Raw genomic sequence first — 55,945 nt, 5'->3', positions numbered from 1 at the left:
CTCCAGGGACGGGTCGGAGTCGAGGATCGCCTTGACCCCGGCCCGGATCATGGCCTCGTCGTCGGCGAGAAGTACGCGAATCACGCCCTCTATATTGCCGACATGGCACAAGTGAAGATTTACGGGCGGCGCGACGTGTGGGGCGGACGGCAGCGGGAGATCTCCGATCTGCTGCAGTCGTGCCTGGTGAGCGCGTGGGGCGTGCCCGAGGAGAAGCGGTTCCACCGGTTCCTGCTGCTGGACGCCGACGACTTCGTCTGCCCCGGGCGGAGCGAGAACTACCTGATCGTCGAAGTCGTGTGTTTCACGGGACGCAGTGACGACGCCAAGCGCGCGCTGATCCGGGCGATCTACGAGAAGTCGGATCTCGACCCCGAGGACGTGGAGATCACGATCATCGAGATGCCCAAGGTGAACTGGGGGATCCGCGGGGTTCCGGCCGACGAGCTGACGCTGTCGTACAAGGTGGAGGTCTAGCGTCAAGGGTGGCTTGGGGTGGGCGGTATGGTCCGAGTCATGAGCACTCACTATGACGTCGTCGTTCTCGGCGCGGGTCCCGGAGGATATACGGCCGCCGTCCGCGCCGCCCAGCTCGGGCTGCGTACCGCGGTCGTCGAGGAGAAGTACTGGGGTGGCGTCTGCCTGAACGTGGGCTGCATCCCGTCCAAGGCGCTGCTGCGCAACGCCGAGCTGGCCCACATCTTCCACAACGAGGCGAAGACGTTCGGGATCAGCGGTGAGGTCACCTTCGATTACGGCGCGGCCTTCCAGCGCAGCCGCAAGGTGGCCGACGGCCGGGTCAAGGGCGTTCACTACCTGATGAAGAAGAACGCCATCACCGAGTACGACGGGCGCGGCACGTTCCTCGACGCCAACACCCTCCAGGTGAACGGCGAGACGATCACTTTCTCCCACTGCATCATCGCGGCCGGGGCCACCACCAGGCTCATCCCGGGCACGCAGCTTTCGGAGCGAGTGGTGACGTACGAGGAGCAGATCCTCACGGAGGACCTGCCGCGCAGCATCATCATCGCGGGCGCGGGCGCCATCGGCGTGGAGTTCGCCTACGTGCTGCACAACTACGGCGTCAAGGTGACGATCGTGGAGTTCCTCGACCGGGTCGTGCCGCTGGAGGACGAAGAGGTCTCGGCCGAGCTGGCCAAGCGTTACAAGCGGCTCGGCATCGAGGTCCTGACCTCGACCCGCGTGAACGGCATCGAGGACACCGGCGCCTCGGTCAAGGTCACCGTCACCCGCGACGGCCAGACCCAGGTGCTCGAGGCCGACAAGGTCATGCAGGCCATCGGGTTCCAGCCGCGCGTCGACGGCTACGGCCTGGAGAAGACCGGCGTGCAGCTCACCGAGCGCGGCGCGATCGCCCTCGACGGCCGCTGCCGGACGAACGTGCCGAACATCTTCGCGATCGGTGACGTCACTGCCAAGCTCATGCTGGCCCACGCCGCCGAGTCGATGGGCATCATCGCCGCCGAGACCATCGGCAACGCCGAGACGATGGAGCTCGACTACGTGATGATCCCGCGGGCCACGTACTGCCAGCCGCAGGTGGCCAGCTTCGGCTACACCGAGGCGCAGGCCCGCGACCTGGGCTACGACGTCAAGGTGGCCAAGTTCCCGTTCACGGCCAACGGCAAGGCGCACGGCCTGGGCGACACGGCCGGGTTCGTCAAGATCGTCAGTGACAACACGCACGGCGAGCTGCTCGGCGCCCACCTGATCGGCCCCGAGGTCACCGAGCTGCTGCCCGAGCTCACGCTGGCCCAGCAGTGGGACCTCACCGTGCACGAGGTCGCGCGCAACGTGCACGCGCACCCGACGCTCGGCGAAGCGGTCAAGGAGGCGATCCACGGCCTCGCGGGCCACATGATCAACATGTGACCCGCCGCGGGATGCGCATCCCGGTGCCCGTCCATCGGGATGCATCCGGCCGGTCCGGCCTCGTCAGCTCCAGACGTACAGGGCCACGCCCAGCAGCGCCACGGCCAGCGCCGAGGCCCATCCGCGCAGGGTGTTCCAGCGGGTCCAGCGTGGCGCGTACGCGCTCCAGGCCAGCTCGCCCGCGTCGAGGGCGTTGTTCATCGGCACGTTGATCGCGGCCGTGACGGCGAACGAGCCGAGGATGTAGGCCACGGCCGCCGCGAACGCGAGGACCGCGGGCCCGGTGGCCCCGGTGACCAGCAGGAACACACCGGCGAGCAGCGAGGCCACGGGCGCCAGCGTGAACGTCGACAAGAACGCCGGGTTCAGGATCTTCCTGTTGGCGCTGCGCATGGCCGCCGCCGCGGCCTCCTCCCCCACCGCGTCGAGGCCGGGCATCACCGAGGTGGAGAAGGCGAAGAACACGCCCGCCATCAGCCCGTTCAGGACCAGGGCGAGCACCGAGAAGACGACTGCGACTACGCTCACGCCCCCTATGATCCCGTAAGTCCGGATCGCAATGAGCGTCAAGCCTTCTGCCGCGCCCGCCCGGGATTCTCATTGAAGTTTCATATATTCCTGAGGTGTCTCTGAGACCGCGGGCACAGCGTGGTGCCCGTGCCTTCAACGAACGCGCAAAACCGCACCGCACGGTTCAGCGCCGTCACGGTACGCCTGGGGCTCTTCGCGCTGGTCGCGCTGGGCATCCTGGGCGCCGCCCTGGAGCTGGCCTTCGAACGCCACTGGCAGACCTGGCAGCAGTTCATCCCCTGGGTGGCGCTGCTGGCACTGGCGGCCGCGCTCGTGCTGCTCGCCCTGGACGCCTCCCGGCTCACGCTCAAGACGGTCCGCGGGATCGCGCTGGTCGTGCTGCTCGCCTCCGCCTACGGCGTGTACGCGCACATCGCGGCCAACCACGACATGGGCGCCTTCGACCCGCGCTACGCCGACACCTGGGAAACCCTCTCGCCCCTCACCCAATGGTGGTACGCGCTGACCAAGTCGGTCGGCCCGGCCCCGCCGCTCGCGCCCGGCATGCTCGCCCAGAGCGCGCTGCTCCTCCTGCTGACCTCCCTGGCCCCCGCCAGGGCCAAGGAGAACGCCTGACCAGCCGCCTGATCAACCGCCTGATCAACCACCGCAGGCCGCCCGTACGTCGGCCAGGAGCCGTTCGGCGGCGGCCACCGTACGGGTGATCTCGTCCCGGGTGCCGCCGACGGACGCGAGCAGCGCCTGGGCCCGTTCGGCGAACCCGTCCGGCGCCGAGGGCAGCCGGCCGGTGGCGGCGACCATGCCCTTCTCGTTGATCAGCCAGGCTCCGTCGGCCGCGTGCAGGGCGTGGCAGGCGACGCCGATCGCGCGGAACAGCGCGCCGGCCGCGTAGACGGGGTCCTCGCCGGAGGCGCCGTACCCGGCGGTCATCAGCGAGAAGCCGGCCTCCCACAGGCCCTGGACCAGGGCCTCGCGCAGCGCGGGCGGGTATTCGGCGGTCTCGGCGCGCAGGGCCGCCAGCTCGCCGGAGCCGTCGGCCAGCACCTTGCACAGCGCCACCTCGCCGGCGTAGGCGTGGGAGTAGAAGCCCAGCGGGTGGCCCGGCTGGGTGCCGATCTCGTAGCGTCCGGCGCGGCAGTCGTGCCAGACGCGGTGGACGCGGTCGAGGTCGCGGTAGATCCAGTCGACCCGCCGGCCGTCCACGGTGAGCCAGCCGCCGCCGTCGACCCACGGGCCCCAGCCGCCGGGCTCGGTCACCTCGGTCGGCTCGCCCGTCATCTCCTGGGCCAGCGCGCGCAGGTCGCCGACGGCGAGCGGGCCCCGGGGGTACAGGCCGAGGTCGTAGTCGGAGTCGGGCCGATGGGTGCCGCGCGCCCGGCTTCCGCCGAGGACGACGGCCACCACCCCGGGCACCTCGGCCAGCCGTCCGGCGATCTCCCGCAGCCGCTCGTCACGCATCTGCGGCCCTCTTCACGTACGGCCCCAAGGCCGCCTCGCCGAGCTCAAGTCGTATCCGGGCAACCATCCGGCCACCCTACCGATGAACGGCCGCCAACCTCATCTTGCATATTTCTGAACTACTCCGACATTTTTCGCGTCACACTCATGCACCGCCCAGGTGTGTGACCCGCGAGACTGGAGAGACCGAAGTGGCTTTAGGCCGGAAACTCGTGACCATGGTCGTGCTGGCGGCCGCCGTGCTCACCACAGAAGGGGCCGTGGCCCGGGGCGAGACCCGCCAGGCCGCCGCCGCCGTCACGGAGCCGGTGCCGGCTCCGCCCGCCGCCGTCACGCCCGTGACCGTCGCCGCCACCGCCGAGCCCACCTGCATGCGCGTCAAGGGCGCCGAGGCGTGCGTGGGCCCCGACGGCAGCGACCGGCCGGGGATCTGGATCGAGGACACCCGCAACGACAAGCTGCACGCCGTTGTCGAATACCACCTGAACGAATACCTCGGCACCAAGTACGTCATCCACAACCTCGGCGGCAAGGGCGAGATCCGCGGCAACCGCGAGATCGGCCGGACCGTGACCTTCCGGGCCGCCGTGTACGAAGGCAACCACCGCGTCCGGGTGGGCCGCTGGAAGACCGTCCGCAACCTCACCAAATACCCCGTCAAGCGCGACACCCGCGTCACCCCGGCCGGCGCGCGGGCCCGTTCGAAGTTGTGCACGTACACCGGGGGCGGGGCCAGCCTGTGCTTCCATGAGCGCGGCACGTACGTCTTCGCCTGCGACACCAGGGCCGACGAGTACCAGGCGCGGGCCGAGTACTTCGTGGCCGGCGACCCGACCGCCCGGTACGAGATCCACCAGCTCGCCGGCCTCAACACCTGCGGCAAGGCCGAGCACGGCGACCAGACGATCAGCATGTTCCGCGCCTCGGTCTACAACGGCACCCATCGGGTCGCTACTCGGCAGTACAAGTACAACTAGTTTGCAAGCGGGCTCGCAAGGCGGTTGAAATCGGTCCAATGCACAGTTCTGGTCATCGCCAGAGAGGAAGGAACCCCTCGATGACCACCTCCCGTACCGCGGCCGTACTGACCGGTACCGCCGCCGCCGCCCTCGTCGCGCTCGTCTCCTCCCCCGCCCAGGCGGCCTCGGCCGCTTCCTGGGGCCCCTACTACGCCCCCGGGCAGGCCGCCAAGGCGGTGGGCTCGCTGACCGCGACCGGCGAGGACCACGCCGACCTGCCCACCGCCGGCTCGGTACGGATCACCGGCAAGCTGACCGACCGCACCCGCAAGGACTCGGCCTGCGGCTGGGCGGTGTTCCGGATCACCTATCGCGACGGGAGCAACCTGCCCTTCAAGGAGCGCAGCGTCCGGAACTGCTCCTTCGGCTCGACCAAGAAGTTCTCCTTCGAGTCCCACGACGTCTACCAGGTCGAGCTCAAGGTCTGCGCCGAGGGCCGGGGCTCCAAGCCGTCCCTGAACTGCCTGTACGCGGGCACCTGGAAGGTCCTCTACCTGTCGAAGTGACGCTTCGGGCGGCGCCCGTCCCCGGGGGGGATCCATCCACCGATCGGTGGATATCGCGGGCGCCGCTCTGCCGTGATCCTCAGATCATGACAGTCATCGAGATCGACGACCTGCGCAAGACCTACAAGAACACCCGGGCGCTCGACGGCGTCTCCCTGACCGTGGCGCGCGGCGAGATCTTCGGGCTCGCCGGGCCCAACGGCGCGGGGAAGACGACGGTCGTGGAGTGCGTGTCCGGGCTGCGGCGTCCCGACGGCGGCAGCGTGCGCGTACTGGGCCTCGACCCGCAGGGCGACCGGCGCGCGCTGCTGCAGCGCGTCGGCGCCCAGTTACAGGAGGCCGCACTCCCCGACGGCATCAAGGTCGGCGAGGCCCTACGGCTCTACGCCTCCCTGTACGACCATCCGGCCGACTGGCGGACCATCATGGACGAATGGGGTCTGACCGAGCGGAAGGACAGCCGCTTCGGCGGCCTGTCCGGCGGCTGGAAGCAGCGGTTGTTCATCGCGCTGGCGCTGGTCGGCAACCCGGAGGTGGTCCTGCTCGACGAGCTGACCACCGGCCTCGACCCCGACGCCCGCCGCACCACCTGGGGCCTGATCCGGGCCATGCGCGACCGCGGGGTGACCGTCGTCCTGGTCACCCACTTCATGGACGAGGCCGAGGCCTTGTGCGACCGCATCGCGATCATCGACCGCGGCCGGGTCGTGGCCGAGGGCAGCCCCCGCGAGCTCATCGGCGCGGCGCGGGCCACCTCCCTGGACGAGGCTTACTTCACGCTGACCGGGAGGGCGCGGGCATGAACGGTTTCACGCGAAACATGAGGGGTTTCTCCCGCGTCATCGCCGTCGAGCTCAGGCTGGGGTTGCGCGACCCGATGTCGGCCTACTTCGCACTGGCCTTCCCACTCGTCATGCTCTGGGTCAAACTGCGCGGCGGCGACCGCCCGCTGCCGGGCGGCGTACGGCTCGTCGACGCCACCGTGCCGATGCTGACCGTCTTCGTCGTCGGGCTGGCCGGGCTGGTCGTCCTGCCCGCCACGCTGGCCCAGTACCGGGAACGCCGGGTGCTCAAGCGGCTGCGGGCCACCCCGGCCACGCCGTTCATGTTGTGCGGCGCCCAGTGGGCCGCGCACATGTTGCTGGCCGTGCTCGGGAGCGTGCTGCTGATCGTCCTCGGTGTGGCCGGCTACGGGCTGAGCGCGCCCGCGAGCCTCCCCGGCGTGCTCCTGGCCTGGTTGCTCGGCGCGCTCAGCCTCGGCGCCGTCGGACTGCTCCTGGGCGCGCTGGCCCCCAGCGGCCGGGCGGCGACGGTGATCGGGCTCGCGCTGTTCTTCCCGATGGTGTTCCTGTCCGGGGCGGTGATCCCGCGCGAGAGCATGTCGGGCTCGATGCGGGCGATCGGCGACCTGACGCCCATGGCGCCCGCGGTCCAGGCCATCCGCGACGGGTGGTCGACCGGCACGCTGCCGCCGCTCGCCCTCGGGATCATGCTGGCGGTCGGCGCCGTCGCGGGCGGCGTCGCGGTGAAGGCCCTGCGGTGGTGAGCCGGTGGGACCGGGTCACGGCGGCGCTGCCGTACCTGCTGGTGTTGTTGCCCGCGCTGTTCTCGCTGCTGCGGACGTGGCGGGTGGAGGTGCTGGCCCTGGCGCTGTTCGCGGCGGGCTGGCACTGGTTCGTGGTGGACCGCCGGCCCGGCTGGACCGCGCGGGCGTGGGTGGTGGCCGGCTACTTCGTGGTGCTGCTGGCGGTGGTCGCGGCGCTGGTGCGGATCGACACGGTGTTCACCGTGACCGGGGTCGGGGTGTTCGTCCAGTGCTTCGCGCTGCTGCCGGGGTTGTGGGCGTACGCGGGGGTGGCGGTGACGGTCGGGACGCTGGTCGCCGCCCGTCCTCCGGCCGGTCGCACCCCGGTCGAGCTGCTGGCCTCGGTCGTGGTCGGGGTGCTGGTCGCGTCCATGACCGGGTTCGTCTTCCAGACCGTCTCCGAGCAGAACACCCAGCTCAAGGAGAAGAGCGCCAGGCTGGCCGCGCTCGCGCAGGAGAACGCCGACCTTCAGGCCCGGCTCCTGGTCCAGGCCCGCGAGGCGGGCGTGCTCGGCGAGCGGCAGCGGATGGCCAGAGAGATCCACGACACCGTGGCCCAAGGGCTGACCGGCATCCTCACCCAGGTGGAGGCCGCCGACGAGGCCGCCGACGACGTGCCGGCGGTGCGCGCGCGGCTGGCGACCGTACGTGAGCTGGCCAAGGAGAGCCTGACCGAGGCCCGGCGTTCCGTGCAGGCGCTGCGCCCGGCGCCGCTGGCAGCGGCGCAGCTCGGGAGCGCGCTGTCGGAGGTGGCGGCGGCCTGGTCGCGGGCCTCGCGGGTGCCGGCCTCGGTGTCGGTCACGGGCGACGCCCGGCCGCTGCACGCCGAGGTGGAGAACACGCTGCTGCGGGTGGCCCAGGAGGCGCTGGCCAACGTCGCCAAGCACGCGCGGGCCGCGCGGGTGGGGCTCACGCTGTCGTACATGGAGGACGTGGTGGCGCTCGACGTACGTGACGACGGGTCCGGTTTCACCACCGGCTCGGAAGGCGGTGCCGGCCCCGAAGGCGGGTTCGGCCTGATGGCGATGCGGCAGCGGGTCACCCGCCTGGCCGGCGACCTCGCCGTCGAGAGCGCCCCTGGCCAGGGTACGGGGATCTCCGCTACCGTTCCGGCCATCCCCGCCGACCCGGGAACGTGAGCCATGCCGGTACGCCTGATCATCGTCGACGACCACCCCGTCGTCCGCGACGGGCTGCGCGGGATCTTCGAGACCGACGGCTTCGAGGTGGTCGGCGAGGCGGCCGACGGCGCCGAGGCGCTCGCGGTGGCTCTGCGCACCGGCCCCGACGTCGTGCTCCTCGACCTGCGCATGCCGGGGCCGAGCGGCGCCGAGCTCATTCGCCGGCTGCGCGAGCAGTGCCCCGGCTCGTACGTGCTCGTCCTGACCACCTTCGGCGACGACGCCGACGTGGTGCCCGCGATCGAGCAGGGCGCCACCGGCTACCTGCTCAAGGACACGCCGCGCGCCGAGCTGCGGCAGGCCGTGCTGGCGGCGGCCCGCGGCGAGACCGTCCTGTCTCCGGCCGTGGCCGGGGCGCTGACACGCCGTGCGCAACCGCCGGAGCAGCGCGCGCTGAGCCCGCTGAGCCCGCGCGAGCTCGAAGTGCTCGGGCTCATCGCGCGCGGCGCGACCAACCGCGAGGTGGCCAGGAGGTTGTTCATCACGGAGGCCACCGTGAAGACGCACCTGCTGCACGTCTTCGCCAAGCTGGAGGTCAAGGACCGGGCGGCGGCCGTCGCGGCGGCGTACGACAAGGGCCTGCTCAAGCCCGCCTAGCGGGCCCGGCCGGATGAAAGTTTCAGCGCCGGTTGACGGGCCGGACGGCACGCCGCATGATCATGCTTGCCTCCTGGTCAGGAGGGGGCGTCGAGTCATACCGCTACCCACGGCGAGGTACCTCCGATGCCTGGCAAGATCCTGCCCCGGGCCGCGTCCGCGGCCCTGCTGACCCTGACCGCGCTGATCGCTCCCCCGGCGCACGCCGCCGACGTCACCCCCGTCGCGGTGACCGTCAACGCCCGCGCCGCCCTGGCCACCGCCCCCGAGACCGGCATCGGTTCCAACCATGCCATCTGGGACTCGAACCTGGGCACCGACCAGACCGCCGACCTGCTCAAGGACGCGGGCGTCAAGCTGCTGCGCTACCCCGGCGGCTCCTACTCCGACATCTACCACTGGGCCACCCACACCGCCCCCGGCGGGTACGTCGCGCCCGACACCGACTTCGACACCTTCATGCGCGGCGTACGGCGTACCGGCGCGCAGGCCATGGTGACCGCCAACTACGGCACCGGCACCGCCGAGGAGGCCGCGGCCTGGGTCCGGCACGCCAACGTCACCAAGGGCTACGGCGTCAAGTACTGGGAGATCGGCAACGAGAACTACGGCAACGGCCACTACGGCAGCGCGTGGGAGGCCGACGACCACGCCGACAAGAGCCCGGCCGAGTACGCGCGCAACGTCGTCGCGTACGCCGACGCCATGAAGGCGGCCGACCCGACCATCAAGATCGGCGCGGTGCTGACCACCCCCGCCAACTGGCCCGACGCCATCACCGCCGAAGGCGACGACGGGAGCTGGAACAAGGTCGTCCTGTCCCTGGCCGGACCGAAGATCGACTTCGTCATCCTCCACTGGTACCCCGGCGCCCTGGACAAGGCCGGGCAGATCCCCGACATGCTCCAGCTCACCCGGCAGCAGATCGCCGCGTACGCCGGGCCCGGCTCCGACCGGATCGGCCTCGCGATGACCGAGTTCAACACCGGCTCCAGCAGCAACGGCACGAACACCCAGAACGGCGCCCTGGCCGCCGCCGACGCCTACGCGAGCCTGCTGGCCGGCGGCGTGTTCACCGTCGACTGGTGGAACGTGCACAACGGCATCGGCAACGTCACCCAGGTCGAGGGACACACCGACTACGGCGACTTCGGGCTGCTGTCCAGCGGGGTCTGCGACTCCGGCGGCAACGTCTGCGAGCCGCCGCTGAACACGCCGTTCGCGCCGTACCACGCGTTGCAGATGGTCAGCAGGTTCGCCCGTCCCGGGGACCAGTTCGTCAGGGCCGCGACCGACCAGCCCAAGGTGAGCGCCCACGCCGTCCGGCGGCCGGACGGCGACCTGGCCGTCATGCTGATCAACACCTCGTCGGACACGTCGTACCCGGTCGCCGTCGACTACGCGGGCTTCACGCCGGCCGCGGGCGCGCCGACCGTACTGACCCACACCAACGGCGCGACCGCCATCACCACCGCGACCACCGGCACCGCCACCAGCCAGACGCTCCCGCCGCTGTCGCTGACCACCGTCGTCCTGCACCCCGCCGCGGCCCCGACGGGCCTGCCGGGCGCGCCCGGCAGGCCCGCGGCCTCCAACGTGACCGATAGGTCCGCCACCGTCTCCTGGCCCGCCGCCGCCCCCGGCGCGCGTCCCATCGTCAAGTACGAGCTCCACCGCCAGAACGGCGCCGTCAGCGAGCAACTGGGCGAGAGCTCCGGCACGTCGTACACGGTGGGCAACCTCAGGCCCGGCACCGCCTACACCGTGAACGTGATCGCCCGCGACAGCGGCGGCGGCGTCTCCTGGGCCTCGCCGCCCCTGACCTTCACCACCGGCACCCCCGCCACCAGCTCGTGCGCCGTCCGCTTCACCGACCAGACCGACTGGGCCAGCGGGTACGTCGGCGCCGTCGAGATCACCAACAACGGCGCCCCGCTCAACGGCTGGACCCTGAACTTCGCCTGGCCGCGTCCGTGGCAGAGCCTGGGCAGCGGCTGGAGCGCCGTCTGGACCCAGACCGGCTCGAACGTCAAGGCCGTGAACGAACCCGGCAACGGCACGCTGGCGACGGGCGCGTCGGCCACGATCGGCTTCGTCGCCAACTACACCGGCCCCAACCTGCTCCCCACCACCTTCACCCTGAACGGCACAACCTGCACAACCAGGACCTAACGCAAGGGGGCCGTCCTCCCCCGACGGCCCCTCCGCCCCAGGCCACCAGGGGCCGGGGTGGGGCGGGCGGTCAGGGGCGGGCGGTCAGGGCGGGGGCTACCAGATGATCCAGGGGCTTTCCGCGCCGCCGCCGAACGCCGGTGCGCCCGCCCGTCGCCACCGCTGGCGTACGTCGTGCTTGGTCTGCGTGTGCGGCGCCGTGGTGGTGAACGGGCCGCACGTGGCGACCTCCCCGTCCTTCCGCGGCGACACCCCCGAGCAGACGAAGGGCTGGGAGACGTTCCGGTCGGCGTCGGTGTCGAAAAGCTGTACGTGCACGTCCGACCGCACCGAACTCGCCCCTCTGATCCGGCCCATCAGGTAGAAGACGTCCCCCACCATGGCCATGCAGGGCGACATCTCGGTCCCGGTGCCGTTGCCCGTGGAGATCCACGAACGGCACTTCCAGACCGGCTCCGAACTCCGCGGCGGAGCGGTCTGCTTGTCCGTCCCAGGGTCCACGGTGTGCGGCGTCTCCGTCTTGCGGCCGGTGGGCGATCGACTCGGGTCGGCGGTACGTCCCGTCGAGGGTTTCACCGTCGCGCTCGGCGGCGTCGACCGTTTCGAGACGGCCGGTTCCGGGGTCCGGGTCGGCTCCTTCGACGGCTTCGACGTCTTCTTCGGCGAGGACTTGAGCGCCTCCCCCTCACTGGCGGACGGAACGGGCGTCACGGGTGTCGCGGTCCCGGCCACCTCGACCGGCTTGGCCACGGGCAACCCGGCCGCGTCGTTCACTGCGTCGGCATCCGGTGTGCGCCACGGCGCCACGACGGCCACCGCGACCGCGGTGAGCACGACGGCCGCGGCGGTACTCGCGACGACAACCGTCCTCCGACGCCCCCGCCCATCCCGTCCACCTCGCCCCGACGCCACCGCCCCCGCACGGCCGGGCCCTCCACCGGTACCAGGCCCCGCACCACGCTCCCCCAAGGCCCCACCCGTACCAGGCCCCGCGCCACGCTCGCCCAAGGCCCCACCCGCGCCGGGAACCGTCCCCGCCTCCGCACGGGGCCCGCCGTCACCGGGAGCCGGTCCCGCGCCGGACGGGAGCCTCGCATCGGGAGAAGCCGGCCCCTGCGCCCCACCCGCTGGTACGGGCCGCGCGGGCAGCGGCTCCGAGGTGGCCGCCGGCGCCTCCCCCTTGGCGACCGGTGGCAAGGCGGCCAGCCCCCTGAGTGACGGCACCGCCTCCCGTAAAGCCGCCGCCACCTGCCCCGCCGCGGGACGCCCGGCCGGATCCTTCGCGGTACAGGCCACGACCAGGGCCCACAACGCGTCAGGCATCCCGGGCAACCGCCGGGGCGTGGCCATCGCGTGCTGCCGCAGCAGGGCCATCGGATGGTCGCCGACGAACGGCGGACGCCCGGCCAGCAGCTCGTAGAGGATCAACCCGGCGGCGTACACGTCCACGGCCGGGGTCGGGGCGCCGCCGTCGGCCACCTCCGGCGACAGGTACGTGGGCGTGCCGATGATCGAGGTGGTCTGCGTCAGCCCAGGCCCGAGCACGATCCGGGCCACCCCGAAGTCCGTCAGCCGCACCTGCCCCGTGGGCCCGTCGATCAGGACGTTCCCCGGCTTGACGTCGCGGTGCACGACCCCCACCGCGTGCGCCGCCGCCAGCGCGTCGGCGACCTGGGCCATCAGCTCGGCGGCCGTCGCCGGCGGGAGCGTGCCGTGCCGCCGGAGCAGGCCGCGCAGGTCCCCGCCCTCGACGAGGTCCATCACCAGGGCGAGCCGCTCGCCCTCGATGACGAAGTCGCGCATCGTGACGATGTTGGGATGGGTGAGGGTACGCAGCACGTTGCGTTCCTGTACGAACCGCAGCACCAGATCCTGGTCACCGGTGAGATTGCTGCGCAACATCTTCACCGCCACGGTCTCCCCGGTCTCCCGGTGCCGCGCGCGCCAGACGGTCCCCATCGCCCCGGCGCCGATCTCGTCGAGCAGCACGTACCGGCTGCCCAGGAACGCCTCGGACCCGCCCGCGTCCATCGCCCGCCCTCCCCCGTCGAACAATGGGCATCACAATAGTCAGGAAAGATCCGGACGAGAAAGGTCAGCGCCCCGGCCCGGAACCCGGTGCACCGTCAACCTCGTCCCACCGCCACCGCACCGGCCGCTCAGACCTGAGCCTGCGCCGTGAGCAGCGCGTCGGCAAGGCCGGTACGGGCGTAGAACACCGTACGGCCCGCGCGGTGCGTACTGGTCAGCCCCGCCGCCCTCAACGCGGTGAGATGTTGCGAGACGCCCGCCGCGGAGAGCCCCGACCGCTGGGCCAGCTCGGTGGTCGAGGCGGGCGTGTCCAGCTCGGCCAGGAGCAGCGCCCGGGACCGGCCGATCACGGCGGCGAGCGCGTCCATGGGCGCGTGCCCGCGGGACTCCCACAACGTGCCGATGCCTCGGGCCGGATAGGCGAGCTGCGGCGGTTCGGACGGTACGGACCGGGTCAGCACCCGAGGCCACGCGAAGACCGACGGCACCAGGAGCAACCCCGCGCCGGTCTCGATCCTGGTGATGGGACAGTGTCGCTCGACCAGGTGAAGAGCACCGCCGTCCCAGCGCACGGTGTCGTGGAGCCGGCCGAGCGTCCGGGCCGTGCCGTGCTCGGCCACCTGACGGCCCCGGTGGAAGACGTCCGCCTCCAGCACCGAACGGATCCGCGCCCAGTACGGCGCGATCGCGAGCTGCCAGTAGGCCTCGATCTCCGCGACGATCCGCGGCAGGTGCGCCTGAGGGTTGCGACGCAGACTCCGCAACCGGGGCGACAGCCGGCCGTCCGAATCGGCGGCCAGGAGGTCGAGGTCCCGCCGCACCTGCTCGGGGTCGATGGCCTCGACGGCGGCCAGCTCGTCGGGCAGCTCGTGGGACGCGGTCGTCGGGTTGAGGAAATCGGGAAGATGCCCGGCGGACGGGATCATCTCGGCCAGCCAGCCGCGATCGAGCCCCGCCGCCGCGAGCCGGGGACGCACCTGCGCGGCCCACCCGCGATGGGGATCCGGCACCGTGGCGCCCGCCAGCACCCTCCGGCTGGTGACGACCTCCCACATGGGTGAGACGGCGAACCGGGTCTCGGCCAGATCGTTCACCGAAAAGGCCAGCCGCGTCTTCATGCCACCTCCAGACGATTCGGTATGAGCTTAATCAGTGGACGCCTGCGTTTCCGCCCGGCAACATCCCCGGAGCAGGCGTCCGCGAGCCAGGATGCCCGAACCAGAACAACCCGAAGGCGGTCACGCACATGTCTGTGGACAACTTCCCCGCCGCCGAGGCCGCGGTGACGGAAAAGGCCCGTCTGTTCCGCTCGCTCAGCGCCGATTCCGTACTGGTCCTGCCCAATGCCTGGGACGCCGCCAGCGCGGCGGTGATCGCCGCCGCCGGCGCCACGGCGATCGCCACGACCAGCGGCGGCGTGTCCTGGTCGCTGGGCCGCGGCGACGGGCAGCACCTCGACCGGGACGAGATGACGCGGGCCGCCCGGCGCATCGTGAACGCGGTCGACCTGCCGGTGACGGTCGACGTTGAGGGCGGCTACGGGCCCACTCCCGAGGACGTCGCCGCGACCGTCCGCGCGGTGGCCGAGGCCGGCGCCGTGGGCGTCAACCTGGAGGACTCCCGGGCCGTCGGCGGCCCGCTGTTCGACCTCGCCGAGCAGAGCGCCAGACTGCGCGCCGCCAGGGACGCCGCAGCCGCGGCCGGCCTGCCGGAACTGTTCGTGAACGCCCGCACCGACGTCTACCTGTTCGCCATCGGCCCGTCCGAGGCCCGGCTGGACGAGGTCCTCGCACGTACGGCCGCCTATGCCGAGGCGGGAGCCGACGGCATCTTCGTCCCCGGCCTCCTCGACCTGGACACACTCAGCGCCCTCTGCGCCGGGTCCCCGCTCCCGGTCAACGCGATGGCCGTCGCCGGCGGCCCGACCGTCCCCGAGCTGGCCCGAGCCGGAGTACGCCGCATCAGCCTCGGCACCGCCCTGGCCCAGACCGCCTACACCGCCGCCCGCAGAGCCGCCGCCGAACTGCTCGGCGCCGGAACACTTGAGACTCTGGGCGACTCCATGGACTTCGGCGAACTCAACGCCCTCTTCCACCACTGAACGTAAATACGAAAGCACTCACGAGCACTTATCCGTCGCCCGCGATTACCGGCGTGCATCGGATCGTTACGAGATTTCCCTTATCCCGCCGGCATCAGGCTCCTACTCTTTTCCCGGCTGTATCTTCCCGAGTTAGGAAACTGATGAAGCTCTTCTTCGCAGGTCTCGCGGCGACGGCCTCGGTCGTGTGCGCGGTGGCCGTACCGGCTCAGGCGGCGTCCGCGACTTCCACGCAGGCCGCTCCGGCGGATCCGGTGAAAGCCCTGAAGGCCCAGCTGCTCCCCGGCAAAGGCGTGAAGGTCAACGAATTAAGCAGCATCACCCTGGATTTCACCGTCAACGACCAGGCGATGCAGGTGAAGGTGAACACCTCCACGACCGGCACCCTGGCTTTCGGCAAGGGCAGCGTGGCGGCGGCCGACTTCCGTGTCCGCATGTCTTCCCGCCCGAAGGGGGACAACCCTCCCTACCGGGTCGTCGCCGAGGGCAAGAACGCCTACGTGACCAACGCCGGCATCGCCAAGGCCCTGCCGTCCGGTCGTTCCTGGATCGGGTCGCGGACCAGTGAGCGCATAAACCCGCTCTTCGGGTCGGCCATCACGCCGGCGGATCTGAAGTTCATGCTGGGCAAGTCGTCCGAAGTGACCACCGGCGAATATCAGGGCACCGCCACACTGGCCGAATTCCGGCACGACAAGTCCGTCGGCTCGGGCGACGTCGAGTTCCACCTGTACTTCGACAAGAACAACCTGCTCACCCGTACGGTCGTCGACAGCACGACCAGCCCGGACGACGACAGCACGGCCTACGACACAATGGCCTTCCACACCGACACCAGGTATTCGGGCTGGGGAACCAGCGCGAAAATCGCCGTACCGGCGGCCGGCAAGGTCATCAACGAGAAGAAACTCGACACGAAGACCCGCAAGGCCGTCATCAAGGCCGGCTACCCGGAAGCCGGCCCCTTCTGAGGCCGATCCTTTCTGAGGCCGGTCCCTTCTGAGGCCGATCCTTTCTGAGGCCGGTCCCTTCTGAGGCCGATCCTTTCTGAGGCCGGTCCCTTCTGAGGCCGATCCTTTCTGAGGCCGGTCCCTTCTGAAACCGGCCGCTTTTCTGAGGTCAGCCCGTTCTGAGGCCGGGACCACGGCGGCGGATCCAAAAAGCCCGCCCCGAGCGGGGCGGGCTCTCGGCCGCGAGCCGTCCGCGGGCCCGGCTCCGCACTTCACGGGAGCTCGCGCCACGCGGACGACCGGCCGACGGGACGGTGACCGCTAGACCTCTTCGGCCACGCCCAGGTACATCACGTTCGGGTGGGCGGGGTTGAAGGCGATGGACGGCACCCGGTCGTAGGGGTTGTGGTTGATGATGACGCGGTTCTTACGGAAGTCGTACTTGTAGATGTCCGTACCGATCCCCGACCATCCGGTCCCGAAGTCGAAGTAGAGGACGTCCGAGTTCTTCGGGTGCGGGGCGAGCAGCGGCCCGTTGGGAATGGTGATCGCCTGGTCCTGGTCCACGACCGGGGTGAACTTCCTGCCGCCGTCGTCCGAACGGTAGATGTGCCGGCCGCCGGACGGCACGCCGGCGTCCAGCTCCGTCAGGTTGAGCCCCATCGCCCAGACGACGTTCCCGGCCGCCGGGGAGACCGCGGCGGTGAACACGCTGACCTTGTCGCCGTTGTCGGTCAGCCCCGCGGCCGAGGTCCAGGTGCGGCCGCCGTCGAAGGTGACGCGGGCGCCGATGTCCGAGGCGCCCAGGACCACGTGGTCCAGGTCGCGCGGGTCGAACACCGCGGTGTAGGACATACGGGTCTTGCTCGGCGTCCAGGCCGGCACCCCAACGGGCTGCCACGTGCGCCCGCCGTCCTGCGACTCGTGCAGCTGGCCTTCGAGGTCGGACGTACGCAGGCGGTCGCCGTTGCCCCGGTCCACGCCGAGCCCGATCAGGTCGCCGCCCGGCCCGGTGAGCGGCGTGGCGCCCTCGGGCGTGGCCAGCGAGAGGTTGCCGTCACGGTCCCAGGCATAGGCCTTGCCGCCCCGAGCCGCGACCAGCTCGATGTAAGAGCCCTTCACCTCGTCGACCACGGTCCAGGTGCAGCCCGCGTCGTTCGAGGCCTGGAGCTGCCTGTTGGACATGGCCAGCAACTGGTTCGGCCGGTCGAGCGCGACGAGACCCGTGGTGTAGACGACCGGCCGTATCGGCTTGGTTGTGGGCGCGATCTTCTTGCCGTCGTTCCATCCGTACGTCATCGAACCGTCACCGGCGACCGTCTCACAGGACGGCCGGCTCCAACCGGAGCCGTCGAAACCGTCGCCGGAGGGCTGGTCCCTCGCTACGGCGGGCGTGGCGGCCGACAGGACCGTCAACGCGGTCGCAAGTCCGATGGTGAACGCCTTCTTCAAGACTGCCTCCCCGACAGGTATTGCCTTACGGGTTCGTTCCTATCGGTGAGCGCGATGCTCAGGCTAGGTCTGCCGGGCGGCAGATATACGCCATTGCAGGTATCTGACACACTGTTTGATCATGAAACCGGAGGACAACGCATTAGCGGCGGTCGGCGTCGACGCCGAGGACGAGCAGATCTACCGCGACCTGCTGCGCCGGCCGCGCGCAACACTGCCCGAGCTGGCCGCGCACACCGGCCGCACCGCGGTGGCCCTGCGCCGGGCGTGCACCCGGCTTGAGTCGCTCGGCCTGGGCCGCCGCATGGCCGGCCGCCCGATCCGGTACGTCCCCACCAGGCCCGACGTGGCGGTGGCCGCCCTCATCTCCCGCCGCGAGGAGGGACTGGCCCAGGCCAGGCTCGCCGCCCTCGCGCTGCTGGCCGAGACGCCGCGAACGGAGCACCTGGCCCCCGAGGAGGTGGTCGAGGTCGTGCAGGGACAGGCGGCCGTGGTCCAGCGGTTCACCCAGTTGCAGCAGACCGCGACCGAAGAACTTCTGGTGCTCGACCGGCCGCCGTACGCGCAGGACCCCTCCCAGCAGAACGCCCCCGAGATGGAACGCCTCGCGCACGGCATCCTGGTACGCGGCATCTACGACGCCTCGGCCCTGGAGATCCCCGGCAAGCTGCGCCTCGCCCAGGAGTCGGCGGCGGCCGGAGAGCAGGCCAGGGTCAGCCCCGAAGTGCCCATGAAGCTGGCCATCGCCGACCGCAGGACCGCCATCCTGCCGCTCAGCGCCGACGCGTCCGCCCACTCGGACAGCGCGGTCATCGTGCACTCCTCGTCGCTGCTCGACGCGCTGGTCACCCTGTTCGAGGTCCTGTGGCGGTCGGCGCTGCCGCTGCCGATCTCCGACGCGGACTCCCGCCCGGCCGACATGCCGGACCCTGAGCTGTTCGCGCTGCTCGCGGCCGGGCTCAAGGACGAGGCGGTCGCGCGTCAGCTCGGGGTGAGCCTGCGGACCGTACATCGGAGGGTCAGCGAGCTGATGGACCGGCTCGGCGCCCGTACCCGCTTCCAGGCCGGCCTGCTGGCGGCCCGCCGCGGCTGGTGGGACCCGGACTCCTGACCCACGGCGTACCGGACCTGCCGCCCGATTCCGGTCATCGCCCGAACGCCTCGCGGGCTACTGGTCCTGGCGCTCGTACAAGGTGGTGATCTGGACGGCCAGCTTCGTGAGCTCGTCCCGGACGCTCTGCGGCCCTTCCACGACGACGAGATCGCCCCAACCCGCGAGCTGGCGGGCGATGTCCCGCGCGGTCGGCGCGGTGAGCGCGACACGAACCCGCTCGCCGTGCCCGCCCTGCTCGCCCCGCTCCCCGCGCCCGCCCTGGGAGATCACCTCGCAGTGGCGGCCGAAGCGGTCGCGCAGGACAGGCAGGAAGCGGGCCTCGACGGTCGCGGTGGCGGTGGTCGTCGCACGCCGCGCCTCCATCGCGATGACGACCTCGTCCCAGGCCGCCGCCAGGTCGAAGCGCGCCGGACGCGCGGCCGGCTCCTCCATGACCTCGACGTCGTCGACCCGGTCGACGCGGAAGGTCCGCTGTCCGTCGAGGGTGCCTGCGATCAGGTACCAGGTGTCGTCCTTGTCGACGAGACCGTACGGCGCGACGACGCGCTCCCGTCCGGAGTAGGTGAGGCGGACCTTCCGGCGCCGGACCACCGCGTCCTCCAGCAGGTCGACGAACACGGGCCGCGTACGGCGGTGCTCACCCCACCGCGCCGGATCGACCACGACCGCGTCCGCCGCCGCCTCGGCTTCCTGCCGGAACGTCGCCGGCAGGGCGCGTACGAGCTTGCGCAGCGCCGCCTTGGCCTCTGGCGCGATCGCGGCGGCCGGGCCGAGCAGCAGGAACAGCGCCCTGGCCTCGGACGCCTTGAGCCCCGACAGGTCGGTACGGGCACCGCCGAGCAGCGCCCAGCCACCACCGCGCCCGGCCTGCGGGTACACCGGGATGCCCGCGGCCGACAGGGCCTCCAGGTCACGACGGGCCGTCGCGACCGAAATCTCCATCTCGGCGGCGATCTCCGCCAGCGTCACCCGGCCGCGCGACTGCATCAGCAGCAGGACGGCCACCAGACGATCCGCTCTCACATTTTCGACGATGCCACAAAAAGTGCTCATTCGATGAGCACTTTGCCTGCGAGTATCGATCTCACAAGCCACCGACCGAAAGGCCGAAAGACATGCTCCGCGGACTCACCACCATCAGCTTCTACGCCCAGGACGTCGCCGCCGCCCGCGACTGGTACGCCGAGTTCCTCGGCATGGGGGCCTACTTCCAGCGCCCCGAGCAGGGCGACCCGGTCTACGTGGAGTTCCGCGTCGGCGACTACCAGCACGAGCTCGGCATCATCGACGCGCGGTTCGCCCCGGAGGGCTGGAGCACCGAGGGCGGCGGAGCGATCGTCTACTGGGCCGTCGACGACCTGGAGGCGACCTGGGAGCGGCTGCTGGAGATGGGGGCCACCCCGTTCGACAAGCCGACCGAGCACGGCCCCGGGTTCGTCACCGCCTCGGTACGCGACCCGTTCGGCAACATCCTCGGCATCATGATCAACAACCACTACATGAACGTCCTCGCGGGCCGGAAGGGCTGACCACGATGACCGACGACACCCTGATCCTGGACGACGCCGCCGCCTGGAAGGCATGGCTCACCGAGCACCACGAAACCGCCCGCGACGTCTGGCTGAAGATCGCCAAGAAGAACGGCAACGCGATCACCGTCACCCTCGACGAGGCCCTGGACGAGGCACTGTGCCACGGCTGGATCGACAGCCACCGCAGGGCGTACGACGGCGACTACTACCTCCAGCGCTACTCGCCCCGCACCCGCCAGAGCCCGTGGTCCAGGATCAACGTCGCCAAGGCCGAGGCGCTGACGGCCGCCGGCCGGATGCGCCCGGCGGGCCACGCCGCGATCGAGAGCGCCAAGACCACCGGCCGCTGGCCCGCCTGACCCATGCCCGGCCAACCAGCGGACACGACCCCACGAACCCGGTCACCCCGCGGGGACGGCCCGACAGCCGCCCCCGCTCTCATACCTCAGGGACGAATTCACACTCGGCATCGTCACGGGCCGCCTCGGCGAAGCGGCGGATGAGGTCGTTCTCCGCCGCGGTACGCCAGGCGAAGGCCCAGGAGACCGGTGCCGGCCGTCCGCAGTGCTCTTCGTGTGAGCTTGGTGGCCGGCGTTGCCGTCAGCGTTGCCGTCACGGAACCCGCCGTGCACGCGCCGCCGGCCCCGACCAGGGAGAGCCACGGCCAGTCCGGCCTCTTGAAGGCCAAGGGGGATGGCAGTACTGCCTACATCATGTAACCAAGATCCAGCCACGCCCCTTCGTGCCAGATAGCGTGATCATTCGTGAAATTTGCGACTGTCCTCGTCCTCCTGCTCGCGGTCTGCGGCGCGGACGTACAGGCGACGTGGGCGGCCACGTGGCGGCTCACGTACGCGGTGCGGGGATGGAGCGGCACGATAGGCGCCACAGGCCAGGGACAGGCCTGGGCCCTCCTCCAGGACGACCGGCAGCAGATCAGCTCGACGATGCTCCGCTGGGACGGCGCCTCCTGGCGGACCACCGTGCTGCCGAAGGGCGTCAGCGCCGACAACGCGCGGTTCGCCGCCTCCCCCTCAGGGGACGACCTGTGGATGTTCTCCGGGGACCGCCCGTTCCAGCTGACCGGCGGCCAGTGGGTGTCCCGCCCGTGGACCAGCAAGTACGAGCGTGGATCCGTCGCCGTCGGAGCCAAGGACGACGTCTGGATCTCCGAACACGGCGGCCCGGACGACTACTCCGGATCAGGACTCAGCCATTGGGACGGCCACTCGTGGAAACCGGTCCCCAAGCCGAGCCCGTACGGCGACCTTGACCAGATCTCGCTCGTCGCCGCCCCCAACGGGGGCGAGGCATGGGCACTGATCCATCCCCCGGGAGCGACAACGGTGATACGGCGGAACGGCTCCGGATGGGTCACCGCTCCCCTGCCTCCCGCGCCTGGCTGCCCCCCTTCCCCCGCCGGCCGCTTCTACGGCATGGCGGCCCGCGCCCACGACGACGTGTGGCTGGTGACGCAGGGCGCCTCCGAGCGGTCCGGGTCCTGCGAGATGCCCGACCGCGGCATGATCGTGCGCTGGGACGGCACCGCGTGGAGGTGGCTGAACCTGCCGTTGGCCAAGACCTGGCTGCCTGCCGTCCGCGCGGACCGGGTCGGCGGCGTGTGGGTCGCCGCCAACCCCGCCCACACGCAGTCGTACGTGCTCAACTTCCGCGGCGGCCGCATGACCAGATCGACGCTGCCCCCAGGAGGGGGGTGGGCGGGAATCGTGGACATCGTCCCGGTACCGGGCAGCACCCGGCTATGGGCTCTGGCCCGGCGCGTGGACGGCACCCTCCTGATCTACGAACTGACCTGACCGCCCACCATCAGAGCGCCGGGGCCCTGCTGGCGCCGGTGACAATCCATCTCGGCGCACAACACGAGCGAGGACGGAGGACGTCAGCGATGAGGACGGGACAGCCGGACCAGTCCCCGATCTCCCCACGGGGAGCCCGTTCCGGGCTGAACATCGGGGTAGTGGCTTCGGACGCCGCCCCTCGACGATGCGACCTGTCTGGTTGATCGGACCACAATGCTTTCCCCCTACGGCATTCCTCGTAGGACGAAGGGCCCGGGGTGCTCGACGACGATCGCGAGGCCCGGTCGTGGAGGTGCCGTCGCGGTTGGAGGCCGTACGGGTCACCGTGATCGCGGTACCGGCCGCGGGCAGCCGGCCGCCGCCGTCCAGCGCACCGCTGAACTCGAGCTGCTTGCCGGCGTTGCCCGTCTCAGGCCCGGACAGGGTGAACGTGGCCGCTCTCGCTCGCTGCCTGGCCTGAGGTCGGCCGGAAGGTTGTGGCGGATGTCAGCGAGCACGCGGATGCGATCGATCCGAGCCTGCGCACTCTCAAGATCCTCGGCTGCCGGGGTCGTAACCACCCAGACTGCATGGGCGCAGGGCGGGGTGGCCGCGCACAGCGCCGCCACCCCTGATACCTATGGGATCAATTCGGCATTGTGTTGGACGCCGTTTGGAGTCATCCCTTCAGGTCGGTATCAGCAGCGTACACAGTTCCCCGTTCCGTGCCGCGCTCCCGGTGGACATTCAGCCCCTCCTTACGGAAACTGATCCATCCATCGTCGTCCTTTGGCCCCCGGACGATTCTGGTCTTCACGATGTCGTGGGTCGCATAACCAACAACCAGATGTGTCAGATGGTTGTCGTCCTTCCGGTTGACCTTGAGCCCTTCCACGGGGAAGGTGATCCATCCGTCGTCGGCGCTTCTCCCCTGCACCCACTTGGTGTTCACACCGTTGAGATCGGCCTTGTCGGCGTGCACGGTTCCCCATGACCCGCTCCCTTGGCTGACGTTGAGCCCGTCCTTGGGGAAGGTGATCTTTCCGTCGTCGGCGCTTCTCCCCTGCACCCACTCAGTGTTCACACCGTTGAGATTGGCCCTGTCGGCAGTCACGGTCCCCTTCGCACCGGAGTTGCCAGAGATCTCCACCCCTGCACCGGTGAAGGTGATACGCCCCTTGGTTGCATCCGACATGCCCTGGACCCAGGGCGCGTCAATGCCGGTGGTAGCGGTGAGTGTTTCCAGGACGGGATAGCGCACTTGAACGGTCGTGGTGAGAAAATGTTGCTGCTTGGTGACGGGGTCAGTGGCAACGAGAGTGTAGGTGGTGGCCCGCTTCGGGGCGTCGGCCGGCGACCAGCTGTGCATCCCCGGGGGGATGGTCTCCTCTCCGCCGGGGAACAGAATCTTGTAGTCGAATTCGGCGGACCCCTCCCAGCTCAGCGTCAGGTTTTCGGCGGCGCCCATCATGCCCTTGTCCGGATGGAAGCCACGCGGCGCCGGAATCTCCTTCGGAGCGGTCTTCACCAGCGCTACCGACGTGTAGCGAGTGTGCTGCCCGTCATCGTCCTCGGTCTTCTCCCTCACCGTCAGTACTGCCGGCCCGGCGGCCGAGGCAACGGTAATGTTCTCCAGCGTCAGCACCATATAGTCGCCAGGTCTGAAAGATGCAACGCCCCCGGTCTGGGGAGTGACTTCGAAAACGTCGGTGCCCTGTTGGCGCTCAACTTTCACCTCCCGAGTCGTCGCCTGGGCCCCCCACTGGTTGTCGGTGTATTCGCCCTTCAGTTCCGTGATGTTCGGGCCAAGATGCCCGGGGCCGTCGCCCACGGGCACCTTCACCTCGATCCTGGACCAGTCCGTCCTCCTTGAGGTGTTGGTGACGACCAGGTACACCGTCCCTGTGGACTTGGACCTCCGTCTGGCGTCTGACGCCTCCAAAGACGCCGGTTCGGTGAAGATGGTGTAGGTCAGCGCGGTCATGATCACGACTCCTTCTCTTGGGAACGGCGCAGGCCGGCGAACCGCCCACGACGAGAGCACCGGAGGCAGGACAGGCAGGGGCACTGGGACGCATTCGGAACCCACCGCTTGGGGATGCACCCCAGAAGATCGCCCCTTAGATCCAAACGCGCGCATTGGATCGCGACAATAGAACGCAAGGAGGTCATAGACGGGCGATTCAGCAATGTTTTCAGCGTCTTGACGAGTCTTCATCGACGCATATTTGGACATGCTGTAACACTCAGGGGGCGCCCCGCCGACTGTTACAGCCGATCTTCAGCGCGAAGCGCATGAGAAGGGCGTACGAAGCACCGTTCAGCTTCTCGCCTCGTGATCGGTGTAGTCGTCATCACCAGGGACAGTGGGGGCAGCCGCGCAGGTGGACCGTCGCTCGTCTCCGCTCGCCTTTGTGCAGGTCACCGCAGGTTCAGCGACGGCGGGGACAGCAGGACACTGACCGCCGAAGTCATGTGTGTCCCTCTACGGCCCGCAGACTTCATGCCATGCGACTCCAGCACTTGGGCGACGGCCGGCGTGCGAGGGTGGTACCGGGGCGCGTCCCATGGAACGAAGACGTTGTGCGTGGTCAGGATCGGTTCCGGGAAGATCCCCGGTCGATGGAGGTCAGCCAGACCACCACCAAAGAACGCCTGGGCAGAGCTGTCCGGGCGTTCACTGTTGTGTAAGCCGGTCCCTCACGTGTTGCGGTAGAAGCGGCCGGTAGTCGTAGCCGAAATCGTCCAGTTCCGTCTGCACCCACAGGGCGGAGCGATCATCAGGTTCAAGCTCCCGCAGATGCCACTTCAAGCTCTCCATCGCTCGCTGCTCCCGCTCTCGCTCGCTGCCAGGCCTGAAGTCGCCCGGAAGGTTGTGGCAGATGTCAGCGATCATGCGTATGCGATCGATCCGAGCGCGCGCTCTCTCAAGATCCTCGCTCTGCAGCTCCCGTTTGACGATGTGCGTAGTGGCACGTATCTCGATGAATGCTCGGGTCATGAGATACCGGACTGCTGTCCGGGCCGACATCCTCGGCTGCCGGCGTTGTAACCACCCCAACGCTTCACCACCTCTTAATCAGGCGAACTGTCGTCAGCGTTGTCGTCAGAACAACAAAAATGCCCCGGAGCGGTGATCGCTTCGGGGCTTCCTTGCTGTTCAAAGCTGGTGGTCAGGGGCAGGGTCGAACTGCCGACCTTCCGCTTTTCAGGCGGACGCTCGTACCAACTGAGCTACCTGACCCAGAGCGGTCCTGACGGGACTTGAACCCGCGACCTCCACCTTGACAGGGTGGCGAGCACTCCAAACTGCTCTACAGGACCTTGCGTTTTCTTGCTGTTCTTTCTGTTTGCGCTTGTTTAGCTTACCAGCTCTCCGGTGGCCTTTCGACCAGCCGGTTCGCGGTGCGCCAAACACTCGCAAGTGCCCCCAACGGGATTCGAACCCGTGCCGCCGCCTTGAAAGGGCGGTGTCCTAGGCCGCTAGACGATGGGGGCTCAGGATTCCCTGTCGCCTTCCGTCGGAGACCTCTGAAGCATAGGGGACGATTGCCCCTGATGCCAAAGCGGCGAACCGGCGGTTGGCGACGCAGTGCCAGTGACCGGTCCCGTTGGTGACGGGGCGCTCGTTGGCTCTGGAGAAATCATACGTTGTGGGTCGGCCTCCACGTGACGCTGGATGTACACGGATTGCTCGCCCAGACCGCCCAGGGTGATGTCGTCCCAGGCACGCAGGCGCCTGGTGTCCCGGTCGAAGTACAGGACGGAGGCCTGTACGGGCGTGGGCTGGGCGTGTTCGAGCGCGCGCAGGCCGCCGTCGACGAGCGAGCCCTGGACGAGCATGCGCGAGCCGGACGGCAGCATGGTCGTCGAACGATCATGGGTGTGACCTGCCAGGATCATGGGCGCGGCTCCGCTGAAGCCGCGGCCGACGTCGGGGTCGTGGACGGCCACCACGTCCGCCTTGTTCACCTTGGCCAGGTGTGAGCGGGCGAACCGCTTGAGCACGGCCGGGTCCGAATCGACTGCCACCGACTTGTCCGGGGTGAACCGGGGGTCGCCCAGGCCGTAGATGCGCAGGCCGGCGACTGTTTCCACGGTGTCGTCCAGGACCACGCCGTTCTTCTGCCGCTCGACCGCCTTCTGCGTGATCATGGAGTCGTGGTTGCCGCGTACGTACACGTACGGCACACCGAGGCGGCTGATCTCGTCGACGAATTTGTTCTCCGGTTTGGTCCCGTGGTCCGAGATGTCGCCGGTGTCGATGATCATGTCGACGGCGAACTGGTCCTTGAGCGAGCGGATGACGTTCCAGGCGATGGGGTTGATGTGGATGTCCGACACGTGCAGGACCCGGATGGAATTGGGGTCGGCGTCGTACAGGGGGAGGGTCGAGACGGTGTCGTACAGCTTCGAGACGTTCGTGACGAGCTTGGTGAGCTGCGACCGGTACGACTCGAACTTCGTCACGATCGACTCCGCGCTGCCCACCAGCGACGGCGCGGCGGCGACGAGCCCGGAGTAGCGCGGCTCCACGAGCGAGCTCGGACGGAAGGTGAGCGCGGCGAGCGCCCCGGTGCCCGCGAGCGCCACGGAGGCCGCCAGGAGGCCCACCAGAGCCGTCCTGGGGCGCCTGTAGACCATCAGGACGGCTATGAGCGCCCCCGCGCCCGCGCAGAGCATGCTGCGGATCGCCAGGGCCCGCACGCCGTCCAGGAGGTCGCTCTCTATGAGGCCCGGCAGGCGGTCGGCCAGCTTGGGGTCCTCGATCAGCGCCTTGGCGCGCTCCTGGTCGATGTTCTCCAGGGTGATGCGGAGTCTGAGCGGCGCGTCGTGGGTCCGGAAGGTGAGGGTGCCGAGGGGGCTGGCGTCCACGACGGTCTCGCCGCGCCAGGCGGGTCTGAGCGACATGCCCGTCTCGACCGGGCCCACCTGGGCGTGCACGGTGCCGCTCAGGAAGATGCCCAGCCAGGCGCCCGCAGCGGCGACCAGGAGCACCACCGCACCCCTGGCCGTTCGTGACCGAATGACTGCTTTCGACCTGTCAACGAAGTTCATACAGTTTCTTGCATACCTGACTGGCAGGGCAGAATGGCACGTGTGATCGAGGTTACGCGGGAGAAGTTCGAGGAACTCGTGGCCGAGGCTTTGGACACGATCCCCGCCCAGCTCACCCGCGTCATGAGCAACGTCGTCGTCACGGTCGTCGATGATCCGCCGGAGCCCCACCTGCTCGGCCTGTACACCGGGATCCCCCTCACGGAACGCGGCGACTGGTACTCAGGTGTCCTGCCCGACCGGATCGAGATCTACCGCAATCCCATATGCCAGATATGCAAGACCGAAGCGGACGTCATTCGCGAGGTACGCATCACGGTCGTCCACGAGGTGGGCCACCATTTCGGGATAAGTGACGACAGACTTCACGAACTGGGCTGGTAACGCTTTGCTGCTCGTTGACTTCTTTGGGTTGCGCCTTGCCTCATGATCGGGCACCTTAGGTCACATAGCGAACACGGTGAGTCAGGCACAGCGGAGTCCAATGGAGGCCATGCAGGACGGAAGGCCGCCGGGACGGCATCGCCGTGCCGAGACAAATCAGGCCACCTACGGCGAAGTCATCGTCATCCGGGAGTTCCGCGCCCTTTGGTACGCACAGGGCCTTTCACTCCTCGGTGACCAACTCGCCCAGGTCGCGCTCGCGGTCCTCGTCTACTCCCGCACCGGATCGGCGCTGGCCACCGCGGCCGTCTACGCGCTGACCTACCTCCCGTCGATCGTCGGCGGGCCGCTGCTGGCCGGGCTGGCCGACCGGTTCGCGCGCCGTGGCGTCATGATGATCTGCGACGTCGTCCGCGCGGTCCTGGTGGGCGTGATGGCGTTGCCCTCGATGCCGTTCTGGGCGCTGTGCGTGCTGGTCTTCTTCGTGGTGCTGCTCAGTGCGCCGTTCAGCGCGGCGCGGGCGGCGTTGTTGCCCGAGGTGCTCGAAGGCGACCGGTACGTCGTCGGCTCCGCGTTGCAGAACATGACGAACCAGGGCGTACAGATGCTTGGTTTCGCGGCGGGCGGCGCGATGATCGCCACCTTGGGCCCCTACCGGGCGCTCGCCCTCGACGCGGCCACGTTCCTCGCCTCGGCCCTGATCCTGGCCTCCGGCGTACGCCCGCGACCGGCGCCCGGCCACGACGGCGAGAAGCCCTCCATGTGGACGATGACCAGGGCGGGAGCCAAACTCGTCTTCGGGTCGCGCAGGCTACGGACGCTTGTCCTGTTCGCGTGGTTGTGCGGCTTCTACATCCTTCCCGAGGGAATCGCCGCGCCCTACGCCGCCGAGCTCGCCACGGGGTCGTTGTCCGTGCCCGTGATCACCGGATTGCTGATGGCCGCGATGCCGACGGGCACCGTGGTGGGCGCGTTCGTGTTCAGCAGGTTCGTGACGCCGGCGCGGCGGCTGCGTCTCATGGGGTGGCTGGCCGTGCTGAGCTGCGCGCCCCTGATGGTGACGGCGTTGCGGCCGCCGCTCGCGGTCGTGCTGGCCGCGTGGGTTCTGTCGGGGATCGGCGGGGCGTACCAGCTCGCGGCGAACGCGGCTTTCGTCCAGAATGTGCCAGCCGAGCGGCGCGGCCAGGCGTTCGGGTTGGTGCAGTCAGGGTTGATGGCCGTCCAAGGGATCGCGATCCTGGTCGGCGGGTTCGCAGCGGAGAGACTCGGTCCAGAGCTGGTGGTCGCGATCTCCGGCGGCACCGGAGTGATCGCCGCGGCCGTGCTCGCCCTCATGTGGACCGAGTCCCGGGACGACCGTAGTGCCCAGGAGCTGCCCGCCCAGGCGCCGGCCTGATCACTGCTGCGGCTTGTGCTCGCCGGTCCAGTCGGTGGCGTTCCGCTGCTGCTGCTTGTTGAGCAGGTCCTGGACGATCGAGGTGTCCCGCTCCTCGTCCGGCATCAGGAGCCAGCCGATCGCGTACACGCCGACGCCGAGACCGCCGAACAGGGTGGCGATCGCGAGACCGATCCGGATCAAGTTGGCGTCGATGCCGACGTACTCACCGATGCCCGAGCAGACACCCGCGACGATCCGGCCCTTGTTGGTGCGGCGCAGCTTCTTGACGTTGTGCTCGCTGTATTCGTTCATGTCTCAAGACTGCCCCTGGGGGCGGTGTTAGCACATCAGGATTCCCCCTGGTAGAACCCTGGTAACCCCTTACGCGAGGAGAGGACCCGCCATGGACGATCTGCTGCGCCTCGACGACCGCCTGAACGGCGACCAGCGACTGATCCGCGACACGGTCAGGTCCTTCGTGTCTGACCGCGTCCTTCCGCACGTGGGCGACTGGTTCGAGGAGGCCGTCTTCCCCGCGCGCGAGCTCGCGCCCGAGCTCGGCTCGCTCGGCCTGCTGGGGATGCACCTGGAGGGGTACGGGTGCGCCGGCACCGACGCGACCTCCTACGGCGTGGCCTGCCGCGAGCTGGAGGCGGGCGACTCGGGCCTGCGCTCGTTCGTGTCCGTGCAGGGCTCGCTGGCGATGTTCCCCATCTGGCGGTACGGCTCCGACGAGCAGAAAGAGGAATGGCTCCCGCGCATGGCGGCCGGCACGGCGATCGGCTGCTTCGGCCTGACCGAGCCGGACCACGGGTCGGACCCCGCCAACATGCGCACGTACGCCAAGAAGGACGGCTCCGACTGGATCCTGAACGGCTCCAAGATGTGGATCACCAACGGCTCGATCGCCGACGTCGCCGTGGTGTGGGCGCAGACGGACGAGGGCGTCCGCGGCTTCGTCGTCCCCACCTCCACGCCCGGCTTCTCCGCCCCTGAGATCCACAAGAAGTTGTCCCTTAGGGCATCGGTCACCTCGTCCCTGTACTTCGACGACCTCCGCCTGCCCGGCTCCGCCGTGCTTCCCGGGGTCACCGGCCTCAAGGGCCCCCTGTCCTGCCTGTCCGAGGCCCGCTTCGGCATCCTGTGGGGGGTCGTCGGGGCCGCCCGCGCCTGCCTGGAGGCGGCGGTGGACTACTCGAAGACCCGCGTACAGTTCGACAAGCCGATCGGCGCCTTCCAGCTCACCCAGGAGAAACTGGCCTGGATGTACGTCGCCGCCGCCCAGTCCCAGCTCACGGCCCTGCACCTGGGCGCCCTGAAGGACGAGGGACGGCTGGAGCCCCGGCAGATCAGCTTCGGCAAGCTGGCCAACGTACGCGCCGCCCTGGACATCGCCCGGCAGGCCCGTTCCATCCTGGGGGGAAACGGGATCACCCTGGAGTACCCTGTGATCAGGCACATGAACAATCTGGAGTCTGTGCTGACGTACGAGGGGACCCAGGAGATTCACACACTGGTGCTGGGAGAGGCCCTGACGGGGCTGTCCGCTTACCGGTGATGGAGGCGTCGCGGGCGGGGCGGTAATCTCTGTACCCTTGCTCGTGCGAGGGGCGTTAGCTCAATTGGCAGAGCTGCGGACTTTTAATCCGTAGGTTCCGGGTTCGAGCCCCGGGCGCCCTACCAGCTCGAACACCTCTCCTCGATCATGTCGGGGGAGGCTGTACAGCCACCGTTTACAGCCAAGAGGGCTGGAACCCGCTGATGGGAGTCCAGCCCTCGGTCATGCTGAAGGTCATCCGAAGAGCTGCTTGGCGACCGCGTCGACGGCAGTCCGTTCGATGTCAGGGAGCACGTGGGCGTACGTGTTCATGGTCAGTGCGATCTGGCTGTGGCCCAGCGTCTTCATGACCGTTCGAGGCGAAGCACCACACGCCAGAAGGTACGACGCGCAGGCGTGACGCAGATCGTGCAGCCGCAGCCAGTCGAGGCCGGCCTTTGCCCTTGCCCTCCGCCACCGAGTGCTGAGGTTTCCCGGCTCCAGCGGGGTGCCGATCGACGTGGAGAACACGAGCCCGTGATCCTTCCACCGCTCCCCCGCCGCCAGTTGTTCGGCGGCCTGTGCGCGCCTGTGATTGCGGAGCGCAGCGAGGGTGGGCTTGGGAACCGGAACGGTACGTCGGGAGCGATCGGTCTTGGGATCGACGAGTCAAGCGGCGGCGCGGCGCGCCGCCGTCCGGCCCGCCGCCCGCCTGCCGGTCGGGCGTGCGGCCTGGGGGCCGGTCCCGACCGGCGCGAGGCTCAGGGCCGCGCACCGCGCCCGGCCAAATGCACTCAGCCCGCCGTATGTGGGCCGCACCGCCACCAGCTCAGCGAGTGTTGTCTCCGAAGTATGGACGGCGGCGCTGTCGCCACCATGGCCAGTCAGGTGATGCGCGAGGGTCAGGAGTCGTTCTAGCGATAAAACTCCTGTCGATCGGAAGCACCAAGCCGTACAGGTATGGCCTGGCCCAATCGGGGAGTGCGGCGAGTATCCGCTCAAGGTCTCCGCGTGGATCGATTTCCCATGAGCATCCAGGACACGAGCACGTGGGCGGGAGCTGAGTCGTAGTGCCAGGAATGACGTCCCGGGTCCAGGCCAAGAGGGTCGCTGCCACTTCGCCCGGTTGCAGGATTGTGTGTTCAAGGGCGATAACCGCGACCATAGGTCGGGCTGTGAGTCCGGGGACTTGATGGATAGAGGGTCTGTGGGTTCGGCACCGCAACCGTCGTGCGCGAACCGCGGAAGGGCGCCTACGCGGCATGGCCCTTTCTGATCATCGTCATGATGCCGATGATCCCATGCTGGCGGGTGCCGATGGAACGGTCTGGCTGCTCGCGATGTGCCTCCGGCGGGGGCTCTCCGGCTCCGGGATGATCACCGCATCGGACCTGAGGTCCGCAGGTGGCTGAGGTGGAAGCCTGATCACTCTGCCCGCCATCGACCCGGGACAAGCCGAGCAGACCAGGCGGGGGGCGTGCGCGTAGTCAACGCTCGAAATCACTTCGCAGGTAGCCGTGGAAGAGTGAGAAGGCGCTGTACTTTGAGCGTTCTTCCTGCTTCAGGAACAGGTAGCCAGCGAGCACGTGGCCGGAGAAGTGGTCGTTTCCGAGGAGGAAGGTCACGTCGTGCGGATCGTCGTCGTTCGTGTGCTCGATGTCCACCACGAGCCCGTCCGGCATCGTCGCGGGAAGGTTGATCTGGCGCACGCCCTGGAACAGCAGCTCGATGTGCGGCGCATCCGGCTCGAACTCCGTCCGTAGAACGAGCCCGCTGTGTGAGGGCACGTAGCTCCAGATCCGGAAACGGCGGTTCGGGAAGCGCAGGGGGAAGGAGAGCCGGCCAGGGTAGTGATCGTGACTCACCAAGGAAGCGCACCACGGCCAGGAGCGTCGAAGCAAGAGGTCACCGCGTGATCGTCATGCCATTAGCGTGCCATTAAGCGCGGTAACGAGGGGTCGACCGCGGTCTCTCAAGACCGACCCGACAGCGACCATGAGCTGGTAAACCCGTGCTGCGGTGGCGATGATCGGTGCAATTCCCAAGCTGACAGCGCGGGTTCGACTCCCACCACCCGCTCCAAACTCCAGAGGCGATAAGCCACGCCGGTGGATCCTGAGCGCTACACGCTGAGCCTGAATCCACGGCGTGAAACTTGGAGCGAGGACCAGGGAAATCAAGTGGGGTGCCCTTTGAGCTGGGAGGATGGGAGTTCTTCACGCTTCCAACCGCCGGTTCCAAAGGACACCCCGTAAGTGCGATTCTCCCACGCCGCCAGCCATACGCAGGCGATCTTCGACGACGAGCATGTGATCTCCTATGCCGGGCTGGCTCCAGCGCTGCGACTGGCTGAGCGGTGTGGCCTGGATCGCCTGGCCGGCGAGCACCTGGCGCTGGGGGCCGCCGACGGCGTCAACGCGCCCATGAAGGTGACCTCGATCGTGGCCGGGCTGGCCTGCGGTGCCGACAGCATCGACGATCTGGACCTGCTGCGGCACGGTGGGATGGACAAGATGTTCACCGGTATCCGGGCGCCGTCTACGCTCGGTTCGTTCCTGCGCGCGTTCACCTGGGGCAATGTCCGCCAGTTCGACAAGGTCGCCCGCCAGGTGCCGGCCGCGCTCGCCGTGCACACGCCGCTGCTGCCCGGCGCTGACGTGCCGGCCTTCCTCGACGTCGATTCGATGCAGCGGCGCACCTACGGCTACGCCAAGCAGGGATCCGGCTTCGACCACACCAAAATCCAGGGCAAGAGCGTGCTGGTCCGAGGGCTGAACGCGCTGACCGTCACCCTGTCCACGCCACTGTCCACGCCACTGTCCACGCCACTGGCCGCGCCGGTGGTGGCCGCCAGCCGGCTACGCGGCGGCACCTGCGGATCGGGCCGCGGCGCGGCCTCTTTGCTCAGCGAATCGATCACCACGGCGCGAGCGGCGGGCTGCTCGGGCACCCTGGTGCTGCGCGGCGACTCGGCCTTCTACAGCGCCGACGTGGTGGCCGCCTGCCGCACCCAGGACGTCCGCTTCTCGGTCACCGCCAAACAGGATCCCAAGGTCAAAGCGGCGATCGCGGCCATCGACGACCATGCCTGGACGCCGATCAAGTACCCGCGGGCGATCTTCGATGAGCAAGCCGGCGGCTGGGTCTCCGACGCCGAGGTCTCCGAAACCCGCTACACCGCCTTCACCAGCAGGAAGAGCAAGCAGGCAACCGCCCGGCTGATCGTGCGCAGGGTCAGGAAGCTCGACCAGGCCGACGAAGGTCAGGGCGAGTTGTTTCCTGCCTACCGCTACTATCCGATCTTCACCGACAGCCCCTACACCCTCCTGCAGGCCGAGGAACAGCATCGTGATCACGCAGTGCAGGAGCAGGTCAACGCCGACCTGATCGGCGGGCCGCTCGCCCACCTGCCCTCGGGCCACTTTGCGGCCAACGCCGCCTGGCTCACCTGCGCGGCGATCACCCACAACCTGCTGCGCGCTCTGGGCTGCCTGGCCTCGGCCTTCCACGCCCGCGCCCGAGGCGCCACCCTGCGCCGCCACCTGATCAGCGTGCCCGCCCGGCTGGCCCGGCACGGCCGGTCCGGCGGCCATGGCCACCTGGACTTGCACCTGCCCGCCCGCTGGCGCTGGCAGCCCGCTTGGCTGAACGCCTTCACCGCCACCCACGACCCACCCGCCACCCCGACGGCCTGACCACCCGAAACTCAGGTCACGCACCCCGACGACCAGCATGGTCACCGCGCCAGCGCGCCCGCTCTATCCCCGAGACACCCCACCGGACAAGCCGTGACCCGAGCACGGCGGACCTCCAGCACCCGAAAGCAGCCTCTCCACCTGCCAAGTGGTTCCTCGTGGAGGAATTGGACCAGAAAACGATCACCGGGAATCACGCCGTGGATTCAGGCTCAGGAGCCGTCCCGGGCGAGGCGTTGCGATACGGCCGCGCGATCCACGCCCAGCCGGGAAAACAGTTCTGCTGCCGGGTCGGGACGATCCAGTTCAAGTAGTGCGCGCAGCAGGTGACTGGTGTCGATGTCGCGGGTCCCGGCCTTCGTCAGGACCGCCTGGGCGGTGGAGGTCATCGGCGGGTACTTGCGGGAGGGTACGCCTGGACATGTCTGTCAGTTTGGCTTGACGCACTGGATCTCGTCAAGCCAAACTGACAGCGCCCGGCCTGTCAGGTGAGCCTGACAGGCATCGCGGCATCTTCGTATTCCTGGAGGCATGTCATGTTCAAAAGGATCGGCTTGCTGTGCGGTGTGGTCGCCGGACCGCTGTTCATCTTCGTTCTCCTCGCCCAAGGAGCCGTCCGCGACGGTTACGACCCGATCCACCATGCGGGCAGCTCCCTGGAACTGGGCAGCAGCCTCGGCTGGATCCAGCAGGCCAATTTCATCCTGGCCGGAGGGCTCGCGATCCTCTTCGCGTCAGCCCTGCCCGGCGCGCTACGAGAGCACGGCCGAAAGTCGACCTGGGGGCCGCTGCTCATCGCCCTGTGGGGTGTGGGACTCATCGGGGCGGGCGTCTTCCTGGACGATCCGGTCAGCGGCTACCCGGTGGGGACCCCGGCACTTACCGTGCCTCCCACCACCCACGGCGACCTGCACGGCAAGATGTCCCTCGTCGGGTTCCTGGCGCTGACCGTCGCCTACTTCGTGTTCGCCCGGCGATTTGCCGGCTGGGGCCAACGCCGATGGGCACTGTATTCGGTACTCAGCGGAATCCTGTTTCCCATCGGGTTCGTCCTGTTCGTGTCGGCCTTTCTACAGGTGAACGGGCTGGCTGAGATCGGCGGCCTGCTCCAGCGCCTGACAGTGGCCATCGGCTGGCTCTGGCTGACGCTGCTGGCGGTTCACCTCATCCGGATGCCCAACGGCCTCCCGGGCGCCGGAGGAGAGCGGGCCGCACGTCAGTGACGGCACGGCGCTGCCGCAGAAGCGGCTCGACAAGGTTCTGTCGTACTCGCGCAACCGTTTGCTGCTTCACCACTTGCTGCTTCACCGCCAGCCAGGGTCTGGCCACCTTCTGGGCCTGCCATCGGCGGGCGTTCGAGCATTTCGGCGGCGTGCCAGGCTCTCGTCAACGCGTTTCTGGCCCGGGTACCGTTGCGCCGCCGGCTGCCCCGTCGAACGCACGGCGAGGTGGTCGGAGCGCGGGCCCGCCGCGACCACGCCGCGCTGCGCCCGATCGCATCGCGGCCCTACATGGCCCGATGAATGCCCTTCAGCCTCTCGATTTCCTCGGTAGAGTCCCGAAGTCACAGCAGTCTCAGGAGGCCCGTGGTGACCGGTGCTGCACAGGAGATCGAGGTCAAGTACCGGGTGGGTGACCTGGACGCGTTGGTGAGCGCGCTGGCCGCCCGGGGCGCGGCCTTGTCGCCACCCGTCTGGCAGGACGATCAGGCGTACGCGCAGCCGGGTTGGGACTACGGCCAGTCGAAGATCGGTGTCGTGTTCGCGCGGCTGCGCACCACTGAGAATGGCCGGCACCTGTTCACGGTGAAGAAGCCTCTCGCCAACGAGCAGGCGTGCCTGGAGCACGAGAGTCCGGTCGCCGACCGGGAGCAGATGCACGAGGCCATCACGACGATGGGGTTCCGGCCTACTGCGCGGATCGTCAAGACTCGGCGTACCGCCGTGCTCGACGGGCTGAGCGTCTGCGTGGACGAGGTCGAGCACGCCGGCATCTTCATGGAGCTGGAGCGCACCGTGGTCGAGCTGGAGCGCACCAGCGACACCTACGACTCGCTGGTGCGCTCTCAACTGGCTGCGTCTGGCTAGGCAGGCAGGTCCCAGCTCGGCCCGCCAGGGTCACCCAGCCATGCCCGCTGCCCTCCGGTGTGACGGTGAGCCCGTACTCCGACTGGTGCGGCCGCCCGGCGGACAGCAACGTCGAGAGCGCTCGGGCGGCGTCGTCCCACAGCCGTAGCGGCCCGCGCTGGTGGATGGTCCAGCCGCCGTCCGCGGGCGGCTGGAGGTCGGCGTGCGCGCCGGAGACCGGATCGTCCAGGGTGGCGATCTCGCCCGCTTCCCCGGTCCAGGCCAGGCGCGCGGTCGGCGCGCCGAGCTGCGCGGCGAACCGGGCCGCAGGATCCTCCAGCAGCTTCGGATCGAGGTCGGTCCGGGACATCTCACCACCGCCGAGCGTGATGCGGTCGAGTTCCGGGGCGGCGTGCGGGCGGGCGGGCATGAAGTACACGTCGTCCGGCAGGAAGTGCCCGCTGGCTGTCCCGTCGCCAGCGATGGTCAGGTGAGCGAATGCGGCCCCGTCCATCCAGCCCAGCATCGGCGTGGTGATCGTCCCCCCACGCCACACCTGCCGTACCCAGTCGGGCGGGATCGTCCGCACCTCGCACGTGGCGATCAGCCGGTCGTACGGCGCGCCGGCCTCGCGGCCGCGCAGCGACCTGCGGGTCGTACTCCACGCTGGTGACCGCGCGGCGAAGACGCCGGCGACCTGCGTTTATGGGGAAGCCCCGCACTTCTTCGGGGATCGCGGTGATTTGCTCCGTGTGGAATCGCCGGGTGGCGGGGAGGGCTCCCCGCCACCCGGCGGCTGTCTCACATGGGTCGTACGGTCATTGGACGGCGTGGCCGCTCGTGGTCTTGTCGCGCAGGTCGAAGGCGCGGGTGGTGGTCTGCTTGATGGTGTTGCCCGCCTGGTCCCAGGCCTCGACCTTGAGGGTGACGGCGCCCTTGGTGGCGTTGAAGGCGGGGTACCGGGTCTTGGCGGTGTAGGTGCCGTCCTCGTTGCTCTTGAGCGAGACGGGGGTGTAGGTGGCACCGTCGTCGGTGCTGGCCCACAGCTTCAGGCCGGCGACGTCGGGCATCCTGGTCGCGGAGGGCGAGTGGTAGGGGGAGACGGTGAAGGTGTGGGAGCGGCCGGCGGGCACGGTGTTGTCGGTGGCCAGGCTGTCGCCCAGGTCATAGCTGACGAACATCACCGGGGCGGGTCGGCAGCGTTCGGCCGTGCCGTACAGCGCCTCAAGGGAGCAGAAGGATCCGGGCAGGCGCTCGGTCTCCACAGGAGTGGTGAAGGTCCACTCGGTGTCGTTCTGGGCGTTCTTGGCGGTCAGCCGGTAGCTGCCGGGGGTCTTTGGCAGGGTGAAGTGCGGGAAGAGGCCGATTCCTTCGACCAGGGTACGTGGGATCTCCTGGGCGCCCTGGTAGAGACGGATGTCGAAGAGGGCGGCGTCGCTCTGCTGAGCGTCCCACATCCCCTTGTATTGGCGGTTGGCCGGCCCGCCGTTGGCCGACTCGATCTCCGCCCAGAGGGTGTTCCCTCGCACACAGATCATGCATCGGAAGTTCGCACCCCAGTTCGCGGAGGGCTCGGCGAGTCTGATGACCTTCTCCGAGCCGGTGTTCGCGCCAGGCGTGAACGGAGTGGTCAGCCACGACTGCCGGGTGCGGATGGGCTTGTCGAACACCTCCATGAGCCACTGGGGCTGCGTCATGTTCAACGCCTTCGGGTCGGACATCGAGTCCATGCCGTGCGAGCTGATGACGTCCGGATCGAGCGGCCCCACCCAGTCAGTCCGTTGTGCCGCGGTAAACAGGGGGAAGCCCCAGCCCAGGGGCGCCGATGCCAGCGGGGCGACATCGTCCACCTTCCAGGCGTATCGCCAATCGCGGTACTGCGTGGGTGCGGCGGCATGGACGTCCATGTCGATCTGGGCGAGGTCACGGCCAGTGAAGGTGTAGTGCAGCGATCCCGGTACCCGGCCTTCCTCGTAGGGGGCGAAGGTGTAGGTGTAAGGCGATTCCGGGGTGCCCATCACCTGGATGGTGACCGGCCTGTCGGCGATCCGCTCACGCAACTGGAGCGCTTCCCTGGCGGGAAGGGACACGTTGGGGATGCCGATGGGCTTGGACATGCCGCTCCACGCGATGGGGAGCGGAATCCCGCAGTCGGTGCCCACCTTCGGGAAGTGCACCACCCCAGCCGCACCTGCATCGCGAAGAGAGCCGAGCCGGTCGATCTGGACCCCGCATTCCTCGCCGCCCAAGACCGATGGCGCCATCGGAGCCTCCATGAGGACGAGCTTGCCGCGTAGATCGCGACCGGCGATGTCTTCCGGCCTGCCCTCACCGACGTCCACGAGCTCCAGGTCCTGCGTCCCGGTGAACGACCGGTAATCGTAGTAGGCGCCCTGTGCGTGCCCCCAGTTGTAGAGGGCGTGCATCGGGGCAGTCGGGTGCAGGGTAAGTTTCTTGGACTTCCGCACATCCATGGCGACCTCGGTCTGCCCGAGTGTGAACCGGCTGTGGAAGCGGAATTTGCCCTTGGTGACCGGCTTGGTGGGGGTGGCCCACATCCGCAGCCACGAGCCGACGATCGTGTCACTCGAAACCGAACTCATGTAAGCGGTGCCGTTGGATGTGGTCCGCTGATACACCATTCTGGGGTCGTTGTTCAGTGGTTCGGCCGGTTTCGGGGTGGTGAAGCGGATCTCGGAGGCATGTCGGGCGTCCAAGGTGATCTCAGTGTCGCCGGTGACGGTGATCTCGGGGTTGAGCAGGAACACCACGTTGAAGCGGTCGTCATCGCCGATCCAGGTCAGCAGTTGCGCCACGCTGATCGTGCCCTGCGGGACGCGGGTGACCGTGGTCCCCTCATTGATTACGCGAGTCGTGGTGATGACGCCCTTGTCGCCGGCCACGTCGATGGTGTCCTGGGCCCAGGGGGTGCTGGGTTTTCCGTCCCGGCCCAATGTGTGGACGGTGAGTGTGGCCATGGGCACGGCGCGGACCGCGCCGACGGGGGTGCGCAGTTGGACGCCGTCGGCCGTCGCGGTCACCGCGCCGGTGTAATTGTCGATGTCGGCCAACCTCTTGGGGTCGAGCGTGACACTGGTGGTCGCGGTGCCGGAGGGCGGCACGGTGAGCGTGGGGTCGGCAAGGCTGAGTGCGCCCTTCACCTCGGTCCCGTCGGACGTGTGCAGAAACGCCGTGAGGGTGAGCGTGACCGGCTGGTCGCCGAGGTTGGTGTAGGTCAGCTCCCGACCGGCGGTCCAGTTCTCCGCGTCCAGCGCGGCGAAATCCAGGCCGGCGGTAGTGGCGAAGACCTGCTGGGCGTGCGCCCTGGCCAGATCGACCCGGCCCGCGCCCTGCTTGTACACGCTCAGGTCGTCGTCCTTGGCCGTCGACATCAGTGCGGCCTTGAGCTGCGAGCCGCTCCAGTCCGGATGCTGCTGGGCCATGATCGCCGCGGCCCCCGCCACGTGCGGGGTGGCCATCGAGGTGCCCGCCGCGGTGGTGTAGCGATCGTCGGCGGGGGTGCCCATCGACGTGCCCGCGGCGCGGGCGGCGGTAATCGCCACTCCTGGGGCGGCGATGTCGGGCTTGAGCGCGCCGTCACCGAAGCGCGGCCCCTGGCCGGAGAAGGTGGCCCACTGGTCGCTCTTGTCCACCGCGGCCACGGTCAGCGCTGCGTCAGCCGTACCAGGCGAGGCGACCGTTTCTTTCCCGGAAGCACCAAGGTTGCCCGCGGCGATCACGAACAGAACGCCGGTGGAGGCGCTCAGCGTGTTGACCGCCTGGCTCATCGGGTCGGTGCCGTCGCTGGGACCGCTGCCCAGGCTCATGCTGACCACCTTGGCACCGCTGGCCGCGGCCCATTCCATGCCCTCGATGGCTTGTGAGCCCGTGCCGGAGCCCGAGTCGTCCAGCACCTTGCCGATGACCAGCTTGGCACCCGGTGCGACACCCTTGTACTTCCCGCCGGCCGCCGCCCCTGAGCCAACGACGGTGGACGCCACGTGGGTGCCATGACCGTGCCCGTCCTGCACCTCCTGACCGGGGATGAAGGACTTGCTGTCGGCGACCTTGCCGACCAGATCCGGATGCGCTGTATCGATACCAGTGTCCAGGATCGCGACCTTCACGCCAGTGCCGTCGTGCCCACCGGCCCACGCCTGCGGGGCGCCGATCATTGGCACGCTCACGTCCAGATCGGCCTTGACCTTGCGGTCCAGCCACACCTTGGCGATGCCACCGCGCAGGGTGTCCGGCACGTTGGCCAGCCCCACGGTCCCGTTCGCGTCCGTCTTCTCGGGTACGGCCCGCACCGCGCTCCAGAACGTACCCGCCTCGGCCTTGGTGACGGCGACCGCGGAGGCGTTGATGCTCTCCAGCGTGTGCTCGGGCTCGCTGGCCGGGATCGCCTTGGCGGCGGGGGCGATGGCCGCGGCGCTGACCTGCTTGGGGTACTGCACGATGACCGGCAACTGCTTGGCCTGGTCATCGGCGTAACCGTTCTCGGCCAGGTAGGTGACGTTGAACAGCTCCCTGTCCAGGCGACCGGCCTGGATGGCCGGCATCGCGTCGCTAGGGGTGACGTACACCCCGTCCGGGGTGGCCATCGTGGACAGCCGCGGCAGGGTCCCGTCGGGGCGGGCGACGGCCTTGGCGTCCACGTCGTACTTGCCGCCGCCGGCGTCATTCAGCCGTACGGTGTCCCCGGTGACCAAGGTGACCGTGTGCGAGCTCCCGCCCAGTCCGGCCAGCGTGATCGGGCCGGACAGCAGTCCCGCCGTGGAGGTGACCGGTGCGGGCGCCTGCCTCTCGGCCAGTGCGGCCGACGAGCCGGGCGCCACCACTGTGCCGAGCACCAGGATCGACGCTGTGACAAGTGCCTGTCTGCGCGCCGCCTTCCGGCGGGTGGGGGTGGGTGGGGTGGCGGTGTCGTCCGGCGGCCGGTCGTGCGAGCGGTGTGAAGACATGGGGAACTGCCCCTTCGGGGGAGGGAGACGGGCGGAAAGGGGGGAGGAAGTCAGACCGGCTCGAACCCCTCTGGGGTGTCGTCTGGAGGTTCGGCGGCAGCCTCATCAGGAAGGGCATTGGAGGACGCCGATTCTTTCCCGTCGGCGTCGTCCTGAGCGGCGTCGTCTGCCGGGTGATGGCCACCCGTGGAGTCGGTTTCGGACATGCCGTCAGCGTCGCCTGCCCGGCACGACGGGACTATGGGGGACATCCCCCATTCGGGGAGCGGCGCTCGAGTGGTGTGGTGTGGGGGTGCGCCCGCCACGCGGGAGGCGCACCCGCCTTTACGGTTCGTCGCGATTCGGGCCCAGGTGCGTGCCCAGGGCGGCGCGGGAGCGGAGCCCGAGCTTGCGCAGAGCAGCGCTGAGATGCTTCTCCACCGTCTTGGGTGACAGGAACAGCTCCCGGCCAATCTCCCGGTTGGTCAGCCCGGCGGCGGCCATCGCGGCGACTTCCCGCTCGCGGGGGGAGAGGGTGGGGCCGTAGCCGTGCGGACCGCCGGGGTATCGCCCCTTCATCGCCACCCCGTGCCTGCGGGCCACCTGCGCGGCGCGGTCCAGGTCCCATCCGGCCCCCAGCTCCTGGAACGCCGTGATCGCCGCGCCGAGCGGCTCCTCCGCTCGCTCGTCTCCAACGGCGAACAGGCATCCGGCCGCCAGCTCGCGGGCCTGGGCCGCCTCGTACGTGGCCCCCAGCCCGTCGTAAGCGGATGCCGCCGCCAGGAAATGCGCCGCGGCGCCCCGGCTCCCGGCGGTCAGGTGGCCGCGCGCGTGCGCGAGCGCGGCCCCAGCCAGCGGGGCGTCCAGGCCGTCCAGCGTCGCCGAGAGCCGGGCGACCAGGTCCGCAGCCTGGTCCTGTCTGCCGATCGCGGCCATCGCCTCTGCCAGCGCGGGCACGGCCCGTACCGCCAGCGGCCACAGCCCCTTGGTCTCCCACACGGCGACCGCCGCGCCGGTGGCCGCGAGGGACGCCTCGGCCTGGCCATGTGCGGCGGACAGCCGCAAAAACCCGGTCACCGACAGCGGAAGCAGCTCATATCCACCCAGCTCCATGGTGCGCTGGACGACGTCGGACAGGTCGCGCCGGGCGGTGTCGAGGTCGCCGCGAGCCAGCGCCAGGCAGGCCGCGACCGTCTCGGCGGTGATCCGGTCGAACGGGCGCCCGCCGTACTCCTCCAGCAGCACCGCCACCTCCTGATCCAGCCTGGCCCACCTGCCCCGGCCATAGGCCAGAAGCAGCCCGACCAGCCGGCATCTGGCCAGCGGTTCGCCGGATGAGTCATCCTCGGCCGCGCCCCGCGTCGCGGCGCTCAGCAACTGGTCTGCGGTCTGGAAATGCCCGGCGCAGCACGCGTTCTCCGCGATGGACCGGTACGCGTTGACCTCCTGGCGATGCCGCGGCCTGCCACCGGTCCGCCGGTGGACATCCTCGGCCAAGGCGGCCCAGCGCGGATCACCGATCCCGCTCAGCGACGTCGCGACCTTGCCGAGTACGAAGACCTCCTCGACCGGATCGCCGATGGCGGGTACGGTCTCCAGCGCGCGGTTCAACCAGTAGGCGTGCTCGGTCAACGGCACGGCGGGATCCATCGGCCGGCCCAGCCCGGTCATCACCCACGCCGCGAGGTCCGGCCGGTCGCCCAGGTCGTCGACGGCCGCCGCGAAGGCTCGGCGCTGCACACTGGGATCATCACCGAGCCTCTCCTGCAGTACGCCGATCAAGAAGTGCAGCTGCCCGCGCAATGGGCCGGGCTGCTCCGACTCCAGCGCCTGCGAGAGCAGGTCGATCACCTTCGGAGGGTGCAGCACTTGACAGGCCGCCCAGCCCAGCCGCGCCGCCAGGTGTCCCCGGCGTTCGGGCTCCAGCGGCGCGTTGCGCAGCACATCCTCCAGAATGCGAACCGCCTCGGCGTCGTCGCCGAGCTGCGACGCCTGATCGGCAGCCTGCTCGGCAACGCCCACCCACTCGTGCAACAGGTCGGCCTGGCGCAGGTGATGCGCCCGCTGCCCCAGCGGCACCGGTTCAACCGACCGCACCGCGGCCGCCGCACGCGCATGCAGATCCTGCCGCCGCCCCAGCGGGATCCCCCCGTATACCGCCTGCGCGGCCAACACATGCCGGAAAACCACCATTCCGTCCCGCTCGGCCAGCAGCCCGGACACCAGCAGTTCGTCCAGCCCGGCGACCGTCCCGGCCCGAGACAACCCGGCCACCTCGGTCAGCGCCGTCACCGCCACCGGCACCTGCAACACCGCCGCCGCCTCGGCCACCCTGCGCGCCGCCACCGGCAGCCGGCCTACCCGCTCCCGCACCGAGTCGCGCACTCCTGGCGGCACGTCCAGCTCCTCCAGCGCCTTACGCGCCCACCGCCCGCTCCGCAGCCGGATCAACGCCCCCCGAGTTTGCAACAACGCCAGCAATTCCTGAACCGCCAGCGGCAACCCCGATGACAGCTCATACAGATGCGCCCCGAACTCAGGGGTGACACCCTCCTCCTCCAAGATCGACGCCGCCAGTGCGCGGGTCTGTTCGGCGTCCAGCCCCGTCAGCACGACATGATCGTGATAGACGGAATCCGCCGGTCGCCCTGTCACTTCCCGGATCCCGGCCACGGCCTCCTCCCCCCGATAGGTCAGCACCACCGATACCCAGGCCGGCAGCACCGCCAGCAAATAGGCCAAAAACTCCACCGTCTGCTCATCCGCCCAGTGCAGGTCCTCCACCACCAGCACCGCCGGACCCAGTACCCCCAGCACCTCGGCCAGACCGCGAAACAGCCGATGCCGTTCGGCCGCCCGATCATCCAGTGGCTCCAACGCCGGTGGCAGCACCCCCGCCAGCTCCGGCAACAACCCCCGCAGTGCGCCCGCTACCGGCGAAAGCCCGGCGGCCGCCGCCAGCAGCTCGCTCGTCCCGCGCAGCGCCTCCACGATCGGCCCCAACGGAAACGGCTCCCGAATCCGCCGGCACGCCCCGCTGAGCAGCAGCCGGCCCGCCACGTCGGCGTGCGCGGCCATCTCCGCCACCAGGCGGGTCTTACCGATGCCCGCCTCACCCTCCACCACCACCACGGCGGGCGGCCGGCTCGCCGCGGCCACGAGGCGCTGTAACTGCTCCTCACGCCCCACCAGAACGGGCGAGATCACCCGCCCCACGGCCCTGCGCTCCTCCACCGTCATCCGTCGCGCCTCCGCTCACCGACCCGGCTCCACCACGGCCGCCCGAACCAAGATTCACGAGCCGCCATGATTGCCAGACATTCAAACAGACCCCACAACGGTCACCACCGACCGATCCGGACATCCGGCCCGCGCACGTCATCCCCGGTACGGCTGGAAATCGGCCCATCTCATGGGACAACCGCGGCGCCGGGTCAAGGCCCTCCTGCTTGAGGATCTCCCAGACGAGGTCGGTGATCCTGCCGGAGCGGGGCGGCATGGAGTCCATGCGGCATCCCACCGGACCAAGCGGCGGGCGCGGGCCGTTCCAGCTTCGACTTCGTTACGAGCCGCCTACCCGCCGGCCCCGGAGGACCCGCTACGCGGTCGCTTCACTCACGCGATGGCCGAGCCGGGCCAGTTCACCGTGCACCCGACGGTTTCCCCAGGCCGGATCCTCCCGCGCCAGGCGCAGCGCCAAGTCCCGAACCTCCTTGCCTATGCTCGGGCGGCCGGACCGTCTCAGATACGTCCGTGGAAGGCCTCGGCATCCTGGGTGAGCCGCGGGCGGCCGCCCTTCCACGCCCTGATGGCGCCCCCGTCGTCCCGCACCAGCCGCCAGTACTCCGACTCCACGTCCAGCCTGCGTTTGGGCCCTCGCCTCCCCGCCTGGGGGTCGGAATTCACGCGTCGTCGACACACGTCAACCCGCGGATCTGCACTACATGCTCTCGGGTCGCCGGCTCCTAAACGTCCCGAGTCAGCTGGTTCCTGGAGGAGACGGGGGCGGCCACGCCGTCGTGGATTCGGATGCGGGGGTGACATTCGCTCTGACAGCATGACGCAGTGCTCATGTGCGACAACCGATGAGATTTCGGCGACGGTGGTGATCTCGTACCTGGTGATGGCCCCTCCGATGCAGGGGCCTGACCTTGTGAACGACATTGATGATCTATTAGTGGATCTTGAGGAGCAGGAGGGAATCGACCTCACCTACGACGAGCTGGTACCGCGCACCGCGCATGTGATCGAGCATCGGTACCGGGACCCGGATGGGACCGTGTGCCTGTCCGTGGCGAACGACAGCAGAACGCATCATGCTCACCGCTCCGGACGTGACACGGGACCGGATCGCTGCCTTTCTGAAGATGCGGCTGCCCGTGGCGACCTTCGAAGATCTTCGGGCTCGCGCACGAGAACGGACGGAATCGGATCACGGCGCATTGGTACGGATGGCCATGGCAGCCGAGGAACCGGATCAGAGTCGATCGCCCTCATCCGGCAGGCCCTGCACAGTTCAGACGATGATCTGACACTGGCCGCGATCGAGGCGGCCTGCCTGACCGGCTGGCTCCACTTCCTGGATGAGCTGGTCACCCTCCATCTTCGGCATTCCGAGTCGGAGACACGTGCGCTGGCCGGTCAGGCGGTACAGGCGCTGATCAGGGCTTCTTCCCCGGGTTGATGCCGCTGACATCTGAAAAGACTTGAGGGATCCTGAAGGATCATCGTCTCTCGTGGGCGAGCAGGAGGTCAAGGCGCCTGCCGCGCTGGAGCAGTGTGCTTTGCGCTTTCGGGAGCTGTGGTGCCAGTGGATGGGTGAAGGCCCTGATGTCAACGGCGAGTTCTACCTCACCCACCTCGCGCGGGCGGGCAGCCCCGGGCGGGGGGACGAGTGGATTGAGTCGTGGACGGGCAAGGAGCTCTTCCGGACGTCGCAGCTGCGCGTCATCGATTGCCACCCCATGACGGGTACGGGTCACTATGCCGCACTGCGGCTGCTTCCAGGCATGAGCGAACCCGAAATCTGGTGGGTGGCCGAGCCTTACCATGGCGCCTGGAAGATGGATGTTGGATACCGCGAGTACCTGGAAATGCTTCAGCTGACCAAGGGCGCCTTCTCATGGCAGTTCTTGTTCACCTTGGCGCCGCTGGGTAATGAAGAATTCGAGCGCGTGCGCACTCGAATTGAGAACATGCTCGACGCCTTGCCGGTCCTGTTCCCCGAGCACGACTACAAACCGCTCACCGAACGTTTCTCCGCACGTCTTCGAGACGGGTGAAACCAGATCGGTCGAGGTGGTAGGCCTATGGGCCGGGTGACCGGCTCGTTGGTACGGCTCAAGCACCAGATCGGCGCACATCGATTAGATCTCCTTGAAACGCTTGTTCGTGATGGAGGCGATCCCTCGGCCTGTAGCGCGTCAAAACTCGCACATATGACTCGATCTGGGGTTTCGCCGATCAAGCCAAGCGGCTCGGCGGCACTCGTCAATCGCTTCTTCGAGTATGTGGTCCTGGTCGGGTGGCCGTTGTAGTGATCGATGTACTCGTCCAGAACCGAGCGCTTTTAATCCGTAGGTTCCGGGTTCGAGCCCTGGGCGCCCTACCTCGATTTCGGCCGCGAGTAGTCAGTTGTGTGTGTGTGTGTGTGAGGATGGCCGCATGCCTGCGTTACGCGGAGTCTCGTACATGGGAGCGGTGTTGTTGGCAGCCGTTCTCGTGCTGGTCGCAGTCGTGACCCTGGCCCCTGGCGAAGAGGAGCGCCTCGCCGGTTCGGCCGGGGGCATGGAGGCGGTCGCCCGCTCGTTGCGGGAGGGTGACGAAATAGCGGGGCGGACCATCGGGAATCTCGCGTTCGAGAGGGTCTTTCGGGAGAACGGCCTGGTCTATTTCGAACAGGGCCAAGGGCGTCTGGGAGACCGGGCCTACGGCTATGTCTGGAGTCCCCAAGTGCGGCCGCAGAACGTTGAGCACGTGGAAGGCCCGTGGTACGCGTACACGGATCTTGAGGACTGACCTCTCGGGTCATTGACGGCCAAGGTTGCACGATCTGGAACGACGGCGTCTTCCGTTTGTACGTGTTCTTGAGCGTCGCAAGGTGGACGCTTACGCTCGCGCCATGCCCGTGATCGCCGTGTTTGCGGCTCTGCTGGTCGTTGTCGTGTTTCTCGCCAGGCGCCGGCTGGCGGTGGTGACCGTACGGGGGGAGAGCATGGTGCCGGCGTTGCGGCCCGGCGATCGGTTGCTCGTGCTGCGCGGGAAGGCGGTCAGGCGCGGGCAGATCGTGGTGCTTGAGGCGATCGGGCCGGGGATGCGGTGGCGTGAGGGGCCGCTGCCCGCGGTCGCGGCCACCGATTGGGTGGTCAAGCGGGTCGCGGCGCTGCCGGGTGAGCCGGTGCCGCCGGAGTGCCCCGGGCTGCCCGCCACCGTGCCGCCGGGAAAGCTCGTGGTGCTGGGCGACGGGGAGGTCAGCGCGGATTCGAGACTGTGGGGACTTGTACCGGCCGACCGTGTTCTGGGGGTCGTCCTACGCACCCTTGTTAGTACGTCTTAACAGCCGCATACTCCAGTATGTCCGGACATTTCCTGACAACGGGGCTGGGATATGCGTCTGGTCTTTTCTGCCGCAGGACTGGCCGCGACGACCTTCATCATCTCCCCGCTGCACCACACCCTGTTCGCCGCCCTGTGCCTGCATCATCCGGGTTTCGCCGTACCCGGATCGCCTTGGCGGGATCTGGCGCGCAGGACGCCCGCCAGTGCCATGCCGTTCGTACGACGTGTCCACCGCGCGCCGCACAGCGTGTCCGGCTTCCTCTGGGCCGACCTGCCGCTGCCGCCCGGGGTGGGCACGCTCAACGACGAGCTCGACGTCCAGCCCGGTCTCGGCGACGTCGCCGACGCCCTACGCGCCTTCTACGTCAGCTGTGTGGCCCCCGAGTGGGACGCGATACGCCGCCGCCTGAGCGCGCACGTGAACCGCTACTCCGAGCTGATCTGCGTACGAGGGTTCGGCCGCACGCTGCCCAGGCTCACCCCCAGGCTGAGCTGGTACGGCTGCGCCCTGCAGATCGACACCTCGGGTGTGCGCCCGTCGCCGGTGGAGCTCGGTGACGGGGGCGTGGCGTTCTCGCCGCTGATGTGCGCCAGCCGCTGCTTCCTCGCGCTGGCGCCGCCCCGCGGCGACCGCAGGGCCGTCATCGCCTATCCGGTCAGCGACGAGGGCACCCGGCGCCCCGCCTCGGTGGACGCCCTGGCCCAGGTCGTCGGACAGGCTCGCGCGAGGGTCCTGCGCTCGATCGGCGGCGGTTCGGCGACCGGCGAGCTGGCCAGGTCGCTGGCGGTGAGCGCCTCCACGGTGTCCGAGCACGTGACGGCGTTACGGCTGGCCGGGCTCGTGGACACTCACCGTGAGGGCCGGGCGGTGCGGCACGTGCTGACCTCGCTGGGACACGAACTCCTCAATTGCAGTGCCTGATTTGTCGCATTTCGGTCGCGGTCCGAAAGGATTGCCCCTCCCCTGACCCACTGGTGATGATCGGGCCGAAACAGCCCCTCTCCCCCCAGGAGGTCGGATGACTCGCACACTGAAGGCATTGGGCGACCGGATGCTCGGCGCCCTGCTGCCCGCCAGCACCGCGGACGCCAGGGGGTGCCCCTACGAGTGCTGGTGCTACCACTGGCTCGACCACACCGCGTGGACCTGCGTGCGGCCGGACTGCACGACCTACGTGTCCTGCTACGAGTGCTGCTGACCCTCCACACCCCGCCCACGGCCCCTCCGCAGGGGGTCGTGGGCGGACCCCACCCGTGAAGGAGTGCCATGCCGTACATCGAGCTGGGTTGCCGGGCCGTGCTCTGCCTCGTCTTCCTGGCCGCGCTGGCGGGCAAGGCCACCGGCTGGCGCGCCTTCGTGTCCTCCGTCCCCGGGCTGGCTCCGGGCCTGCCCGCCGCGCCGGTCGCGGTGGCCGTACTGGCCGGTGAGAGCGCCGCCGTGGTGCTGCTCGTCCTGGGCGAGCGCGCGGGATTCGTGCTGGCCGCCGTACTGCTCGCGGCCTTCGCCGCCGCGATTCTGCGGGCCCTGCGCCGCGGCTCGACCGCCGCCTGCCGGTGCTTCGGCGTCACCGCCGCTCCGCTGAGCCGCGCCCAGATCGTCCGCAACCTGCTGCTGATCGCGGTCGCGGTCACCGGCTGGGTGATGCCGGGCGGGCACGTCGAGCTCGCCGGGGTGGCGCTGGCGCTGGTCGCCGCCGTGGTGTTCGCCGCCGTGCTGGTGCTCTTCGACGACCTCGCCGACCTTCTCCTGGAGAGGAACCTCTGATGCCGTACGTCATCGCAGCCCTGGTCATCGTGGGCGTCGTGAGCGCGCTGAACCTGGTGCTGACGCTCGCGGTGATCCGCAGGATGCGTCACGCCGAGCGGCACGCCGCTCCCTCGGGGCCGCCGTTGCTGCCGGTGGGCTCGACCGTCCCCGACGTGCGCGGGATCGGCCGGCCCGCGGTGATCGGCTTCTTCGACACCGAGTGCCAGGCCTGCCCCGGGCAACTGCCGCCGTTCCTCCAGCTCGTCGCCAGTGCGGGCTACTCCCCCTCGCAGGTGCTCGCCGTCGTGTCCGGCCCCGGCGGGGAGAGCTACGCGGACGCGCTGCGCGGCAGCGCCACCGTGATCACCGAGCCCGCCAACGGGCCGGTCTGCCTGGCCTTCCCCAACTCCGCCTTCCCCGCCTTCTACCTGCTCGACGACTCCGGCGTCGTCAGGTCGCGCGCGGTCACCGTGGCCGGGCTCGGCGCCCCCGTCACCGCATGACCCACGAGATCTCGCCCGGCGTGCTGCGGCTGGCCGGGCGGGCCGTGACGGTGTGGGGGCTGGCCTGGCGGGCCGCTCCGCTCGCCGCCGTCTGCTCGGCGCTCGCCGTGATCGCCGGTGGCACGATGCCGGTGGCCGCCGCCTGGTGCACCAAGCTGATCCTGGACGGCCTGGCGGGCGGCCGTGCCGTACTGATGCCCACGATCATGCTCGGCGTGGTCGGTCTGGTCGCCGCGCTGCTGCCGCATCTCACCGAATACACCGACGGACGGCTGCGCCGCGGCATGGACCTGCTGACCCGCGAACGCCTGTTCACCTCGGTCAACGCCTTCGTCGGCCTCGCCCCGTTCGAGAACCCCCGCTTCCGCGACCGGCTCAGACTGGCCGAGCAGGCCGGGACGGGCGCGGCGAACCTGATCCTGGCCCCCGGCCTGGCGCTGGTGCGCGGGCTGGTCACGCTGGCCGGGTTCGTCGCCGCGCTCATGGCGCTGAGCCCGGTCATGACCGGGATCGTCCTGCTGTCCGCGTTGCCGTCGCTGGGGGTGCAACTGTCGCTGAGCAGGCGCAAGGTACGTCTCGACTGGCAGGTCAGCCCGGCGATGCGCCGCCAGATCTTCTACGCCGACCTGCTCACCGAGGTCGAGCCGGCCAAAGAGGTACGGCTGTTCGGGCTGGGCACGTACCTGCGCGACCGTCTCCTCGGCGAGATCCGCGCGGTCAACGACCAGGAACAGGCCCTGGAACGGCGTGCACTGGCGGGACACGGGCTGCTGGCCCTGCTCGGCGCGGCGATCGGCGGCGCGGGACTGATCTGGGCGATCGCCGGCGGCCGTCTCGGCGTGGGCGACGTGGCCGTGTTCGCCGCCGCCGTCGCCGGGGTGCAGGGCGCGTTGTCCAGCGGGGTCACCCAGCTCGCCCGGCTGCACCAGGCGCTGCTGGTCTTCGGCCACTACCGCGCCGTCGTCTCCGCCGCCCCGGACCTTCCCGTACGGCTCCCGCCCCGCCCGCTGCCCGCGCTCCGCTCCGGGATCGAGCTGCGGGACGTCTGGTTCCGCTACGGCGAGGAGCAACCGTGGGTGTTGCGCGGAGTGGATCTCACCATCCCGCACGGCGCCTGCGTCGCGCTCGTGGGGCTCAACGGCGCCGGCAAGTCGACGCTGGTCAAACTGCTGTGCCGGTTCTACGACCCGTCGCGCGGGGCGGTGCGCTGGGACGGGACGGACCTGCGCGACGCCGACCCCGCCGAGCTGCGCTCCCGGCTGACCGCGGTCTTCCAGGACTACGTGGCCTACGACTTCACGGCCGCGGAGAACATCTCGCTCGGCTCGCTGGGCGCCTCGCCCGAGCAGGTCAGGACGGCGGCGCGGCTGGCGGGCGTGGACACGGCCCTGGAGCGCCTGCCGTACGGGTACGACACGCTGCTGAGCAACCGCTTCCTCGACGCGGCCGAGGCCGCCGGTGTCGTGCTGTCCGGTGGCCAGTGGCAGCGGCTCGCCGTGGCCAGAGCGTTGATCAGGGGCGAACGCGACCTGCTCATCCTGGACGAGCCGAGCGCCGGGCTCGACGCGGAGGCCGAGCACGCGATTCATCGGAGGTTGCGCGAGCATCGGGCCGGCCGTACCAGCCTGCTGATCTCCCACCGGCTGAGCGCGGTCAAGGACGCCGACCTCATCGTGGTGCTGGCGGAGGGCAGAATCGCCGAGCAGGGCACCCACACCACGCTCATGGCCGCAGGCGGCGAATACGCCCGCCTGTTCACCCTCCAGGCCAGCGGTTACGCCATCGAGATCCACTGAAGGCGAGGTGGGCCGGGGGCGGAGGCCGTACCGAAGTAGGCTAAAACCTACCTGGAAGTGATGGGGTTCCCTCACTGTCCAGGGATTCCGGAATGCGTACCGTTTCCAGGTATGTACCGATCGGCGACACTGAACGCGCTACGCAGCTCACCCCTCCGGTTCCCGTTCACACGCTGGCCGTGGATGTCGCTGGCGTATCTGGCGGTCGGCGCCGTGCTCTGGTTCGTGACCGTGCTGGCCTTCGCGTTCATCGGCACCATCCCCTACTGGGCGCACGCGCTCGCCAAGGTCGAGCGCCGCATGGTGCGGCTGGCCGGGTACCGGCCGATCACCGACAGCCCTCCGGGGCTTCCCGGTCTGCAGGACCCGGTGTTGTGGCGGGAGGTCGCGTACGCGCTGGCGCACATGCTGATCGGCTTCCTCTCCTTCGTCTTCCTGCTCATAGCCGCCGTCCTGGTCTTCGCGGGGCTCATGGCGGTGCTCGTCATGACGGGCGTGGACGCGCCGCTGGGGCGGAACCACACGGACCCCCCGTTCCTGGTCCTGCTGGGGGCGGTGATCCTGGTCGTCTCGCCCTACGTGGTGACGCTGCTGGCCAATGCGCAGGGCGCGCTGGCCACGGCGCTGCTCTCGCCCCGGGTGGAGGAACTCCAGACGCAGGTGGCCTCCCTGGCCAGGGCCAACATCGCCGAACTGGACCGGTTCGAGGGCGAACGGCAGCGCATCGAACGCGACCTGCACGACGGCACCCAGCAACACCTGGCCACCTCGGCGATGCGCCTCGGCATGCTCGAACTGGAGGTACGTGAGCTGTTCCCGCCGGGTCCGGAGCAGGATTCGGCACTGGAGTCGCTGGAGGCGGTCAGGAGGGAGACCGAACTGGCGCTGGACACGTTGCGCGACGTCGTGCACGGGCTACGGCCGCGCACGCTGATCGACGACGGCCTCGGCGCCGCCCTGCGCGAGCTGGCACGCCGCGTACCCATCAGGACCACCGTCGACGCCGAGGGCATCGGGCGTTTCTCCCTGCCGGTGGAGTCGTCGTTGTACTACATCGCCAGCGAGGCGGTCACCAACGCGATCAAGCACGCGACGCCTGACCACATCCACATCGAGCTGGCGGAGACGTTCGACAGGATCAGGCTGACGGTGTCCGACGACGGCCTCGGCGGCGCGAATTCGGCGCACGGCACCGGGATGGTCGGCATGTACGAGCGGGCCGTCCTGCTCTCGGGCGAGCTCATCGTCGACAGCCCACCGGGCGGGCCGACGGTGATCGTCGCCGACATCCCGCGCCCGTACTGATCAACATGACGCAGAATGGCAGCATGCGTGTGGTGATCGCCGAAGACGCGGCCTTGATGCGGGAAGGTCTGGTGGCCCTGCTGCAACGCTTCGGCCACCAGGTCGTGCACGCGGCCGAGGACGCCGACGAACTGCTGGAGGCCGTCGCCGCCCACCGGCCCGACGTCGTGATCACCGATGTGCGGATGCCGCCGCGCAACCTCGACGACGGGCTGCGGGCCGCGCTGGCGATCCGTGCCGGGCATCCGGACATCGGCATCCTGGTGTTGTCGCAGTATCTCGGTGACGCCTACGCGGCCAAACTGATCGCCGAACCCGTGACCGGGCCCCGCGGCGGCACCGGCTATCTCCTCAAGGATCGTGTCGGCAGGGTCGCCGACTTCATGCAGTCCCTCGACGTCATCGCGGGCGGCGGCATCGTCATCGACCCCAAGGTCATCGCGCACCTCATGTCCTCCGGGCGTCCGCACGCGCTCGACACGCTCAGCGAGCGCGAACGCGAGGTCCTCGGCCGGATGGCGACCGGGGAGAGCAACGCCCACATCGCCGCGGGCCTGCACGTCACCGAGGGCGCGGTGGTCAAGCACATCGGCAACATCTTCGCCAAGCTGGGACTCCAGGCCCAGGACGGCAACCGCCGTGTCCTGGCGGTCCTCACCTACCTCCAGGCGGCCCGGCCGGACGACCCACCGGAACAAGCCCTCCGGCCGCCCCGCGCGACCACCTCAAAGCGCTGACCAAAGCGCGGGTGCGCTACTTCGCGATCGCCTCGCGGACGGACGGGACGATCTCCTGGGCCCAGCGGGCCAGGGTGGTGAGGTCGGAGGCGCCGTGGCCGGAGGAGAAGAGCATGAACCCCGAGGCGTCGTGTTCCAGCACGGCGCCGGTCAGCTCCTCGATCCACTGGTCGGCCGAGCCGCCGATCCAGCGTCCGTCGTGGTCGCGGGTGGCCGTCAGCGGACGGTCGGTGATGCGGCCGGGGAAGTTGTAGATCGTACGGATCTCGCGCGGGTCGCGGCCCACGGCGGCGGCCGCCTCGTCGATGATCGGCCGGGAGGCGCGATAACGTTCGCTGCGCCAGTCGGCCGCGTGGCCGGGGATCCAGCCGTCGGCCACCCGGCCGGTGGCGGCCAGGGATTTCGGCCCGTTCGACCCGGTCCACACCGGGGGCGCGGCCACGGGGGCGGGCTCGATCCGGCGTACCTGGTAATGGCGTCCCTCGTGGGTGACCAGTGAGCCGCCGCCCGACAGCTTCCTGATCAGGACGATGGCCTCCTCGAAGGCGTCCACGGCGTCGCCGGGCGTCTGCCGGGGCACGCCCATGTCGGTGATGCGGTCCCACAGCCCGCCCGCGCCCATGCCGAGCACGACGCGGCCGTTCGACAGCGCCGACAGCGACGTCACCGTCCTGGCCAGCATGGGGGCGGGTCTGGTCGGCAGGTTGGTGACGTTGACCAGGCCGCCGATGTGCCGGGTGCCGCCCAGGAGGAAGCCGAGCGCGGCGTAGGCGTCCAGCCGTTCGCCGAGGTAGGGGTGGTCGGACAGCGAGAAGAGATCGAGCCCGTCCCGGTCGGCCTGCTGAACCATGCGCATTAGATCGGGCAGGTCCCCGAAGCCGGAATGCGCGCCGAAACCGAACACCACGTCAGATCTGGACACGGTACTGCCTTTCATACGTCACACGGAGAAAGAAGGAGGAGGGCTCGCGTCCCGAGCGTGGTCCGTCTCAGGGCGCGCCGAACTGTTCGGTGAAGCGGCCGGTGAACAGGTCGGCACCCTTGTACGCCGAGACCGTCTCGGCCGGTACGACGGCCGGTCCGTCGGGCGTGGGCAGCTGGCCGACACCGCCGCGAGGGCCGAGCGGGAGCAGGATCATCGGGTGGGGCAGCGGCTGATAGGCGGCCGTGGGCTGCTCGCCGCGCAGTTGGGCGAGGATGTTCTGGGCCACCACCTCGCCGTGCTGCATCGCGAACCCGGCCATCTTGGCCTCGTCGACGTCGGTGAGGTCGCCGATCGCGTAGACGTGCTCGTGCACGGCATCGTTCCCGAGCACGTTGAGGGTCTCGGTGACGGACACCCGGCCCTGCGGCGTACGGGTCGTCAGCCGCCCGTCGGCGAGGTAGTCGCTGTTGGTGCGGACGCCGTGCGCGCGGAACCAGATGTCGGCGGTGATCTCCTCCCCGCCGGTCGTGGCGACGGTGAACGGTCCCGCCTGCCCGGCGGCGGTCGCCGGAGGCGCGCTCAGGCCGGCGCCCAGTCGCAGGTCGACGCCCAGCTCGTCCAGCTGGCGGCGCAGTTCGTCGCGCATCTCGGCGGGGAAGGCGGGCAGCAGCTCGTCGGCCGGGTCGACGACGGTCACGCCCTTGTGCGGCCACACCTCCTTGATCTCTCCGGCCAGTTCCAGGCCGACCGGCCCGGCGCCGAGGATCAGCACCCGCCCGGCGTCCGCCAGTTCCTTGTGGGTCCGCAGCAGGTCGTCCAGCACGTCGGGCGTGGAGTCGGAGGCGGGCTTGGCCGGGTAGGCGTAGCTGGAGCCGGTGGCCAGGACCAGGTAGTCGGCCTCGACGCGCCGGCCGGAGGCCAGGGTGACGCCGCCGGGGTCCACCGAGGCGGCTCGCTCCCGCACCACCGTGCCGCGCCGGAGCCACTGGTCGTAGGGGAAGAACATGTTGTGCGCCCAGTCGGGCCGGGTCAGCGCCCGCAGCGAACCGGCCGAGTTGATGAACGCGTCACGCGGCTCGATCAGCACGACGTCCGCCTCGGCGTCCAACGCCTTGGCCACCGCGGAACCACCGTAACCACCACCGACGATCACGACTGTACGACTCGTCATTGTCACTCCAACAAGAAAGAAGGGCTGCAGTTCGTGTTACGAACCATAGTTGTTCGTAACACGAACTGCAACTCGTCCTTAGGCAGGCGTGGTCGATTCGCGTGACGAACTACACCTTCCGGTCGCAGCCGTGCGGGAGCCGGGGTCGGCGCGGGAAACCCGGCGAAGGGGTGCAGGTGAGGGGGGCACGCGAAGAGGTCCGGCGGGCCGGGAAGGGG

53 protein-coding genes, 4 tRNA genes and 1 pseudogene (1 of these 58 running past the window's edge) are annotated in these 55,945 nt (G+C 69.4%); 34 read left to right on the top strand and 24 right to left on the bottom strand.

Annotated elements, in window-relative coordinates; genetic code table 11:
• Positions 1–84: the 5' portion of a response regulator transcription factor gene (locus DMB42_RS44070; RefSeq protein ID WP_125645643.1), read on the bottom strand. It extends 567 nt beyond the left edge of the window; 84 of the gene's 651 nt are visible here — the first part of the coding sequence; it begins with the start codon at positions 82–84; its stop codon lies off the left edge, out of view.
• An 18-nt stretch (positions 85–102) separates the two neighbouring features.
• On the opposite strand from DMB42_RS44070, the gene DMB42_RS44065 reads away from it, so the two are divergent.
• Together DMB42_RS44065 and lpdA are read left to right on the top strand one after the other, a co-directional pair.
• Positions 103–477 carry a tautomerase family protein gene (locus tag DMB42_RS44065; RefSeq protein WP_125645641.1) on the top strand — a complete coding sequence of 125 codons (375 nt, stop codon included), beginning with the start codon at positions 103–105 and terminating at the stop codon, positions 475–477.
• A 39-nt stretch (positions 478–516) separates the two neighbouring features.
• Positions 517–1,896 (top strand): dihydrolipoyl dehydrogenase, encoded by a 1,380-nt coding sequence (lpdA, locus tag DMB42_RS44060; protein WP_125645639.1) that lies wholly within the window; start codon positions 517–519, stop codon positions 1,894–1,896.
• A gap of 63 nt (positions 1,897–1,959) precedes the next feature.
• On the opposite strand, the gene DMB42_RS44055 is transcribed toward lpdA, so the two are convergent.
• The gene (locus tag DMB42_RS44055; protein WP_260478304.1) at positions 1,960–2,424 is read right to left on the bottom strand and encodes a DUF1772 domain-containing protein; all 465 of its coding nucleotides are present in this window, start codon (positions 2,422–2,424) and stop codon (positions 1,960–1,962) included.
• Between the two features lie 129 nt (positions 2,425–2,553).
• On the opposite strand from DMB42_RS44055, the gene DMB42_RS44050 reads away from it, so the two are divergent.
• Entirely contained in the window at positions 2,554–3,042 is a 489-nt protein-coding gene (locus DMB42_RS44050; RefSeq protein WP_221762633.1) for a hypothetical protein, read from the top strand.
• Between the two features lie 24 nt (positions 3,043–3,066).
• Here DMB42_RS44050 and DMB42_RS44045 read toward each other — a convergent pair whose 3' ends face one another.
• Positions 3,067–3,885 carry a nucleotidyltransferase domain-containing protein gene (locus DMB42_RS44045; RefSeq protein ID WP_125645637.1) on the bottom strand — a complete coding sequence of 273 codons (819 nt, stop codon included), beginning with the start codon at positions 3,883–3,885 and terminating at the stop codon, positions 3,067–3,069.
• 212 nt (positions 3,886–4,097) lie between these two features.
• On the opposite strand from DMB42_RS44045, the gene DMB42_RS44040 reads away from it, so the two are divergent.
• The 7 genes from DMB42_RS44040 (at position 4,098) to DMB42_RS44010 (ending at position 10,945) form a co-directional block, all read left to right on the top strand.
• Positions 4,098–4,862 (top strand): hypothetical protein, encoded by a 765-nt coding sequence (locus tag DMB42_RS44040; protein WP_125645635.1) that lies wholly within the window; start codon positions 4,098–4,100, stop codon positions 4,860–4,862.
• A gap of 80 nt (positions 4,863–4,942) precedes the next feature.
• Positions 4,943–5,410 carry a hypothetical protein gene (locus DMB42_RS44035; protein WP_125645633.1) on the top strand — a complete coding sequence of 156 codons (468 nt, stop codon included), beginning with the start codon at positions 4,943–4,945 and terminating at the stop codon, positions 5,408–5,410.
• 86 nt (positions 5,411–5,496) lie between these two features.
• A complete protein-coding gene (locus DMB42_RS44030; RefSeq protein WP_125645631.1) occupies positions 5,497–6,213 on the top strand; it encodes an ABC transporter ATP-binding protein in 717 nt (238 codons plus the stop codon).
• A 17-nt stretch (positions 6,214–6,230) separates the two neighbouring features.
• Positions 6,231–6,956 (top strand): ABC transporter permease, encoded by a 726-nt coding sequence (locus tag DMB42_RS44025; RefSeq protein WP_185845182.1) that lies wholly within the window; start codon positions 6,231–6,233, stop codon positions 6,954–6,956.
• Positions 6,953–8,134 (top strand): sensor histidine kinase, encoded by a 1,182-nt coding sequence (locus tag DMB42_RS55605; protein ID WP_125645627.1) that lies wholly within the window; start codon positions 6,953–6,955, stop codon positions 8,132–8,134. The genes DMB42_RS44025 and DMB42_RS55605 overlap by 4 nt, the downstream gene beginning before the upstream one ends.
• A 3-nt stretch (positions 8,135–8,137) precedes the next feature.
• Positions 8,138–8,773 (top strand): response regulator transcription factor, encoded by a 636-nt coding sequence (locus DMB42_RS44015; RefSeq protein WP_125645626.1) that lies wholly within the window; start codon positions 8,138–8,140, stop codon positions 8,771–8,773.
• A 126-nt stretch (positions 8,774–8,899) separates the two neighbouring features.
• Complete coding sequence (locus tag DMB42_RS44010; RefSeq protein ID WP_125645624.1) at positions 8,900–10,945, top strand: cellulose binding domain-containing protein; 2,046 nt, start codon at positions 8,900–8,902, stop codon at positions 10,943–10,945.
• A gap of 96 nt (positions 10,946–11,041) precedes the next feature.
• Here DMB42_RS44010 and DMB42_RS56175 read toward each other — a convergent pair whose 3' ends face one another.
• Together DMB42_RS56175 and DMB42_RS44000 are read right to left on the bottom strand one after the other, a co-directional pair.
• The gene (locus DMB42_RS56175; protein WP_125645622.1) at positions 11,042–12,976 is read right to left on the bottom strand and encodes a serine/threonine-protein kinase; all 1,935 of its coding nucleotides are present in this window, start codon (positions 12,974–12,976) and stop codon (positions 11,042–11,044) included.
• A gap of 128 nt (positions 12,977–13,104) precedes the next feature.
• Positions 13,105–14,094 carry a DUF5937 family protein gene (locus DMB42_RS44000; protein WP_125645620.1) on the bottom strand — a complete coding sequence of 330 codons (990 nt, stop codon included), beginning with the start codon at positions 14,092–14,094 and terminating at the stop codon, positions 13,105–13,107.
• Between the two features lie 128 nt (positions 14,095–14,222).
• Here DMB42_RS44000 and DMB42_RS43995 point away from each other — a divergent pair, with 128 nt between their 5' ends.
• Together DMB42_RS43995 and DMB42_RS43990 are read left to right on the top strand one after the other, a co-directional pair.
• Positions 14,223–15,077: an isocitrate lyase/phosphoenolpyruvate mutase family protein gene (locus DMB42_RS43995; RefSeq protein WP_125645618.1), complete on the top strand. Its 855-nt coding sequence runs from the start codon at positions 14,223–14,225 to the stop codon at positions 15,075–15,077.
• A gap of 143 nt (positions 15,078–15,220) precedes the next feature.
• Complete coding sequence (locus DMB42_RS43990; RefSeq protein ID WP_125645617.1) at positions 15,221–16,048, top strand: hypothetical protein; 828 nt, start codon at positions 15,221–15,223, stop codon at positions 16,046–16,048.
• Positions 16,049–16,348: 300 nt separating this feature from the next.
• Here DMB42_RS43990 and DMB42_RS43985 read toward each other — a convergent pair whose 3' ends face one another.
• The gene (locus DMB42_RS43985; RefSeq protein WP_125645615.1) at positions 16,349–17,479 is read right to left on the bottom strand and encodes a sialidase family protein; all 1,131 of its coding nucleotides are present in this window, start codon (positions 17,477–17,479) and stop codon (positions 16,349–16,351) included.
• A gap of 121 nt (positions 17,480–17,600) precedes the next feature.
• Between DMB42_RS43985 and DMB42_RS43980 the strand changes: the two genes are divergently transcribed.
• Positions 17,601–18,590 carry a helix-turn-helix transcriptional regulator gene (locus DMB42_RS43980; RefSeq protein ID WP_125645613.1) on the top strand — a complete coding sequence of 330 codons (990 nt, stop codon included), beginning with the start codon at positions 17,601–17,603 and terminating at the stop codon, positions 18,588–18,590.
• Positions 18,591–18,647: 57 nt separating this feature from the next.
• Here DMB42_RS43980 and DMB42_RS43975 read toward each other — a convergent pair whose 3' ends face one another.
• On the bottom strand, positions 18,648–19,616 hold the full coding sequence (locus DMB42_RS43975; RefSeq protein WP_125645611.1) for a YafY family protein: 969 nt from the start codon (positions 19,614–19,616) through the stop codon (positions 18,648–18,650).
• Positions 19,617–19,708: 92 nt separating this feature from the next.
• Here DMB42_RS43975 and DMB42_RS43970 point away from each other — a divergent pair, with 92 nt between their 5' ends.
• The 3 genes from DMB42_RS43970 to DMB42_RS43960 all read left to right on the top strand — a co-directional run bounded on the left by DMB42_RS43970 (position 19,709) and on the right by DMB42_RS43960 (position 21,942).
• Positions 19,709–20,122, top strand: a complete 414-nt coding sequence (locus DMB42_RS43970) for a VOC family protein (protein ID WP_125645609.1) — start codon at positions 19,709–19,711, stop codon at positions 20,120–20,122.
• A gap of 5 nt (positions 20,123–20,127) precedes the next feature.
• Complete coding sequence (locus DMB42_RS43965) at positions 20,128–20,484, top strand: YdeI family protein (protein ID WP_125645607.1); 357 nt, start codon at positions 20,128–20,130, stop codon at positions 20,482–20,484.
• Positions 20,485–20,889: 405 nt separating this feature from the next.
• On the top strand, positions 20,890–21,942 hold the full coding sequence (locus DMB42_RS43960) for a hypothetical protein (protein WP_125645605.1): 1,053 nt from the start codon (positions 20,890–20,892) through the stop codon (positions 21,940–21,942).
• Between the two features lie 661 nt (positions 21,943–22,603).
• On the opposite strand, the gene DMB42_RS43955 is transcribed toward DMB42_RS43960, so the two are convergent.
• From DMB42_RS43955 to DMB42_RS43930, 6 genes are all read right to left on the bottom strand, one after another.
• Positions 22,604–23,908, bottom strand: coding sequence for a hypothetical protein (locus DMB42_RS43955; RefSeq protein ID WP_125645603.1), 1,305 nt, complete (start codon positions 23,906–23,908; stop codon positions 22,604–22,606).
• 693 nt (positions 23,909–24,601) lie between these two features.
• Positions 24,602–24,925: a hypothetical protein gene (locus DMB42_RS43950; RefSeq protein WP_125645601.1), complete on the bottom strand. Its 324-nt coding sequence runs from the start codon at positions 24,923–24,925 to the stop codon at positions 24,602–24,604.
• Between the two features lie 166 nt (positions 24,926–25,091).
• Positions 25,092–25,168: transfer RNA gene (locus DMB42_RS43945), tRNA-Phe, on the bottom strand.
• Between the two features lie 5 nt (positions 25,169–25,173).
• Positions 25,174–25,248, bottom strand: a tRNA-Asp gene (locus DMB42_RS43940).
• A gap of 101 nt (positions 25,249–25,349) precedes the next feature.
• Positions 25,350–25,422: transfer RNA gene (locus DMB42_RS43935), tRNA-Glu, on the bottom strand.
• Positions 25,423–26,922, bottom strand: a complete 1,500-nt coding sequence (locus DMB42_RS43930) for a metallophosphoesterase (protein WP_260478303.1) — start codon at positions 26,920–26,922, stop codon at positions 25,423–25,425.
• Positions 26,923–27,015: 93 nt separating this feature from the next.
• Here DMB42_RS43930 and DMB42_RS43925 point away from each other — a divergent pair, with 93 nt between their 5' ends.
• Together DMB42_RS43925 and DMB42_RS43920 are read left to right on the top strand one after the other, a co-directional pair.
• Positions 27,016–27,366: a metallopeptidase family protein gene (locus DMB42_RS43925; protein WP_185845181.1), complete on the top strand. Its 351-nt coding sequence runs from the start codon at positions 27,016–27,018 to the stop codon at positions 27,364–27,366.
• 109 nt (positions 27,367–27,475) lie between these two features.
• Positions 27,476–28,762 carry an MFS transporter gene (locus tag DMB42_RS43920; RefSeq protein WP_229825017.1) on the top strand — a complete coding sequence of 429 codons (1,287 nt, stop codon included), beginning with the start codon at positions 27,476–27,478 and terminating at the stop codon, positions 28,760–28,762.
• Here DMB42_RS43920 and DMB42_RS43915 read toward each other — a convergent pair whose 3' ends face one another.
• Positions 28,763–29,056, bottom strand: a complete 294-nt coding sequence (locus tag DMB42_RS43915; RefSeq protein ID WP_125645593.1) for a PspC domain-containing protein — start codon at positions 29,054–29,056, stop codon at positions 28,763–28,765. It lies immediately after the preceding gene.
• Positions 29,057–29,147: 91 nt separating this feature from the next.
• Between DMB42_RS43915 and DMB42_RS43910 the strand changes: the two genes are divergently transcribed.
• Positions 29,148–30,302, top strand: coding sequence for an acyl-CoA dehydrogenase family protein (locus tag DMB42_RS43910; RefSeq protein ID WP_125645591.1), 1,155 nt, complete (start codon positions 29,148–29,150; stop codon positions 30,300–30,302).
• Positions 30,303–30,351: 49 nt separating this feature from the next.
• Positions 30,352–30,427 (top strand) — tRNA-Lys (locus tag DMB42_RS43905).
• A gap of 109 nt (positions 30,428–30,536) precedes the next feature.
• On the opposite strand, the pseudogene DMB42_RS43900 reads toward DMB42_RS43905, so the two are convergent.
• Together DMB42_RS43900 and DMB42_RS43895 are read right to left on the bottom strand one after the other, a co-directional pair.
• Positions 30,537–30,917 (bottom strand): annotated as a pseudogene (locus DMB42_RS43900) (tyrosine-type recombinase/integrase); the annotation flags it as partial.
• A gap of 851 nt (positions 30,918–31,768) precedes the next feature.
• Complete coding sequence (locus tag DMB42_RS43895; RefSeq protein ID WP_125645587.1) at positions 31,769–32,146, bottom strand: hypothetical protein; 378 nt, start codon at positions 32,144–32,146, stop codon at positions 31,769–31,771.
• Between the two features lie 390 nt (positions 32,147–32,536).
• Here DMB42_RS43895 and DMB42_RS43890 point away from each other — a divergent pair, with 390 nt between their 5' ends.
• Positions 32,537–33,976: an IS1380 family transposase gene (locus DMB42_RS43890; protein WP_125645585.1), complete on the top strand. Its 1,440-nt coding sequence runs from the start codon at positions 32,537–32,539 to the stop codon at positions 33,974–33,976.
• A 212-nt stretch (positions 33,977–34,188) separates the two neighbouring features.
• Here DMB42_RS43890 and DMB42_RS43885 read toward each other — a convergent pair whose 3' ends face one another.
• Complete coding sequence (locus tag DMB42_RS43885; protein ID WP_125645583.1) at positions 34,189–34,365, bottom strand: Clp protease N-terminal domain-containing protein; 177 nt, start codon at positions 34,363–34,365, stop codon at positions 34,189–34,191.
• Positions 34,366–34,512: 147 nt separating this feature from the next.
• On the opposite strand from DMB42_RS43885, the gene DMB42_RS43880 reads away from it, so the two are divergent.
• Together DMB42_RS43880 and DMB42_RS43875 are read left to right on the top strand one after the other, a co-directional pair.
• The gene (locus DMB42_RS43880) at positions 34,513–35,199 is read left to right on the top strand and encodes a DUF998 domain-containing protein (protein WP_125645581.1); all 687 of its coding nucleotides are present in this window, start codon (positions 34,513–34,515) and stop codon (positions 35,197–35,199) included.
• A gap of 366 nt (positions 35,200–35,565) precedes the next feature.
• On the top strand, positions 35,566–36,063 hold the full coding sequence (locus DMB42_RS43875; RefSeq protein ID WP_260478302.1) for a class IV adenylate cyclase: 498 nt from the start codon (positions 35,566–35,568) through the stop codon (positions 36,061–36,063).
• Here the strand turns inward: DMB42_RS43875 and DMB42_RS43870 are convergent.
• From DMB42_RS43870 to DMB42_RS53795, 5 genes are all read right to left on the bottom strand, one after another.
• The gene (locus tag DMB42_RS43870) at positions 35,972–36,568 is read right to left on the bottom strand and encodes a hypothetical protein (protein WP_125645578.1); all 597 of its coding nucleotides are present in this window, start codon (positions 36,566–36,568) and stop codon (positions 35,972–35,974) included. The two genes, DMB42_RS43875 and DMB42_RS43870, sit on opposite strands and share 92 nt — an antisense overlap.
• Before the next feature lie 292 nt (positions 36,569–36,860).
• Positions 36,861–41,006 carry a S8 family serine peptidase gene (locus DMB42_RS43865; protein WP_260478301.1) on the bottom strand — a complete coding sequence of 1,382 codons (4,146 nt, stop codon included), beginning with the start codon at positions 41,004–41,006 and terminating at the stop codon, positions 36,861–36,863.
• Between the two features lie 50 nt (positions 41,007–41,056).
• Positions 41,057–41,212, bottom strand: a complete 156-nt coding sequence (locus DMB42_RS53800; protein ID WP_185845180.1) for a hypothetical protein — start codon at positions 41,210–41,212, stop codon at positions 41,057–41,059.
• Positions 41,213–41,330: 118 nt separating this feature from the next.
• Positions 41,331–44,225, bottom strand: a complete 2,895-nt coding sequence (locus DMB42_RS43860; protein ID WP_125645576.1) for a LuxR family transcriptional regulator — start codon at positions 44,223–44,225, stop codon at positions 41,331–41,333.
• A gap of 501 nt (positions 44,226–44,726) precedes the next feature.
• Positions 44,727–44,891: a hypothetical protein gene (locus tag DMB42_RS53795; protein WP_185845179.1), complete on the bottom strand. Its 165-nt coding sequence runs from the start codon at positions 44,889–44,891 to the stop codon at positions 44,727–44,729.
• Positions 44,892–45,042: 151 nt separating this feature from the next.
• Between DMB42_RS53795 and DMB42_RS43855 the strand changes: the two genes are divergently transcribed.
• The 11 genes from DMB42_RS43855 (at position 45,043) to DMB42_RS43805 (ending at position 53,631) form a co-directional block, all read left to right on the top strand.
• Positions 45,043–45,669, top strand: coding sequence for a hypothetical protein (locus DMB42_RS43855; protein ID WP_125645574.1), 627 nt, complete (start codon positions 45,043–45,045; stop codon positions 45,667–45,669).
• Between the two features lie 52 nt (positions 45,670–45,721).
• On the top strand, positions 45,722–46,267 hold the full coding sequence (locus tag DMB42_RS43850; protein WP_125645572.1) for a hypothetical protein: 546 nt from the start codon (positions 45,722–45,724) through the stop codon (positions 46,265–46,267).
• Between the two features lie 409 nt (positions 46,268–46,676).
• Positions 46,677–47,003 carry a hypothetical protein gene (locus DMB42_RS43845; protein WP_125645570.1) on the top strand — a complete coding sequence of 109 codons (327 nt, stop codon included), beginning with the start codon at positions 46,677–46,679 and terminating at the stop codon, positions 47,001–47,003.
• A gap of 103 nt (positions 47,004–47,106) precedes the next feature.
• Positions 47,107–47,541 (top strand): S26 family signal peptidase, encoded by a 435-nt coding sequence (locus DMB42_RS43840; protein WP_185845178.1) that lies wholly within the window; start codon positions 47,107–47,109, stop codon positions 47,539–47,541.
• 51 nt (positions 47,542–47,592) lie between these two features.
• Positions 47,593–48,465 (top strand): helix-turn-helix transcriptional regulator, encoded by an 873-nt coding sequence (locus DMB42_RS43835; RefSeq protein WP_125645568.1) that lies wholly within the window; start codon positions 47,593–47,595, stop codon positions 48,463–48,465.
• 97 nt (positions 48,466–48,562) lie between these two features.
• The gene (locus DMB42_RS43830; RefSeq protein ID WP_125645566.1) at positions 48,563–48,742 is read left to right on the top strand and encodes a hypothetical protein; all 180 of its coding nucleotides are present in this window, start codon (positions 48,563–48,565) and stop codon (positions 48,740–48,742) included.
• 68 nt (positions 48,743–48,810) lie between these two features.
• Positions 48,811–49,308 (top strand): MauE/DoxX family redox-associated membrane protein, encoded by a 498-nt coding sequence (locus DMB42_RS43825; protein WP_125645564.1) that lies wholly within the window; start codon positions 48,811–48,813, stop codon positions 49,306–49,308.
• Positions 49,308–49,793 carry a hypothetical protein gene (locus DMB42_RS43820; protein ID WP_125645562.1) on the top strand — a complete coding sequence of 162 codons (486 nt, stop codon included), beginning with the start codon at positions 49,308–49,310 and terminating at the stop codon, positions 49,791–49,793. Before DMB42_RS43825 ends, DMB42_RS43820 begins: the two co-directional genes overlap by 1 nt.
• Entirely contained in the window at positions 49,790–51,589 is a 1,800-nt protein-coding gene (locus DMB42_RS43815) for an ABC transporter ATP-binding protein (protein WP_125645560.1), read from the top strand. Before DMB42_RS43820 ends, DMB42_RS43815 begins: the two co-directional genes overlap by 4 nt.
• 183 nt (positions 51,590–51,772) lie before the next feature.
• Positions 51,773–52,894 carry a sensor histidine kinase gene (locus tag DMB42_RS43810; RefSeq protein WP_185845177.1) on the top strand — a complete coding sequence of 374 codons (1,122 nt, stop codon included), beginning with the start codon at positions 51,773–51,775 and terminating at the stop codon, positions 52,892–52,894.
• A 23-nt stretch (positions 52,895–52,917) separates the two neighbouring features.
• Positions 52,918–53,631: a response regulator transcription factor gene (locus DMB42_RS43805; RefSeq protein ID WP_221762632.1), complete on the top strand. Its 714-nt coding sequence runs from the start codon at positions 52,918–52,920 to the stop codon at positions 53,629–53,631.
• 16 nt (positions 53,632–53,647) lie between these two features.
• Here DMB42_RS43805 and DMB42_RS43800 read toward each other — a convergent pair whose 3' ends face one another.
• Together DMB42_RS43800 and DMB42_RS43795 are read right to left on the bottom strand one after the other, a co-directional pair.
• Complete coding sequence (locus DMB42_RS43800) at positions 53,648–54,553, bottom strand: LLM class flavin-dependent oxidoreductase (RefSeq protein ID WP_125645555.1); 906 nt, start codon at positions 54,551–54,553, stop codon at positions 53,648–53,650.
• Between the two features lie 67 nt (positions 54,554–54,620).
• A complete protein-coding gene (locus tag DMB42_RS43795; protein ID WP_125645553.1) occupies positions 54,621–55,727 on the bottom strand; it encodes an NAD(P)/FAD-dependent oxidoreductase in 1,107 nt (368 codons plus the stop codon).
• Between the last annotated feature and the right edge of the window lie 218 nt (positions 55,728–55,945).

The sequence above is a fragment of the Nonomuraea sp. WAC 01424 genome (genome assembly GCF_003947315.1).
In the GTDB taxonomy this organism is placed as follows: Bacteria; Actinomycetota; Actinomycetes; order Streptosporangiales; family Streptosporangiaceae; genus Nonomuraea; species Nonomuraea spiralis.
This window is presented reverse-complemented; position numbering and strand designations above follow the sequence as displayed.

Excerpts from the sequence above, each read along its gene's own strand:
- DMB42_RS44065 (WP_125645641.1), top strand. The coding sequence starts at position 103 with ATGGCACAAGTGAAGATTTACGGGCGGCGCGACGTGTGGGGCGGACGG.
- lpdA (WP_125645639.1), top strand. The coding sequence starts at position 517 with ATGAGCACTCACTATGACGTCGTCGTTCTCGGCGCGGGTCCCGGAGGA.
- DMB42_RS44045 (WP_125645637.1), bottom strand. The coding sequence starts at position 3,885 with ATGCGTGACGAGCGGCTGCGGGAGATCGCCGGACGGCTGGCCGAGGTG.
- DMB42_RS44035 (WP_125645633.1), top strand. The coding sequence starts at position 4,943 with ATGACCACCTCCCGTACCGCGGCCGTACTGACCGGTACCGCCGCCGCC.
- DMB42_RS44030 (WP_125645631.1), top strand. The coding sequence starts at position 5,497 with ATGACAGTCATCGAGATCGACGACCTGCGCAAGACCTACAAGAACACC.
- DMB42_RS44025 (WP_185845182.1), top strand. The coding sequence starts at position 6,231 with ATGAGGGGTTTCTCCCGCGTCATCGCCGTCGAGCTCAGGCTGGGGTTG.
- DMB42_RS44015 (WP_125645626.1), top strand. The coding sequence starts at position 8,138 with ATGCCGGTACGCCTGATCATCGTCGACGACCACCCCGTCGTCCGCGAC.
- DMB42_RS44010 (WP_125645624.1), top strand. The coding sequence starts at position 8,900 with ATGCCTGGCAAGATCCTGCCCCGGGCCGCGTCCGCGGCCCTGCTGACC.
- DMB42_RS56175 (WP_125645622.1), bottom strand. The coding sequence starts at position 12,976 with ATGGACGCGGGCGGGTCCGAGGCGTTCCTGGGCAGCCGGTACGTGCTG.
- DMB42_RS44000 (WP_125645620.1), bottom strand. The coding sequence starts at position 14,094 with ATGAAGACGCGGCTGGCCTTTTCGGTGAACGATCTGGCCGAGACCCGG.
- DMB42_RS43995 (WP_125645618.1), top strand. The coding sequence starts at position 14,223 with ATGTCTGTGGACAACTTCCCCGCCGCCGAGGCCGCGGTGACGGAAAAG.
- DMB42_RS43990 (WP_125645617.1), top strand. The coding sequence starts at position 15,221 with ATGAAGCTCTTCTTCGCAGGTCTCGCGGCGACGGCCTCGGTCGTGTGC.
- DMB42_RS43980 (WP_125645613.1), top strand. The coding sequence starts at position 17,601 with ATGAAACCGGAGGACAACGCATTAGCGGCGGTCGGCGTCGACGCCGAG.
- DMB42_RS43970 (WP_125645609.1), top strand. The coding sequence starts at position 19,709 with ATGCTCCGCGGACTCACCACCATCAGCTTCTACGCCCAGGACGTCGCC.
- DMB42_RS43965 (WP_125645607.1), top strand. The coding sequence starts at position 20,128 with ATGACCGACGACACCCTGATCCTGGACGACGCCGCCGCCTGGAAGGCA.
- DMB42_RS43955 (WP_125645603.1), bottom strand. The coding sequence starts at position 23,908 with ATGACCGCGCTGACCTACACCATCTTCACCGAACCGGCGTCTTTGGAG.
- DMB42_RS43950 (WP_125645601.1), bottom strand. The coding sequence starts at position 24,925 with ATGACCCGAGCATTCATCGAGATACGTGCCACTACGCACATCGTCAAA.
- DMB42_RS43925 (WP_185845181.1), top strand. The coding sequence starts at position 27,016 with ATGGCACGTGTGATCGAGGTTACGCGGGAGAAGTTCGAGGAACTCGTG.
- DMB42_RS43920 (WP_229825017.1), top strand. The coding sequence starts at position 27,476 with ATGCAGGACGGAAGGCCGCCGGGACGGCATCGCCGTGCCGAGACAAAT.
- DMB42_RS43915 (WP_125645593.1), bottom strand. The coding sequence starts at position 29,056 with ATGAACGAATACAGCGAGCACAACGTCAAGAAGCTGCGCCGCACCAAC.
- DMB42_RS43910 (WP_125645591.1), top strand. The coding sequence starts at position 29,148 with ATGGACGATCTGCTGCGCCTCGACGACCGCCTGAACGGCGACCAGCGA.
- DMB42_RS43885 (WP_125645583.1), bottom strand. The coding sequence starts at position 34,365 with ATGACCTCCACCGCCCAGGCGGTCCTGACGAAGGCCGGGACCCGCGAC.
- DMB42_RS43880 (WP_125645581.1), top strand. The coding sequence starts at position 34,513 with ATGTTCAAAAGGATCGGCTTGCTGTGCGGTGTGGTCGCCGGACCGCTG.
- DMB42_RS43870 (WP_125645578.1), bottom strand. The coding sequence starts at position 36,568 with ATGCTGGGCTGGATGGACGGGGCCGCATTCGCTCACCTGACCATCGCT.
- DMB42_RS43865 (WP_260478301.1), bottom strand. The coding sequence starts at position 41,006 with ATGTCTTCACACCGCTCGCACGACCGGCCGCCGGACGACACCGCCACC.
- DMB42_RS53800 (WP_185845180.1), bottom strand. The coding sequence starts at position 41,212 with ATGTCCGAAACCGACTCCACGGGTGGCCATCACCCGGCAGACGACGCC.
- DMB42_RS43860 (WP_125645576.1), bottom strand. The coding sequence starts at position 44,225 with ATGACGGTGGAGGAGCGCAGGGCCGTGGGGCGGGTGATCTCGCCCGTT.
- DMB42_RS43855 (WP_125645574.1), top strand. The coding sequence starts at position 45,043 with ATGACGCAGTGCTCATGTGCGACAACCGATGAGATTTCGGCGACGGTG.
- DMB42_RS43845 (WP_125645570.1), top strand. The coding sequence starts at position 46,677 with ATGGGAGCGGTGTTGTTGGCAGCCGTTCTCGTGCTGGTCGCAGTCGTG.
- DMB42_RS43840 (WP_185845178.1), top strand. The coding sequence starts at position 47,107 with ATGCCCGTGATCGCCGTGTTTGCGGCTCTGCTGGTCGTTGTCGTGTTT.
- DMB42_RS43835 (WP_125645568.1), top strand. The coding sequence starts at position 47,593 with ATGCGTCTGGTCTTTTCTGCCGCAGGACTGGCCGCGACGACCTTCATC.
- DMB42_RS43830 (WP_125645566.1), top strand. The coding sequence starts at position 48,563 with ATGACTCGCACACTGAAGGCATTGGGCGACCGGATGCTCGGCGCCCTG.
- DMB42_RS43825 (WP_125645564.1), top strand. The coding sequence starts at position 48,811 with ATGCCGTACATCGAGCTGGGTTGCCGGGCCGTGCTCTGCCTCGTCTTC.
- DMB42_RS43820 (WP_125645562.1), top strand. The coding sequence starts at position 49,308 with ATGCCGTACGTCATCGCAGCCCTGGTCATCGTGGGCGTCGTGAGCGCG.
- DMB42_RS43815 (WP_125645560.1), top strand. The coding sequence starts at position 49,790 with ATGACCCACGAGATCTCGCCCGGCGTGCTGCGGCTGGCCGGGCGGGCC.
- DMB42_RS43810 (WP_185845177.1), top strand. The coding sequence starts at position 51,773 with ATGTCGCTGGCGTATCTGGCGGTCGGCGCCGTGCTCTGGTTCGTGACC.
- DMB42_RS43805 (WP_221762632.1), top strand. The coding sequence starts at position 52,918 with ATGCGTGTGGTGATCGCCGAAGACGCGGCCTTGATGCGGGAAGGTCTG.
- DMB42_RS43795 (WP_125645553.1), bottom strand. The coding sequence starts at position 55,727 with ATGACGAGTCGTACAGTCGTGATCGTCGGTGGTGGTTACGGTGGTTCC.